This is a genomic window from cyanobacterium endosymbiont of Epithemia clementina EcSB (assembly GCF_029919255.1).
GTDB lineage: Bacteria > Cyanobacteriota > Cyanobacteriia > Cyanobacteriales > Microcystaceae > Rippkaea.
The window spans coordinates 1,787,819-1,845,489 of record NZ_CP123991.1 but is presented as its reverse complement, the minus strand read 5'-3'; the positions used below and the strand labels follow the sequence as shown (position 1 = coordinate 1,845,489).

Below are 57,671 nucleotides of genomic sequence, written 5' to 3'. Positions count from 1 at the left end.
TTACTTCCATTGAAGTGTATCAAGCTTATGCGGACTACTTCGATATGATGGAATTAACTGTAAATATTATTACTACTGCGGCACAGGACACTTTAGGAACTTTAAAAGTTATCTACCAAGGGGAAGAAATTGACTTATCTACTCCGTGGAGAAGGGTAACAATGCATGAAATTGTTAAGGAAAAAAGCGGTCTAGATTTTCATCAATTTAAAACTTTAGAAGAAGCAAAAAAAGCTGTTAGAAAAGCTGGAATTGAAGTCCCTGATAATTGTCTTTCTATAGGTAAATTACTCAATGAAGCCTTTGAGCAAACCGTTGAAGAAACACTAACTCAACCGACTTTTGTTCTTGATTTTCCAGTAGAAATTTCTCCTTTAGCTAAGCCTCATCGCTCTCAAAAAGGTTTAGTAGAACGGTTTGAACTATATATTGTGGGACGAGAATTAGCTAATAGTTTTTCTGAACTAACTGATCCGATTGAGCAAAGACAAAGATTAGAAAAACAAGCCGCTCAAAAGGCTACAGGAGACTTAGAAGCACAAGGAGTTGATGAAGATTTTTTAACCGCTTTAGAATACGGGATGCCCCCCACAGGTGGATTAGGAATTGGGATAGATCGCTTAGTAATGCTATTAACTGATTCAGTCAGTATTCGGGATGTCATTGCTTTTCCTCTTTTAAAAAGTCAGAGTGTTGCGGTTAAATCTTGTGAATATAATGCTGACAAAAAAGTTGAGAGTTGAATTTGACAATGGCAGTATCTATCAATAGTACTTTGTCAATAAACCTCTCTACTAAGAATTAGAAAAAAATAAACCAAAAGATTATCCTTTTGGTGCTCAAAATACTGCTTAATTTTGAGCTTATAGAGAGGTCTAAAACCTAAAATTAGGTTAATTTAAATTGATTATTAGTAGGAGTTAAGTCTTAATAGATAAACTCAAATATAATCTGTACGGAAATATAAAGCGAGCGCTAAAAATAGAGGTAGTCAGGATTAGAGACTGTTGTCGGAACTTTTACAAAAAATTAACTTCCAAGTGTCATTCAAACCTCTATAGTTGCTATTTGAGTACTTAATCCTAATGTTCAGTACACAATTGTTTCCTAGAGATATTTGAGGATTTATCTCATAATAGCGTGAACAGTTTTTGACTAAGACAATGTAATGAAGCTGTTTATTTATTCAACAAAGTCAAATAAGATATTTAGTTTTTTGATGGGACTTTAAATATTGATAATTTAATCATTAAAATAATTTAATTTGAACATAAATCCAAGTAAATTTATTAGATATTTTGAGTCAATAAATATAAAACTATCAAGAAATTAATTGAATTATTTCTGATAAGTATTTTAAAGAAAAGATAAACAATAGGGTTTGATAACTTCATTATCAAACTCTATTGTTTATTAGACAGATAATATTCTGGTAAATTTTGTGTTTTTTAACTAGACTCAATATCTTAATTTTGTTATTATATAACATATCAAATACTTAACTAGTTTTTATGAATAAGATTCTAAATTTAGAAAAAGTTACCATAACTTATTATCAGATTTTCAATGAGAAAATAATGTTTTTTTATTTAAAAATAGACCAGGCAGTAACTTGTATTTGAGTGGTTTAACCACCATAAAACTTTATAAAAATAATGAATTAACTATTATAGATTTACCTTAGGCAAGAGAAATATATCTATTTGAAGGTTAATTATCGTCAAATAAATATAATCAAGGTATAACACAATTAAATAAGAGTTAATTTTTTTCTAAAAAAAACACAGATCTTGAACAATTAATAAAAAAAATCTTCAATCCATCTTAAATGATGAGATAAAGAATGTGTATAAAAGAAATAAAGTACAAAAAAAGCAACGATCTCGAAGATTAAAATTAAAAATTTTAGAAACACCCTAAGGTATTCAAATAGTTAGTAATTAATCAAAAAATACTTTTTAAAGAAAAAGTAAGTAACTATATAGTGTTAGTACTTTTAAGTAAAAGAGTAATATTAAAAAATATAAGAATAATAAAAATACAGAACTAGTAAAATAGATAAAGGCTTACAAGAATTAAATTTTCATAAAGATTGAAGAGGTTAGTATAGATATTAAGAAACCCTATAATAAGATTATAAACAAACTAATACTACAAGCTGAAGTAAAGTATATATGTTTTATGTTATGAAGCAAATTAATACTCAACCATACAAACAAAAAAACTTTAAATAAGAAGCTAAATATCATCAAAATACTAGTTAAAAATTAATATATTTGCTCAAAAATAAAGAAGATTTAAATAAAGAATAAAAAGCAAAATTAAACCAGTTGTATAAAACGTCACTAGTTCTTTCATCAAGACCTCTTCTAAAAAAGAAATCTGTAATAATTTACAGAGAAAAACAGGACTAAATTTTATACCTATTGAAATTAGCTGATTGATGTCAAAAAACTTATTTTTATAAAAGCTTAAAAAGCATAAGAAATTAGGCTTTAAGCATAGAAAAAACTACCTATTTTTATCAAAAAAAACTAAAGATATAGTAGAGTTAAGTTTTCTTAAACTACTTCTCTAGCCTAAGTCTCTTCTTAAGAACATTTGTTCTGAGTTAGAGATAAGACAATCTTATGTTATTATCCATCCATATTTTTCGAGAGTGCGACGCAAGGAAAAATGTGCATCATCTCGTACAGACATCAAAAAAAAGCTTGTTCCCAAATAAGATTATCCAAATTTCTCAATACTTACTTTCTACATTGCCATATCTTTAAAAGATCTTAAATATTAATGCTCGCTTTTGCTTTAGAAGATTATTTCTTAATTAAATAGCTGTATTGATTTTTACAAAAAAGTTTATGTTTCTAATTTGTAACATTTCCCCATCCCCCCACTAGGCTAATCCGATTTGGGGGTTTATTATTAGGGTTGAATGTTTACTATTAAGGGTAAAGATGAGACAACCACTCAAGAGTATAACAGTAACCAAACCACAACTGAGAAAAAACTCGGCTAATGTCCATCTATTTTCTAAACAGAAGCCCCCATCACAATCCATGGAAGACTGGAAACAAGTAGAATCACTCTTGGACAAAAGAACTCGTACAGAGAACACGTTTATTCGTGATTTTGTGAGTTATCTGAGTTTGTCTACTCTTTTTATCTTACTCGGACTTTTAGTCGGTATTATTGGTTATCATTGGACTGCCCATTTAAGTTGGATCGATGCTATGGTGGAAGCGTCTATGATTCTCAGTGGAATGGGTCCTGTTAGTCCATTATTAACCAATAGTGCCAAGTTTTTTGCCTCACTTTATGCACTGTTTAGCGGGTTAATTTTTGTCTTAGCGATGGGGGTTGTTCTCTCTCCTCTTGTGTACAGCTTGCTTAAACAATTGCGTTTAAATAAACCTGATTAGAGTTTTATTTTTAGTAATTCTTCATATCGTGTTTCCACTTGAGAAATTAATTCGTATAAACTAGAATCATTTTCTAGTCTCTCCCACACTTGTAAGATATAGTTATCAGAAACTTCTTCCAAAAGATAGTCCCTTGAAGGGAGAAGGTTTAAGTATTGTTCTAATAATTGAATAGTTTCTTCTAACCATTTCCCTTGATTTTCTTGTTTTAATTGAGTGTAAACTGTTTTACCTTTCTCTAAAGCTTGTTTAATACGAGTTAATTTAGTTTTTTCCTGTTGTATCATCCATTGCTGCATGTCGGGAGGATATTGATCGAATTTTTCTTTAATGTTCATACAATCAAAAGAGTGTTTGCCATATCCCAAAAATACATTGCGCCTTCTTATATCCTTTTGTAAGTAACCTCGATAACTTCGATTAGGCAATCACCTAGCATTACTAACTCCTTAAATGCTAAATGCTTTTCTCCAAAAATCCAACATTTAAGCATCTCCGGCTTAGAAATTTATCGATGTACACGCGAAGTAAAAGCCTATACCAACCAAAATTGTTTTATTCCTGTACCCGCTGCAATCTCGTTAATGCTATCAGCCTTTAAACTAATACATGTGAAGCTATTCAAGAACTCCCATGTATTGTTTTCTTGTTATCTCCTGTTTCTTAGATTGCTGTCGTTAAAAGTGATCACCTCTGTGATGAAGATAGCTTCCAGTAAAGTCCGCCGGACTGGTGAATCGAAATTTGCGCTCCTGACCGAAGTACATTAGATTTATAGAACAAAATTTTACACTGTTTGAATAATAGGACCGAGCTGACTTGGTCGATCAATATTCAGCGACAGCAAGTTTAGGTGTGTAAAAATAAAAAACTACCACTGGTTTCTGCTGAAAACAACATACTTACTACTTTTGAGAAAGTATTAGACCTTACAGTGTTGGCGATAATTGCAATAACTTGACAACATTGAAATCAAGAGCATCCTATTTTTGTAAGACTTTTTCCTTCCGTTTAAACAGAAGGTTGATTTTATTGTTGATTAACAATATTTTCTCTCCTCGACAGAAATAGATAGTACAAAGAAGACAGGGAGGATGGAAAGACTGACTATCTTGGCGATACAATACTGCTTAATGGTTCATTTCAATGAAAACTGAATTTCGACTGATTAAATAAGTATGATTTATAAAATAAAACCTATAGATATTATTTTAAATAAAGCCATAGAAGGGATTGATTTATTACCAGAAGAAGGGATTATTTTGTTAACTCAAACTGAGAAAACATCAGTTAATACTATCAGAAAAACAGCAGATAAACTGCGTCAGCAACAAGTAGGAGATACTGTTACCTACGTGATCAATTGTAATATTAACTTTACGAATATTTGTGAACAACATTGTAATTTTTGTGCCTTTCGACGGGATACAGGACAAACGGGGGCATTCTGGTTAAGAACAGACCAAATACTTGCAAAAGCTGCTTATGCTGTTCAAAAACAAGCGACAGAAATTTGTATACAAGGAGGGTTACATCCCCAAGCTAAGTTAAACCAAACTTCCCTTGATTATTATTTAAAATTAGTAAAAACTTTAAAACGAGAATTCCCCCAACTTCATTTACACGCTTTTTCTCCCCAAGAAGTCCAATTTATTGCCAGAGAAGATGACATTAGTTACAGTGATGTCATTATTGCCCTGCGGGATGCAGGGTTAGGATCCATGCCAGGAACTGCCGCAGAAGTCTTGGATGATGACGTAAGGCGTGTTATTTGCCCTGAAAAGATCAATACACAAACTTGGTTAGAAATCGTGAGCACTGCCCATCGTTTAGGAGTCCCTACTACGAGTACCATATTATGTGGTCATATCGAAACCCCGCAACAACAAATACAACATTTAATTCATTTAAGAAACCTTCAAAAAACAGCTATCGAAAAGGGTTATCCTGCCAGAATTACGGAGTTTGTTTTATTACCCTTTGTTGGAAAAGAAGCCCCCCAACCCCTAAGAAAAAGAGTGGGAAGAGATCAACCTATATTAGAAAATAATTTATTGTTAACAGCAGTTGCAAGAATTATGTTAGGAAACTGGATCTCTAACCATCAACCCAGTTGGGTTAAATTAGGGCTAAATGGGGCATTAAAAGCCTTGCAATGGGGCTGTAATGACATTGGAGGAACGTTAATGGAAGAAAATATCACCACGATGGCAGGAGCAAAAGGGGGAACTTGCATGGAAGTAGAAACCTTACAGAAGGCGATCCAATCTATCCACCGTCCCTATCAACAAAGAGATACTATATATTCAGCTTCTTTATCAATCCCTGATAGTAAGTAACAGTAGTTGAAACTGCGGGGATTGAGAAGATGTATAGTATAGGGGTTTTAAGGTTTAGTTGCGCTCCTTCCCCATTACTGTAGCACAATCTTTATATTTAATGCACACTTGTCAGAACTGCTGAAACCGTCACTGTGTAAGGTGTACCTAGGGTTATAGGTAACTAGATAACTCTAAAGCGCAACCCATAAGACTCTTAGCTAATCTTCTCTTAACCTATATTTCTACACCTACCCAATAGCGCAAAATTCTCACTTTAAAGTTGGCTAAATTTTAGCCTTTTCTAGATCGCGCCCGATGTCCGATATCTCGACGATAATATTTTCCTTCAAAGTCAATACAATCAACCCCTTGATAAACTCCAATGATAGCCTCACTAAAATTTTGTCTGATCGCTGTTACCCCTAAAACCCTTCCTCCATCTGTTACTAGGCGATCCCCTTCTAATGCAGTTCCTGCCTGAAACACAGTCACTCCCATCGCCTCCGCCTCTTGAATACCTGTAATTAGTTTCCCTTTCTCATATTGTCCAGGATACCCCGCAGAAACTGCCACTACACACACCGCCGTTCCTAAGCGCCAACGTAGGGGGGGTAACTCTCCTAAACGCTGTTGTACACAAGCTAAGATAACTTGATCTAAAGGAGTTTTCAACAAAGGTAACACCGCCTGGGTTTCAGGATCACCAAAGCGACAATTGTACTCTAATACTTTGGGTTCTCCTTGAGGCGATACCATTAATCCTGCATACAAAACACCTCGATAGTCTATCCCACGGTTGCGTAAAGCGGTTACAGTGGGTTGCAAAATTTCCTTGTCGACCCGTTGTAATAAGTCTGGTGTGGCGATTGGAGCTGGACAATAAGCCCCCATTCCCCCTGTGTTAAGTCCTGTATCCCCATCTCCAATGCGCTTGTGATCCTGGGCAGGTAGTAGGGAACGAACTGTTATTCCATCAGTTAAAGCTAATATAGAGACTTCTTCCCCGATTAAACATTCCTCTACCACAATCAGGGAAAATCCCGCTTTAAAGAGGTCATCAACTGCAGTATAGGCTTCTGGGACTGTTTGGGCGACAATAACCCCTTTTCCAGCCGCTAATCCATCAGCTTTAACGACAATAGGAGTTCCTTGTTGAGTGATATAAGCTTTAGCCGCGGCTGCATTAGAAAAAGTTTCTCCTTGGGCGATAGGAACTCCCGCTTCAGCCATGAGAGTTTTTGCCCAGGACTTACTTGACTCAATTTTTGCTCCGAGTTGGGTAGGACCAAAAACAGGGATACCTTCTTGTTGAAGGAGATCGCTAATCCCTAACGATAGGGTAACTTCTGGGCCGACTACCACCAAATCAACTTGATTTTGAAGGGCAACTTGGGCAATACCGTCGATATCCTCTACTGCTAAGGGGATATTTTTGCACCCTTCTAATAGGGCGGTTCCCCCATTTCCTGGAACACACCAACACTGTTCAACTCGAGGAGACTGTAACAGTTTCCATGCTAAGGCGTGTTCGCGCCCTCCATTGCCAATAACTAAAACTTTCACCTTTTTTCCTTATCTAAAATACATTTAAGACACCATCGACAATGGTACCGAAGGATCAAACTAAGAAGCTAAAAAATTGATATTCTCTCCTTATTTCTAGATAAAAGTAGATAATTTACTGAATGACTTCAACATCGATGGTGGTTGCATAGGAAGAATTGTCATCAACAGTTCTATCATTATGACGTTTTTGACTATATTTCCAAAATAAGCTAGAAAGTTCACTCACTAATAAAAATATCAGCAAGCCATCGTCAATCCATCCTAAAATAGGGATTAAATCTGGTGAAATATCAACAGGACTTAATAGATAAATAAGAGTTCCGAGAATAATAAGCCGACGATATTGAGGTCGTTTCATTGCATTTCGATACCAGTTATAGAAAGCTCGAACTATATAGTTCATAGTTGTTGACCTGAAATTTCCTTAAATCTGATTAACTTAATCATAGCTTGACTTAAACTAGTTAGGTTAATCAAGGAAAATTTTCGCACCCAATATTAAGGTTGATTATCGAATACTCAATTGACAAATTTCGTCAGATATATTTCATCCGGAATGGATAAAACGATCTCTATAACATTGGACTAACCCGTGATTGTTCGATAATAACTAAATCTCTGAAGAGATAAGGGTCTTAAATTTTAGTCTAATGCTCTGAAATAAAGGTATGATCAACTTCAAGATATAATCCTCTTTGGATTTGACGTCAAACATTATTTAAATCTTTAGCTCTCATCAACTCTAATTTAATAAAAGCTCGTACAGAACTAAAAAAGTGGATCAAGCTCGCCCCATATTTTCTGATTGTAAATTGGTTTAAACTTTCGACAGGTCAGTAGGAAAAAACAAAGTAATTAAATGTTTCTACCAAACCTATCATGTAGAAATTAAAGACGTGAATACAAAATTTAATCGTTATATAGTAAGCTTATCAAAAGCCATGATTATTATACAGATAGTATTCTAATAGACTTTGTTCTTGGATTAAATTATCTTCGGCTCAAGAGCTAATTTTATTTATGTCTAAAATTTCAAATTTAGAAGGATTCACCATTACCCATTATCAGATTTGAGACGAGATAGGAATAGTTTGACTTATCGAAAAAATAGACTCGATAGCAACCTGTATTCGTTATAGTTCAACCACCAGGAAACTTCATTAAAATCATCAATTGACTTATGAGAGATTTGTCTTAGACAGAGAACCCCGTATATCTCAAGATATGTATATCTCAAGATATATCGTAGTCAAATGAGACACAATTAATGTGTAAAGAGCTTTACAGATAAGTTAAGTTTTTTACATTTCTGAAAGATTTAAGATAAAAATTATTGAATAAATCTTAAATAGTGAAATTAAGAATATGTCCAAAATATATAGATTGAGTGTACGATCAATAGAAACAATGCTCAAAGATTTAGGTCAAGAATGACAGATAAAAAATAAGTAATTAAAACGGTTAATGATTGATAAGACTAATCTAATTGCAAGACAGGCAAGTTATTATTTAGTGTTAATAAATTTACATAAATTATAAACTATATAATCAAAAAAACTTTGACTAGAAGTTAAAAAACTTAAAAATATTAGTTTCAAAAACTATGTCATGATTAAATAGTAACATATTTTTTTATATAAAAAAATATATCAAGAACAAAAGGTTAAATTAAACTAGGGGAATAAAACCTAACCAGTCTTTTTTATAAAAATCTAGACTTGGTGTCACAACTATTAAAATCAACTATTTTTTTCAAAAAAGCTGTGGAATAATTAAAGATTTTTTGTATAAATTGTTACCTATTTTTATTTTTAAAAAACTTAAGGAACAGTAGAAGGTATTAATATAAAAACGAAGTTAATTAAAATGAGAACTTATAGATCATAAAAAATTATAAGTTTAGAAAATTCGCTGATTCTACAATCCTATCTAAAGCTACTATGATTACAATCACAAAAACCTGTAATTTCAAAAGTACCTAAATCAAATGTTTTTTAATTATTAAAGTTACCTGTTACTCCTGTAAATATTTTTACATGGAGAAAACTCGTTAATAGCAGATAGTCATATACTACATGAGTGTGCTGTAGTAGAGCAGCTTGGACTTTGAAATATATTAAGATAACTAAAACAATTAAGGCTCTTTTAGACTAGCTGTTACAAAATCATAATAAATAAAAGCTGAAAATTTTACTCCATAAGCTTTATAAGGTCAAAAAAACTTAATTTTTATGGAAATCAAATTTATGGAAATCAAATTTTTTAGAGTTATAGAATACACTCAGAATAAAAGTTTTGGAAATTATTTAGATGTCAACTCAATCATACTCAATCTAGAAGATTCAGAAAAAAACAAAGTCACCTAGAAAGACGTAGAAGTTTTTTAGAGTAAAACTCTCAGCTCATAGAATAATTTTCTTAAGTACTCTAAAAGCCTAATGTTTTATCTCCGCATTTAACTGTTTCATCATTTCTATTTTAGAAACAGTCTTTCGCTGTTTGTGTATTAATCAACATATAGTCATATTGTTTATAAACAATTCAGTCAAACAAAAATAATAACAAAGGTTAAAGTTGTATTTTTTGGGGCTTCCCTACATGGGGATTAAAAGAGCATTGGTCTTCATCCCCACTTTAAAACCTTTTTATTGGCAATATTGACTCTTAACCTCCGGTTTTTACTCAAACCTCTTTATTAGATGATCGCCCACCCGCAAGGCATTAGCAATAATTGTTAATGCTGGAGGAACCCCTGAACTTGATGGAAAGAAACTACTATCAACAATGTAAAGATTTTCAAGATCATGAGCACGACAGTTGAAGTCAAGAACAGAACTAGCCGGATCTTCCCCAAAGCGACAAGTACCGCATTGGTTAGCAACCGCCTGTATAGTCACTTCACCACGGGGGTAAACTGCTAGCTTCTCAAAAACAGAATTCCCCAGCTTATGTTCTCCCTTTTTTAACACATCTATCCAGCGATAAATTAGGCGATCATGTGCCTCAATATTATTCGGGGTGTATTCAACATATAGCTTATCCCCGCTGACTCTTACACGATTATTCGGATCAGGCAAGGTTTCCGTATACATCCACCAACCGATAGATCGTTTCGCTAACTGTTCAAGTCCAAACCCAGGCATACCCTTGGCTAAAACCGATAAAATGGGAGGAGATTCGGCAAAAATAATATCTTGAAGCAGTCCCCCCGTATTCTCAATATGACCCATTGGGTAAGGAAAATTTTCGTCACCCCAGTAAAAGTCATTGATACTAACTGTTCTGAGAAATTGTCCCGAATTTGACTTGGCACTCAATTCTACCATCGCAGTTTGATGATGTTTCATAAAATTACGCCCCACCTGATCAGAACTATTCCCCAATCCATTAGGATGTTTATGATTAGCAGAACGTAACAGTAAAGCCGATGAATTTATCGCACCGCACGCTAAAACAATTATCTCTCCAAAAAACAGGTAAGATTGACCAGAAATTTTGGCTTCTACAGCTCTAACTGCTTCTCCTGAGGAATTAGTCAGCAAACAGACCGCCTTGGCTGAGGTTTTAAGGGTCACATTGGAATGTTTCAAGGCTGGCATAATACCAAAGACTTCCGAGTCTCCTGTAGGATCATCTTCTGCGCGAGTTAAACTTAGAGGCAATGTCGTGGGATGTAACCCCTGTTGGGTGATCGCATCAACAATCTTTTGAATTTGGGGTTCGTTCTCTATCGGGGGTAAAGGATAATCCGAACTACGAAAAGGTTCAGTAGGATCATCCCCCGTTCGGCCATGAACCATGTAAAGTTTTTCTGCTTCGGTATAATAGGGTTCAAAGTCACTATATTTTAGCCCCCAAGCGGGTGAAATTCCTTCTTGATGTTCCACATCTTCAAAGTCTTTTTCCCGCATTCTAACTAATGCCGCACCGTAAATTTTTGTATTCCCACCAACTGCATAATTTGTCTGAGGAGAAAACGTCTCTCCATCCCTGTTATACCAGCGTTCTGGTGCACGATAACGTTCTTTTTTAAAAACATCAACGTTAGCTCTATTTTGTTCCTCCAGGGGCATAAAGTCTCCCCTTTCTAGGATTAATATTTTCTTACCTGTAGGGGCTAGTTTATTAGCTAAAGTTCCTCCTCCTGCCCCTGTACCAACAATAATTACATCATAATGTTGATCATCAATAATCATAATTGCCTCTATCTTACCTATTATTTGTTACCTATTATCTATTGCCATAGATAAATCAAGATAAATAAAATAATCCAAATAACATCAACAAAATGCCAAAATAAAGAGGTTGCCATCACGCCAAAATGTCCCCCTTCGTAATTCTTTGGAAAAAAGGAACGACCTAACATCAAAGTTTGTAAAATAACACCGGTGAGAACGTGCAACCCATGAAACCCTGTTAGGAGATAAAACATTCCCCCAAATACGCCAGAGGTGAAGCGGAATTCTAGACTATTCCATTCGGTAATTTGTCCAATCAAAAAGTAGCTTCCCATTGCCATAGTTATTAACAGAAAAAAACGAAAAGCCCAAAATTGACTGCGTTCTAAACATTTTTCAGCAATATAAATAACGAAACTACTAGACACCAAAACCGCCGTATTAATAGCAGGTTCTTTAATTTCTAGTCCTGTCACGCCTGCTGGCAGCCAGTCAACCGCAGTAGTTTTGTAAACACAATATCCGACAAAAAAGCTGAGAAAAATAATACTCTCTGAGAGAAGAAACACAACAAAGGCAAAGAGACTATTGCCCTCTGCATCGTGTTCATGTCCTCCTATTGCCCCATGCAATTGTTCTGAAGAAACTGAACTATCCATTGTACTCTCCAAATTTTCAAATCAGGGAATCAAAAACTATTAACTGTTAACTATTTACTATGTCCTACCATTGCTTCCTCATTAGCAACTAATGGATCTGACTTACCATAACCATAGGGGCCAGAAACAATTACGGGAAGCTCTTCGAAATTTTCTATACTAGGAGGAGAGGCAATTATCCACTCTAACCCAATAGCACGCCAAGGGTTATTCGAGGCGATCGGTCCTTGTATCCAAGAACTAACCATATTGACAATAAAAGGCAATGTAGACATTCCTAGTAAAAATGCCCCAAGACTCGCTACCACGTTCCAAAAGGTGTACTCAGGGTCATAAGAAGATACCCGACGTAACATTCCTTGTAACCCCAAAGGGTGCATAGGTAAAAAGTTCAAATTCGTTCCGATAAAAGCTAACCAGAAGTGGACTTGACCCCAACTTTCATAATACATTCGCCCCGTCATTTTAGGAAACCAATGATAAATAGCGGCATACATTCCCATTGTGACTGTTCCATAGAGAACATAATGGAAATGTCCTACAACAAAATAGGTGTTATTTACATGAATGTCCAAAGGTACTGCTGACAACATAATGCCCGTTACGCCAGCAAAAATAAACATAACCAACGCCCCCAAAGCGAATAACATAGGGGTGTTGAGGCGTAGTTTCCCTCCCCAGATAGTAGCTACCCAAGCAAACACTTTAATTCCGGTGGGAACTGACACACACATGGTAGACAGCATAAACACCATCCGCATCCAACCTGGGGTTTCACTAGCATACATATGGTGTACCCAAACTAAGCCACTAACCCCAGCAATGAGTAACGAAGAAATCGCAACAATTTTATATCCAAACAAAGGTTTACGCGAATAAACGGGGAAAATTTCCGAGAAAATACCAAAGATGGGCAGAATAATTACATAGACTGCAGGGTGGGAATAAAACCAGAAAAAGTGTTGAAATAAAATCGGGTTTCCTCCTCGAGAGGAGTCAAAAAAGCTGGTCCCTACGGTGACATCGAATAGTAACATAACTGCCCCTGCGGTGAGGGCCGGTAAGCCAAATAATTGAATAATTTGCGCGCTAAAGACTGCCCAAACAAAAATTGGTAGTCGAAAAAAGGTCATTCCAGGGGCGCGCATTTTAACTATAGTAGTTACAAAATTGACCGCCCCCATAATCGAGGAGACTCCAGAAATAGCCACTGCCAACAACCAGAGAACCTGTCCTGTAATCAACTGTCCCGTGGGGTTTTGAACACTAACCGGAGGGTAAGACCACCAACCCGCCTGGGCTGATCCACTGGGGACAAAAAAACTGGCTAACATTAAAATCCCCACCACCGGAACCATCCAAAAGGCGGCCGCATTGAGACGAGGAAAAGCCATGTCCTTTGCCCCTATCATAATGGGAACCAAATAGTTAGCTAACCCAACCAATGAGGGAAATGTCCACAAAAACAGCATAATAGTGCCATGCATCGTGAACATTCCGTTGTAAAAAGTGCGATCAACTAAATCTGCTTCCGGGGTAATTAATTCCCCCCTCATAACCATGGCGAAGATTCCACCAATGAGGAAGAAAATAAAAGAAGTAACTAGGTATTGAATCCCAATAACTTTATGATCTGTACTAAAGCTAAAGTATCTTCTCCAATCTCTGGCAGACAGGTCCTGATAGCTTTCCGTAACAATGTTTGTGTCTTTAATTCTAAGGTCTGTCATGTATTTTTTCCTGACATTGAATGCGGCTAACTATAATCATTTGATGTTTGTTACAAATACAAATGATTGATAAGGGGAAAAAAAATAAAAGGTATATTTTTAACTGCGAACCCCGAACCTAGATTAGGTAGGATAATTGACTACTGGCGGTTCTGCTGGAACAATTGTCGGCCAGCCAGTTTTAAAGGCTTTTTCTGTTTGCTGGACATATTCTGAAGCTGCAACATTATTTGCGGGAGACGGTTTGCGTTTCGCTGTTTCAAATAACCACTTTTGGTAAGCTTCAGGGGACTCTACCACTACATCTGTTTGCATTGTAGCAAAATAAGTTCCACTAAATTGAGAGTCTCTTAAGCGATATCTCCCTTCCTTAATGGGAGTAAATTCAAAGTTAGTGGTTTTGTTAGGAACGATATCTTGTTTAACTCGAAAAGCTGGAATATATAAGCCATGCAGTACATCTTCTGATTTTAATGTCAAGCTAACTCTCTGATTTGCAGGAAGATGCAATTCGGTACTGGTTACATCCTTTTCAGGATAACGAAACACCCAAGACCACTGTTTTGCAATCACTTCAATGGCTTGACTAGGTTCTGTAATAACAATAGCAGTTTGTCCAGAAACAATTGGTAAGGAGTTCAGTTCCATTGAACCGCGAATAGCGATTTGATCGTAAACCTGATAGCTATATCCCGCTAACCAAAATACCAAAAGGATGGGAATGGATGTCCAAACAATTTCCAGGGCTACGTTTCCTTCAATATGAGGACCATCACTATAATCATATTTGGCTGCTCGTTGGAAAACAACGGAGTAGATGATTACTCCGGCAATTCCTAAGAAAATAAAAGTTCCTATAGTTACGAAAAAAGCAAACAATTCATCAATTAATAGAGATTCTGCCGAAGCTTGGGGAGGAAACCAAGAATAAGAAACTTTCCCCATCCAAAGACTAATCAATGTTAAGGCAATCGCATAAGCAATCAAAAATAAGATGTTGCGAAGTCTCATAATTAATAAATACCAGAACAATAAAAGTAATCCTTAATCAATAAGATTTTTACTCAGAAAGGTCATAATTTTGACTTATACTCTTTGGGGTAATTGACTTCTGACATCAGTAACTGAGATTCGTGTCCTGATTCTAACAATTGATCAGCTGTGTTGTGGACCCCAAATTCTGCAGCAATTTGTGCCCCCAAGGTTCCATGAAGGAACAACAGAAATAACATAAAGAAACCTACTCCTAAATACGCCCACTGTACCTGGATGGTTCTTTCTCTCCGCCAGAGAAATCGTTGAAATCCTCTCCAGATAGTCATTCCAATCATAAAAGCAAAGATAAATACTCCCCCTACACCATGCCACAACATGGTGTCCATTGCACCAAGTCCCCAAGCACTTTTAACATCAGTGACGGGGTTGGCTAACATCATCTCATAAAATCCGGCCGCTACAGTGAAAATTGTGATAATCGAGGCTGCTAACAGATTGTACCAACCGACATCAAAAAAATTGCTACGGGTAGCGGGAATGGCAAAGAATTTAAACACAGGTTTTTGGAACCCAAACATTGCCCCTAGGGTATCAAAAGTAATGGCAATTATAAACAATCCTATAGTCAGATGAACTAGATTAGGATGGATAGGAACTGAATAAGGAAGTCCATTTGCGCCCAAATCAGTTATGAATGTATCAATTACTTTAGGATTCATTATTGTAAAATTCCCTCTTTAATGGCTTCAACAACAGGAACGGTGTGGAGCCCGTACACCCACACTAGTTCGTCTCCAAGATACACTTGAACACCAACAATTGCCACTAAAATTAATACCAAGCCTAGATAGGGGGCCGGCAGTTCTTCAGGGGTTTTTGAGCGAATTACATAACGCCACCCCGTAATTGCCGCAATGATTCCTGATAATGACCACCCAATCAACGTATGAAGATGTAATACAGGTCGTACTACTTCATAAGGTTGAGCTAATCCTGCCTCATATTGACCGAAAATAATGGCTATAAAAATAGAAACGGTAGCAACTAACATATTCCACCAACTTACTTCGTATAAACGAGGATTGCGAGTGAAGTAGCCAATTGTATCGCATAGAAAAGCAAACAAAACCATTGCAATGACGAAATGTACAACGATGGGATGAATGGTATCGGGATAGGGTAAATTATGGTCATTTAAAGGTGGAAGATAGTTAAACATAAACATCCTCTTGGCAGCTCTTCACCTGTTGGTACATTAGTTGTTCCATAACGGACATATGAGATTTATTAAAAAATATTTTGTATACTTTTTAACTTCTTAAATTATATAAGAAAATAGTACATAGTGCATTTTTTTAAGATTTGTTTAAAATATAGTTAAAATTTTATATCCCAATCATCTGACCTTAATTTTGTCAATCAGGAGTTATGCATTTATTTTATAAAAAAATGGAATTATTCATTGTATATTTTACATTACTCAAAATTAGTTAATAATAACTAGATATTTCAATAAATTAAGTGCACTTTATTTTAGCATGAATACTCTAAATATCGAGTTATTATTAACTTAATAACCATTATCATAGTTTAAATCAAAATCTAGTTGTTCATTAGTCCTCTTTTATCGTATCGTGATTTTATCCAAAATTCAACTATATTAATTTGATTTTTTTTGAAATTTATAACAAAGTTTATCGATAAACAATTACCCAAGTATTTCAACTTATATCATCTAGTTTTTGTTTTAAATATCAATAAGCTTTTTTATTTTTATAAAAAAAAATAAAAAATTTGGTAATCAATCAGTCTTCTAATAATTAAATAGTATTAACATATACTTTAAGGTCTTTTTAAATCAATTAGGCTATTATGTTAGAGTTAGGGACGAGCCTGGCACTAACCAACACTCCAAAAAATCACTAGAATCACTTCAATGGAACTTTTAATCTCCAATACATCTTGAGTCAAGATTGTTGACGTGTCGGTTTTGTTTGAGTATCAGTATTTCTAAAATTTTTCCAGACTAACCCAAATAAAGAGACAAAAACTTATGGTTAATCAACAAAAAAATCAAACTGACCTTCATCATGTTGTGATTATTGGTGGTGGTTTTGGGGGACTTTATGCTGCTCAAAAACTTGCCAAAGCCCCCGTCAAAGTCACCCTGATTGATAAACGTAATTTTCACGTTTTTCAACCGTTACTGTATCAAGTAGCCACGGGAGGATTATCCCCGGCTGATATTTCTTCTCCTTTACGGGCTTTGTTGAGTAAGAGCAAAAATACAGAAGTGCTAATGGGAGAAGTATCCGCTATTGATCCTGAAAGGCAAACGGTGAAACTCCGTTACCGAGAAATTGAATATGATTCTCTGATTGTCGCGACAGGAGTAACCCATCAGTACTTTGGCAATGATTGGGAAGAAAAAGCTCCTGGACTGAAAACTATTGAAGACGCCCTAGAAATTCGTCAGCGGGTATTTATCGCTTTTGAGTCAGCCGAAAAAGAACCTAACCCTGAAAGAAGAAAAGACTGGTTAACTTTTGTCTTAGTGGGTGGGGGTCCTGCTGGGGTAGAATTGGCAGGAGCCTTAGCCGAACTAGCCCATGGAACCCTAAAAGAAGATTTCCGCAACATTGATACTTCCCAATCTGAAATCGTGCTCTTACAAAGTCCTCAGTATATTTTACCCACCTATCCTCCTCATCTCTCCGTTAAAGCTCAGAAATCTTTAGAACGATTAGGGGTAACAGTCAAAACTGGTGTAAGAGTCACCAACATTAAGGGTCAGCTGGTCACTTACAGTCAGGGCGAAACCATCGAGCAAATTCGCACTCGCACAGTTCTCTGGACAGCAGGGATGAAAGCGTCTGCGATGGCCAAGACCTTAGCCGATTGTGCTGAGGCTCAACTAGATAAAGCCGGACGGGTTATGGTTGAACCTAACTTTAACTTATCCAAGTATCCGAATATCTTTGTCATTGGAGACTTAGCCCATTATTCTGATGGAAAAGGCGGAATTTTACCTGGTATTGCACCCGTTGCCATGCAAGAGGGGGAATATGTAGCGCGTTTTATCCGCAATAGTCTCCAAAGCCGTCCCTTATCTCCTTTCAAATATACTGACTGGGGAAACTTAGCGGTAATTGGAAAACATAAGGCTGTTGTTGATATGGGTTGGCTGAAATTATCTGGTTTTCTCGCTTGGTTTGTCTGGTTATTTATCCATGTTTTCTACTTACTCGAATTTGACAATAAATTAATTGTCATGATTCAGTGGGCTTGGAGTTATTTTACGGGCAGCAAGGGTGCACGTTTGATTACTACACCCGGAAGAAAAAATCCTGAAATCAAGCTTGAAGATGATCATGAGACGATTGTTTATCAAACAGAAGCTGCCCACCATGCAGAAGTTAATTAACTCGACTCAAACTCATAGTTAATGGCAGCTGAGAGGGACCTAACACCGAATGGATAGGGGTATAGTATTGATTATGCTCCTATCATGAGTAAATGGCTGGGTTATCTCTTTTGATAATTATAAATAGTGGCTATTACTGCCTCAACAGTCGAAATATAGCAAAATTAAACATTTTATTCGAAAAAAACAAATAGCTCCGACCCCACTAGTAATCAAAAGAGATTGCCAAGGATTGAGAAAAATATAGTGAGCATCCTTTTTTCGGACTGACTAATCTTGTCAATATCAACTGCTTTTTCGCTGACTGGAACTGTTAGGATATCACCGTGGCTTTCCTGTTCAAATTCCATCCAATTACTTTTTACTTCAGTTAAATAGTTAAAGACAGCTTGAGAATTTCCATTTTTCAGGATAGAGATAACTACTATTATGATAACTTACCTCATTAACCTTGTCTGAGACGATAGACTTGGTTAAATCAGTAGTTATCTCTTCAATATTATTTGATTTAAAAAAAACCAAGATACGATCATAACAAATTATAGTTTTTTTGTACTAGCTAGCAAGAAATATTTTCATAAAACCTTCTCATAATCTATTAGATCAAATCTGTATTTTTTAGGACAAATGAACCGCTCCTTCATTGATAATAAGGTCGGTAATCATCGTTACTTCGTTGAATAACTTCTTGATACTGAGCTAGTGCTTCATCATGATTCCCTGGTTTATATTCATTAATTCCTCGATTTAGATAGGCTTATTTTCTATAATGATTAAATTGATTAGCAGGATAAAATTAAGTTTCACAGCTTGATATCGGTTTAATTAAAGGTTGATAAAACATAGATTATTCTAAGCTACTATTCCTAAAGTAAAGTAGGCTCTAAATTAGTTACTTGAATTAAATGCTCAAGAACTTGCTGATAATGATTTTTTTATAAAATTTATATTCCTTGAGCTAATTGTTGATATGATTTAAATAACAGAGTATTTTAAATAATTGCTTGAACCAGTTTTTATGTACAGAAAAATAAAACAATACAAATCAAGAATATCTTCATGCTTTTTCGTATCTTATTGTCATTGTTAATCTAGATTTAGATTGACTAATTTTAAATAAAACTTATTTTTAGGTTTTCCTTTTAAGAAAAACTAGTATAGTAAGTTATACTAAGCTATATAAAATAATTTTGGACAAAATTAAGGAATAAATTCCTCGTAAAAAATTGATGTTAAATTTTAAATTCTCTATTTTTATTTTTAATCTAAGGTAAGGTTTATGGCTATCGCCTATATGACCATATTTTTGGCATTGATAAAATTCTGGTTAAATTTTATGATTAAAATAATTAATAATGTATATCGATTAGTCTGATAAACTCGTGAAACTTGGTCAGTGGCTTGGACTCTCTAGCTTAGTAATTTCCGGTTATATTCTCTGGGAAATTCGTCAACTTTTATTGTTAGTATTTACAGCAGTTATATTTGCTACTGCACTTAACCGACTAGTTAAATGGTTAAGACAATTTCAGATTAAAAGAATGGCTATTGAACGAAATATGGCTGTTGTAATTATTCTTTTAGTCATTTCTTTATTGACTATTCTATTTTTCTTATTAATTGTTCCACCTTTTATTGGACAATTTGATAAATTTCTAGAGTTAAGTCCCGTAGTTTGGGAAAAGCTTCGAGAAATTTTAATTTCATTGGGACAAAAACAGTTTCGGTTAGATTGGCTTCTCCCTCCTTCTTCTCTGAGAGACTTTATTGAACAATTACAACCTTTATTCACCAAGATATTCAGCAACTTTTTTGCCTTTTTTTCCAACTCAGTAGCGGCAATTTTTCAATTATTTTTTGTATTAGTGTTAACAATTATGATAACAATTAATCCCCAAGAATATCGAAATTTTTTGTTAAAAATTTTTCCATCTTTTTATCGTCGTCGAGTTGATGAAATTTTAAATCTATCAGAGATTGCCCTAGGAAATTGGCTAATGGGTATTACTATTAATTGTCTATTTATTGGTATTCTGAGTGGAGTCGGTTTATTAGTTTTACAGGTTAAGCTAGTATTAGTCCATGCATTATTGGCTGGATTACTTAATTTTATACCCAATATTGGACCTGCTGCTAGCGTTATTTTCCCTGTTATGGTTGCTCTCTTAGACGAACCTTGGAAAATTTGGGCAATTTTAATCTGGTATTTTATTATTCAAAACATTGAGAGTTACTGGCTAACACCAACGATTATGGCTAAACAAGTTTCTCTATTACCTGCTGTTACTTTAATGGCACAGATTTTCTTTGCTCAATCTTTTGGCTTATTAGGGTTGTTATTGGCTCTCCCTCTAACTGTTGTTGCTAAAACCTGGATTGATGAAGTTTTATTTAAAGATATTTTAGATTCTTGGGTATAATTGACTTTTCGGTTATTTTTCTCATCGAATAAAAAAATGAATTCAAAAAGCTTGCTATTTCTGAGCACTTTAACCTTATTTCTATCTTTTTCTACACCAGTAAAGGCACAATCTAAATCCATTCTGAACGAAATTGTTCGTACAGGGTTACTTAAAATTGGAATAAGGGAAGATGCAGTTCCTTTTGGCTATAGATATTCAAATAATAATCTCGCTGGAGTTTGTTTAGATTTTATCTATATTTTTAAAGAAAAATTAAAAGAAAAATTAAATAAAGAAGTTATATTAGTGAGATTATATAAATCAACCTTTTTAAATAGATTTGAACTAGTGAATGATGGGATAATTCATTTAGAATGCGGGCCAAATGTAATTCGTAAAATCCCTGAATTAAATGTTATATTTTCTAGTCCTTTTTTATCAACAGGGACTCAACTTCTAATCAATAAAAAAAAACAGAATGATATTAATTTAAATACTAGCTTAGTAAGAGTTAATATTGGAGTTCTTGATAACACGGATAGTCAACAGTTAATAGAAATAAAGTATCCGGCAGCTAATATTACAAAATTTCAAGGAATTACAGGAAGCTTCCGAGGTATACAAGCTTTACAAGGAGAAAAAATTGATGCTTTTGCTGGTGATAGTATTCTGTTAATCGGTGAAGTTATTTTACAAGAATTAAACCTAGGTAAAGAGTACGTTCTGGTCCCTAAAATACCTTTTAATTGTAAAGAATATGGACTGATACTGCCAGATAACGACTCTCAGTGGCAAGAATTTGTTAACTCTGTTGTTAACTCTGTGATTACAGATGCTAAGTTGAGCAAAATTTTTAAAAAATGGTTTAGCGGGGTTATTGATGAAATTGAGGTAATCGAAAATTTCTGCCACTCCCAGCTCAATCAAAATCACGAGTAAACTAGGATTTTATAATCCCTTTATAGTTTTAGCAAATATAAAAGTTCGATTACTATTAAGCAGTTCAGTTGATAATTGATCATTTTTATTAACTAATAATTATTGTTTGCTACCTAGTTTATCAAGTAGACCTCCTGCACTAAATTAGTCTATAACTAATACCTAATTTCATTAAATATTGTTCTGTTTTGCGTTTTTAAATTAAGATCTTTACTTCGCCAATACTATTAAGATAATGATCAGGATTAGTATTACTCATTTAACTTACTAAAATGAGTAATACTAATCCCCACTGCTCTAGCTATATCAATCTAATTTTTTGTGCTATCTAGTCTATTTATTCTGGCGTTCCCCCCAATTTAAATTTAAATTTAGGATGCTTACCTTCTTTAATAGGTACTTTTATTTTAGGAACAGCACTAATTCAAACAAGAAAATATTACAGCTTTTAATAGCTAACTTAAGCATCAATAAAATCAGAAAGTTTTTAATAATAAAATTTTTTTTATAAGTTAATTTTTTTTAAAAAATTAATTAAATAAATAGTAAAGTAACCTAGCTTAGTTTCAGTAAAAAACTTACCAATTTATTTCACAACAATAGAACCTGTTTTTCCTGTTAATCTTATTGTTAAAACTTTTGTAACTGATTTATTTAACTAATAAAAGGACATCGCTCTAAGCATAAGTGGCAACCTATTTTCCTGGCAACTTGATAATAAGAACAGAGAAAGCTAAAATATCTGCTGCATATTTAGAGTATTGGTACAATCTCCCTTGTCATATCGGTATAAAAAAATAATTATAAATTAATTGACACGATGTATTAAATGATAACGAACATTTTATTGAATTTATCAATATTATTGCTTTAGCCCTTGTTTTAAAGATAACTCAGCATCAAAAGCAATAATAAACTGTCAAGATGACTTGAATATTTACAAACCAGAAGTTGAGCTTGCTCTGTATCATACCTAAGCCATTCTCCATAAGTTAATAATTGAGTTATGACAATATGGGTTAATAAATTTAGGGTAGTTATAACAAGTGTTTGATTTGCTAGAAGCTGTTTATAAAAATCGTTCTCGTTCAAAGTTTATAATAAAGGCTTGAAATCTTCTATTAGATAAGCTCTAAAGAAAATTGTTGTAGTAGAGGTGGAATCAGGAATTTAGAAAAGTTAAATTAATAATTCAGAAAGATTGAATTACCTTGTGGTAAGTCTTGCTAAAAACTTACCACAAGCAGTTACTTTTACCTTTGATAGTGAGCATGATAGTTTATCCACTATTTAGTAAAATGTTGATGATGTTACTCTTACTTTATCGAACTCTTTTCCTAGAAAATCTTTTAAAGCTAAAAATAATACTTTCAAACAAATAGCTCTAAATAAACGTTAAAAACGTAAATTATTTCTACCTCTAGATTGAAGTAGTTAGACTTAAATTTATCTTACTTTAATTGATACTTTGTTTAACCGCCTTAGCTAAACCATATTTATAGTAAAACATTCTTCCAGAACTCAGTAGGCTTTGATTCGATGTAATTCCTCTTCTATTACATATACCTCTAGACTAGAATTATCTGGAAAAAATAGATATAATCATCTTCATTTACATTGTTTCAATTTTGCTTTAACTAAATCACTTGTATATATATACTGAGTCATTTTTAATAAATCAAACCGTACCTATTCTTTTATTTTTGTAAGTTGTTCATATTTATCCACCTATTGATCTAGTTCGTTTTATGAAACTTTACTTTTTCTGACTATCTCTCAATAAGAACTGATTAAAACTTTTACTCGATTCGTATATTTATATCATAAAAATATGAAATTTAATTGTTTTTAAACTCCTGAATAATTACTTTCTTATTTTCTACTTTAACATAGGGGCAAGTTACTCTATTTTTTAGACTAAAACCTATTTAATTTAATTATTTTAGCCTTTGACTACCTTTCTATAAGGTATTTTTATTCATTTTTTAACTTTTTTTTAGAAAAAATAGTAATTATTAATAATATTATTCATGTTGTTTATTAACATCTCTTGTTTAACAGAACATCACAATTTTTATCAAAAAATTATTCAATTTTTTTATTTTTTAAATCCAAAATAATTATTATTTTGGATTTTTTATAAAGGCTATTTAAGATTTTCTATATCTTCTCAATTCTTACTTATCCTCGTCCAACTTTTTGCTAAATTCTAAATTTTGTTCCCTAACTAATCCACCTGGAAGTTGTTTTTATCATCGTATTTTTTAAAAGTTTCACTTAGTCTGCAATTTATTTAACTTTTTATACTCTTAGACCTAAACATAAAATTTCCTCTTCTGTTTTCGTTCTAGAGGAAATTTTATGTTTGCGAGTCAACTGTAGCTGAATTTTTCAGAATACTGGTATCCAGTGATTGCCTTTTTAAAACCATTTTTCTATTCTAGACTTATTCAAGCTCATCTACATTACTGTGTTTAGAGAGTTGAATTTTAGTTAATGTATTATTAGCAGTTTTAATTTAGTTGTCTCTAGTGAGAGTACAATTAATTGCTTATAATATCAGTCATAAAAATTTTAAAAATTATGATGAAAAAAAAATTATTAACTGATAACAATTTAACTCTTGTAAAGAATGTTCTTTTCTTAAAAAATTTGAATAGCTTTAACAATAAGTCAATTATTGAGGCAAGGCAAACTGTTAATCATATACTTAATAGTTTAGAAAACGATGAGTTCATTCAATAGCCAGCCATAAAGGTTACTCCTTATGCCGTTTTCGAACTACTTGCTGTCTTAGGTACTGAAACTACTATTGCCTTTAGTGCTAGTTTTAAGTATAAATTAGCACCAAAGGAATAATTGTAAGATTTATTAATCTTACAATTATTTAAAATCCCTAATTCCTAGGCTAGCAAAAGTTATACATTGACAAATATATTTATATATAGTTCGTGTGAAAAGATAAAGATATCCCTAAAAATAAAAAGTAGAAAACTGATAAAATGGAGGTAATCGTAAAAATAAAAAATTAGTATCGGAACTATTACCAAAAAAACTAAAAGCTGAGTTTAATTTAGAACTCTATACTTGATATTTAATCGCTGAGTCCAAATATTCAGACTATGATAATTATTTAATCTTAAAGCATTTACTACTAAGATATAGTTCCCTTATTTTTTTTAAAAAAATTGCTCGTTATTGAGCATTTTTAAGTAATTTTTATGATTTATAGCTATAACTTTATTTATTCTAGACAATACAGATGTGATTTATAAATGCTTAACTCTCAGGTGGGTAAATGTTCCCCCTTCTTTTTAGAAAATATTCAGGAGAGCGATTAATCAACTACTAATGAACTCAATGATTAAGATAAAACTATAATCTCATAACCGATTAATCTCAAAGTTTTATTCAGACGAGAATATTAGCTATTGATACTAACAAAGCAATGGAACTCACTATTTCTAATATTTTAGAAAATAACAAGCTCTATTAGGGGAAATGCCAAATACTCAAAGGGTTTGATGGTTCCCTAAAACTGCTTGAAGGGTATAATAATAGGTTAAGAGAAAATTTGAGTGATTGGATCGCTTTACGTTTGTGTTCTAAATTAGAAATTAAAACTATCTATAGAATTGACCTAAACACAATTCATCAGGGACTTGTTTCTTCATTGTAAAAATGTATTGTGAGGGATAGTTCGGATAAGTTATTCAAATAAGTATCAAAAACTACAAATTTTTAACTTTCTTATATCGTTGTTTAAATTCTCTTTGTTGTTGTTTATGATTCTTAATTGGTTGAGGATAACCACAACTATAACAGTCCAGGGGAGAAATTTTTCCTGTTACTAAACATTCCGTATCAAGAGAACTTAATTCAGGTAGCCATTTACGAATATATTCCCCATTAGAATCATATTTCTGCGCTTGACTTGCAGGATTGAAAATTCGTAATGGTTTGGGATCCATTCCACTCGATGCACTCCATTGCCATCCCCCATTATTAGAAGCTAAGTCACCATCAATTAATTTTTGCATAAAGTATTTTTCTCCCCATTGCCAATTAATAATTAAGTCTTTAGTTAAAAAACTCGCCACAATCATTCTGCAACGATTATGCATCCATCCTGTTTCATTTAATTGTCTCATTGCCGCATCTACAATAGGATATCCTGTTTTTCCTTCACACCAAGATTGAAAATCATCTTCGCTGTTATCCCAAGGAAAAACTTCAAATTCTTTTCGATAAGGTCTTTCTACTAATTCAGGGAAAAAGTATAAACAATGTTGATAAAATTCTCTCCAAGCTAACTCTTTTTGCCAGGTTTCAATATTTTCTCTCGTTTCATCACTACGACTATTTTCATAGACACTAACTGTTGCTTGCCAAACAGTTCTAATGCCAATTGCGCCAAATTTTAGGGCAGCACTTAATTGGGAAGTTCCTTCAATAGCTGGAAAATTTCGGATTTCTTGATAAGAATTAATTGCGGAATTACAAAAAAATTCTAATCTTTCTTTAGCTGCTGTTTCTCCTGGTGATAAAATTAAACTATTACTCCAGTTGAACCCTAGTTCTGTCGCTGATGGCAACTCAATGGTACCGACTTTTTTGGCTTGTTCTAGTTCTATTTCAGTTAACTCTTCCAAGCTATCTAAAGGATTAGGGATATAAGATTTTTCTTGCTGCGATAATTTTTTCCAAAAAGGAGTATAAACCTTATAAGGATATCCTGATTGATTCATTATTTCTTCAGGAAAATGTAATAGTTGATCCCAATAACTTTGATATTTAATGCTTTTTTCTTCTAGAGCTTCAATAACTTGTTTATCTCGTTTTCTGCTATACGGTTCAACGTCCCAATTCCAGAATACTGATTCAGCTCGAATACTTTCTGCTAAATTGGGGATAACTTGACTGGGATTTCCTTGAATAAATAATAGTTTACTTCCTAATTCTAGGTATTTTTGTTGTAATTCTTTTAGACAACCTATCATATAAGTTATCCTTACAGGAGCAATATCATCCCGTTCTAAGATATCACTATCAAAACAAAATACTCCAATCACTTTAGAGCTTTGCTGACGAGCTTTGGATAAGCCAATGTTGTCAGAAATTCGTAAATCTTTACGGTGCCAGAAAATAATTAAATTAGCCATTGATCTTATCTAGAAATAGTCGTGTCATCAAAAAACTACTAAGGGATTTAGCATCAATAGGTTCTCCTTTTAAGAGAGCTGTTTCAAATTCCGAAAACGTCATTAACACCACTTCAGTACGTTCCTCCTTATCTTGTTTGGGAGGATGATCTAACTTTTCTAAATCCCGTGCCAAAAAAACATAAATATACTCATCAGAATAACCAGGGGCTAAAGAAAGTTTACCTAAAGAATGCCAGGTATTAGCACAATATCCTGTCTCTTCTTGAATTTCATGCTTAATAGTTTCTAATGCTTCTTCATTTGGTTTTAAGGTTCCAGCAGGGAATTCTAACAATCGTCCTCTTACAGCAAAACGGTACTGCTTAACCAAGACCAGTTCACCCTTTGATGTAATAAGAACAGCCAACGCTCCTCCTCGATGACGAATACATTCCCAGTCCCCCTCAACCCCATTATGTAAACGTAGGGAATGAACATCAAAATTAAATTTGCGTCCCCGGTGAAACAGACGTTGCCGTAGATAGGTAGGAGATTCGTTGAAGACAGACATAAATTTGCATATCAGTTAGTTGGGTTGATAAAGACTGACTCCAGAACAGTCTACCTCGTCAAGGAGCTCGATGATCTCCTTTTTGCTCACAGGATGCACCCAATTAGGGGCAATTTCTGCTAGAGGAATTAGGACAAATCCCCTTTGTGTCATACGGGGATGAGGAATTTGGAGCGTATCAGTTTTTAGAATTAAATCTCCATACAATAGTAAATCTAAATCCAGAGTTCTTGGTCCCCATCTTTCTTGGTGTGCTCGTCCCCATTGTTGTTCAATATTGAATAATGTTTCTAACAATTTGTTAGGAACTAAATAGGTTTCTAGGATAGCACAACCATTTAGATAATTTGGTTGAGGAGGTCCGATAGGAATAGTTTCATACCAATGAGAATAGGACTTGAGATAGACTTCTGATAATTGTTCTAAAATTTGAATAGTGTTTTCTAAAATATTGAGAGAATTTCCTAAATTACTCCCTAAAGCAATCGCACATTGAATCTTTTTCATTAATTTTTGATAAAAATGTCAGACAAACCTAAAATATTGTACACGACACTTCTAAGTCATTTGTGACAGGGAGTTTAATCCACTTTTTACGATTAAGTCTAATTATTTAGAATTAATCGATATCTATAAACTCTTTGCTAAAAATAAATTTTTTAAAAACTTTTTCAGCTAACTTGACATAGTCATACCTTCCCAAACTTTTTTAGAATTATCTGATAACTGCTGTTATATTTTGGATATGTTAGATAAATTAAGCTAAATTCTTCTTCTAATATATCTATTGTTTATAGTCATTTATTATCCACACTCTCAGAAAATGTAGCTGAAGGTTTTTAAACAACACCTATAAGTAAAACAAGATATTTTACTTATAGGTGTTGTTTAAATGGAAATATTTTTTTCTCATATTTAGGTAATTAGAGTTTAATTTACATTGCTTTAATAAAATTTCTAGTATCATTATTTTAAGCAATATTTTACTAATTAACTTAGCTTAATTATATTAATTTTTAAACAAACTTACGACAACTTTATAAGTTTTATCAAATGCTATCTTCTTTCTATTATATTTACTTTTTAAGTAAAAATCTGTAGACAAAAAAGATGTACATAACACCATTTATAACTTTTTTAAAATTTTAACGACACCACTTATATGCACTTAGCTCTTCTTAAGAAGAAATACCGCATTTTTTCTGTATATTCATCATATTTTTTATATCTATTTACTTTTTTATCTAAACAACTAGAGTTTCTCTGTAATTAAATCTTTTAAAGTTAAATATTAGTATCTGTTTTTATGCTTTTTTTTTATAAATGACAAAAAAATAAATTTGGCAAAAAATAGAAGAATAAAAGGTTATTAGGGTTTTAAAATGAAAATAGTAATGGACTGACTTAGTTAAATTGAGTTAACCTCTGATAAAGAAACCAGTAGGATTAGTATTGACAGCAATGTTATTATTTTATCTACTCAAAAAATCGCCAAATTAGGTGCTTAAATAATTACTTTGGTAGTAGCCAGAGAATTGGCAGAAACTTCATCAACCGTATCGGAGTTGTTTTTGATTATTCTTAATTCTATTACCAACGATATTCGCTACTAAATTATTAATCCTCATGCAAGTCAATTTCAAAGGTTAATAGTAGTGTATTTTATAGTAGAATTTGTAATTATTATTGCCGTATTTTTAAAGTAAACTATCCTAATTCTATTACCAAAATGGTAGTCTTTGTTTTTGGCATATTTAGTTTATTCTTAATTATTATTTAAATTTTTTTATTTTAAAAAAGCAGATAAGTAGCAATTTTAGGGATGATTATTTGCTTAATTTTTATAACTTTTTAATCATAGTAAAATTTTCTGGTACGAAGACTTATTTTTCTGGGGAATTCACTAAGGAAATTGGACCCCTAGAAATAGGGTTAAATCTAGCAGGCACTTTGATAGTTTCTGACCTAACTCCTCTCCCACTAATAGGAATTCAACAACTCATATAAAATCCTATGATCGCCTGAAAATACCCCCTTACTTTATCCAAGTATTGGCGAGTAAAAATTAGATTAAGCTGTTCATCCTCTAAGTTACGAGTAGAGCTCGGAAAGAGAGAAGGACTTATAATGACTAGATTAAGTATTTTCATCGAAATAAAAATATTATCGGTTTTGAACAAGATTATATCTATAATTAGAATTATTACTCCAATAAAATGTAAGACTATACCTCAAATCAAACTGCTAGTAATACTCCTTGGTATCTCACTTTTAGAACAGAACACTACATTATTAATCAGTATTAAACCCAGTAATGCAGAAACTTACACAGCTTTTTAGGTTATTGATGAGCAAGGAACCGAGGTCACTAAAATAATTTCTTAGCTGGAAATTCCAGGTTCTTTCGAATAAAAATATATCTTGTCTGGTCTATATTTATATAGATGATCCGATTTATTTTGAAATAACCTAGATAGTTTCTGTTCGAGTATGTGTATAGATTGTATCCAAGATTTTTAGATTTAGTAGTTTAAAATACTCATTCTAACTCTATCTCTTGATATTATTTTCTATGAAATATTTTTTATTAATTTTTATTTTAAGGAAGATAAAATAATCCTTATGATCGTAGTAATTGCTCCTATAATTCCTCTAACACTGACCTAAGTTCCGAGACTGACTGCAATCTACAGAACGAATATGGGACTAGTAGAAGTCAGGGCTTGATCCATCCATACCACAATAAATCTTAAAGCAGTTTGTTGCAATTAAATACCTAAGTAAGTGCCTAAAAACGCAACCAGTACGACCATAGTAAAAGTCCATTTATATCGTAGTAAGTTTAACAAAAAAGCAAGATTTTGATATAGCTAAAATAGTATAACACTAGTTTTTTAGATAACCTCAATAAGCTGATTTCAGTTTAATCAAGAGTGCGTTAAGAGAAAAAATCTATATTGCTTGAAAGACTTATGCAAGCAATTTGAACGTCAGTTTACGTTGTTAATTAATAACACCAATAGCATTATTATCGACTTGTTATGTTACCACTCAAGTAACTCCTAAAGCTCTTAAAAAAAAGACCGAAATAAGCTAACACAGAAAAATATTTTTGAGTAAAATTAAAGGTTAAAATTGCGGTGACAGGAAGAACAATTGCAACCAATCGTAATACCTATTATACTGTTTATTCATAAAAATCTTATTGAAGGCTACATATTTTCCTCAACAGTCCTTTAATCTAATCGACTGTTGAGGAAAATGTTTAAACATTCTAATATGATAATCATCATGTTAAAATATTTACCCCCATTAGTTTTTGATAGCGTTGTTCTAACTCCTTTTTCAAAGATGGCATTCCTCCTAGATGATTATCGGCTATAACAATCTTTTCCGCAGCAGTTCTAGCTAATCCTAAAATCTCTTGATCTTCCACTAAACTTGCTAAAGCAAAATCAGGTAATCCTGATTGACGGGTTCCCAAAACGCTTCCTGGTCCGCGAAATCTTAAATCCATTTCTGAGATAAAAAAACCATCTTGGGACTGTTCTAACACACTTAACCGTTGCCGTGCATCAGGAGTTTTACTGTTACTTATTAACAAACAATAGGATTTATGGGAACCTCGTCCTACTCTTCCTCTTAATTGATGTAATTGGGACAGTCCAAACCGTTCCGCATTTTCAATTAACATTACCGTTGCATTAGGTACATCAACACCAACTTCAATTACCGTCGTTGAAATAATGATTTGATTTTTATCATCTCGAAAATTAGTTAAAACTTCGTCTTTTTCTACTGAACTCATGCGGCCATGTAATAATCCAATATTTAACTTAGGAAAGATAGTTTCTGATATTTTTTTATGTTCTTCTACTGCGGCACGAATATCTAAATTTTCTGATTCTTCAATCATGGGAAAAATAATATAAGCTTGTCTTCCTTGAGCAACTTCTCGCCGAATTAAATTATAAGCTTTGGTGCGTTCTTTGCTAATCAATACTGTGGTTTGAATGGGCTGTCTTCCTGGAGGTAATTCATTAATTTGACTAACATCTAAATCTCCATGTAAAGTTAATGATAAGGTGCGAGGAATAGGAGTAGCTGTCATAGTTAAAACATGAGGAGATCTACCTTTAGCTAATAATTTAGCCCGTTGATGTACCCCAAATCGATGCTGTTCATCAATTACTACTAACCCCAATCTTTGGAAAATTACTTTATCTTGAATAAGGGCGTGAGTTCCAACTAATAAAGGTAATTCTCCAGTTTTTAATTGACTATAAATTTCTCTTTTTTTAGCTATTCTTGTTGAGCCAGTTAGTAATTCAACAGGTAGATATAAGAGGTTAAACCAAGATACTAATTTTCGATAATGTTGTTTTGCCAATACTTCTGTCGGAGCCATCAAAGCAGCTTGATAACCAGACTGAATAGCTGCTAATATAGAGAATACAGCAACAATTGTTTTTCCTGCTCCTACATCTCCTTGTACTAAACGATTCATCGGAGTTGATGAGTTTAAATCCTCTAAAACTTCATTGATTACTCGTTTTTGGGCATTGGTTAAAGTAAAAGGTAACAATTTATTAAAGTCTTCTATTAATTTTCCTTCTGGAACAAAAATTGCACTGTTTTTTATTTGTTTTTGTTCTTGACGACGTTGCAAAAATCCTACTTGCAAATAGAAGAATTCATCAAAAACTAACCGTCTTCTTGCATGAGTCAAAAGATCAGTAGTTTGAGGGAAATGAATATTAGTGATCGCCTCTTTTAATTTAATTAATCCGTATTGATTTCTTAATGCTACGGGAAGAGGATCTCTGATTTGTTCTATTGCTCCTAAACAACTTACAATTACCTTTCTAATTAAATCAGCATCAATACCTTCTTTTAAAGGATAAATCGGCAAAATACGCCCAACTTTTGGCGATGCTATATTTGTCACAAAACTATCTAAAACTTCAATTTCTGGGTTGTCTAAAGTAACGCCATATTTACTCTTTTTGACTAATCCTGAAGCAGCAATGATAGAGCCTAAAGGGTAAAGTAGTTTTTGTTTTTCTTGCCAACTACGATTAGTAAAACGGGTTCCTGTAAAAAAACGGTTGAGTTTAATTTGTCCGCTATTGTCTTGTACAATCAACTCAAAAATACTCAATTTTTTATTCTTGGGACTGGTAAAACAATTACACTTTCTCACACTTCCTACTATTGTTACCGTTTCCCCTGGATTAAGATGAGAAATCCTCATTTGACGAGCATAGTCAATATAATCGCGAGGATAATAAAACAGTATATCTTTAACAGTAAACAATCCTAGTCTTTTTAGCAATTCGCCTTTTTTGTAGCCTACTTCGGCTAAAGTACTAAGGGATTGCTCTAAAGTTATTTTGCGGGGATCAGCTTGCTTTCGTGGAATAGGAACAGTTCGCGGTAATTTAGAAGGAGGTGGTTCAGAAGCAGTTTCTAATGAAAGTTTAAGTTCATGTAAAAACTGTCGAGTGTTGCTAATTAAACTCCGGCGTTGAGAGAGAGATAATTGAGGATATTGAGCATATTTAACTGCAAAACTTTGCCAGCGACTACGATCACTAGCAGGAGTTCCTAGAGGAGGAGTTTTACCAAAAAAAAGGCATAAGAATTCACCAAAGCGATATTGATTTCCCTGAAGGTTAGTGTAGCCGCTTTCTGCTTCAATTGAGAGAGATTTATCTAAGCGTATCCAATCTGATAGTTCCGTAGACATTGTTCTCTAATAGTTTTTTAGAAAAATGGTTTTTAAAGAAATTACACGTGATAATTAATTATTATATCTAGAGATGTTAAATTTGAGATATTTACATAATTTTAAACTGAAAAATACCAATATTAAATCCTTTGATACCCTTTTAATTCTCAGAAAAATAATCAAGCCTATTAAGTAATTTTTTTCGATTTTTTTAGTTCAAGTCAAGAATAAACTTTTTTTTACAAACTTAGACATTACTATTTACCTAAAAAATTTTGCTGATTCTTTAATTTTTACCAACTTAATTAAGAGTTGTTAATTGAACGTAATTTCCAAAGAAAAATTATTATAGTGCTACTAACTATTTAAGAAACAAGTAGTGAAAAATTTTAAGTTAATCGGATAATTGGCTATCTGAGCTGAACAAGAAGGAATAAAAATGAAAGTTTATTTAAATACCGAATTTCCCCTTGTTAAGAGTGTGTTTTTTACATGATGTTTCTTGTATAAAATATAAAAAAGTTATCGTTGAACAATGACAAAAAAATTGCTTAAGTTTGTCCTAATTTTGCAATTGAGTTAAAATTATCAATGGATAGTATAATAAATTTTCTATTTTTTATTAATAAACTTTTATCCTAGGGGGCTATTCTAGAATAGTTAATAGATATTCAGAAAAAATAAATCTATATTCATTAAAACAATACTAAAATCTAATCTTTAGACAACTCTGATAAAATTAGGACATAATCTTTATTATCAGGATTTACGTTAAATTTAAAGATAATTTAGTAACCATTAAGGAAATTATTTTAAGTTCCATTTATTGTTTAAACTTCCAATTTAGTTTCGCGTTTTAGGTCAAAAACTTTTAATTTAATTTAAAACAAATTAGTTTACTAACTTTATAGTCTATAAAATTACATATCAAGTCTAAGTATTTTGTCTAAGAGAAGATTGGAAATGGTAGTAACTCATAGTATTTAATTTATCCATTTTATTTTTTAAAAACTATACCCAACCTATGACATAAAAGTCAAACGTATAAATATAAAGTTTTATTACCAATAATTAAGCTTATTAAAAGCTTTAATTATATAGCTGGTACTATAGCAGGTTTTGTGTTTTGTTCAAATCATGTTAGACTCGACACTTTTGCTTAATTTATATTAATAAAATTAAATATTCAACTCAGTTCAATGAATAAGATGTTAAAACAAAACATCAACTTGTATTTATTATGGTTTAACCATCAGAAAATCTTATGAAGATGACGAATTAAGTATAATATATTTGCCTTTGGCAGAGAAAATTATCCCTTTCGAGATTAATCTTAGGAATTATAGAAACAAGAAAATCTGGAGGAATAGCAAAATATTTAGAAGCTTGGGAAAAGAGGTTTTGACTAATCTTGAAGAGGTTAGTATAGATTTCGGGAAACTATATTAAAAATACATCAATTAAAAGATAAATTTCAGAAATATTTTTGATAAAAACTTAAACATGGTATGATGGTAATTATAATCAGCTGATTAGTGCCAAAAAGTTTGTCTATCGTCCTTAAAAAGCTGTGAAACAATTGGGGTTTCGATTCGAGAAAGTATCAATAGTAAACTAAAGTTTCTTCAAAAGAAACCCTATAAATTCAAAAATTCCGTCAATTCCCAACCCCGAAGTTTCTTGATTTTATATTTCACTAGTTAATCCTACATCATAAGTTCAGTAGAATCTGAAAAACGAACAATATCATCATCTTCCAAATATTCCCCATTTTGTACTTCAATCATTATCAACGGAATTACCCCAGGATTTTCAATACGGTGGCGAGTGTTCATAGGAACATAAGTAGATTCTTTTTGTTTTAGAAGTTTTTCTTGGCCATTACAAATAACTCTAGCAGTTCCTGAAACGACAATCCAATGTTCACTACGATGATAGTGCATTTGAGTACTGATATGCTCCCCAGGTTGAACTACAATGCGATTGATGCAGTAACCATTCCCCTTTTCTAAAATAGTTACAGTCCCCCATGGGGGCGTTCTAGTCATCATAGTTGCGGCTGTTTGAGATTCTGATATGTTACTCATGATTCTCCCCATAGCTTATTCATCGAATCACCTCTATGTCATTTGTAATAGGTTCGTCACAAAACTTAAACTGACCAACTTCCTTAAGTATATCCCGTTGCTGCAAAATACTGATACTCATTGGTTAGCCGTCTCAATTTAATCCTAGACAGTAGGTTACAAACCATAGAGTATCTCATCGAATATTTTCCCTAATAAGTGTTATTTTACCCTTTGTATCTCTTGATATTAGTGCTCATTTTAGTCTAAATTTCATTGGGAAACAGGTAAAACTTAAACTATCAGCATTAACCTTTAGTTTTTTCTCACTCAACTAAACACTAATGAAAGATTTCATAGTAATTTAATGATCGCCTTAGCCTCTGTACTTCCTGGGAAAAACGGAAGATATCATTTTTACGTCCTCTGTTTCTAACTCAATCAACTGGTCAATTGTTAGTTATTTTAAATAAACCCATGTTACGATCAGCTCGCTCACTTCCCAAATCTCGTAATCAAGCAATTGGAAGGAAATTAACCATGAGAGGTTATTTAAGATCACTTACTTACTAGCTAGTCACAACTTCAACCCTTAAATTGTTTTATCCGTTATGGCTACAGGTCAAAGTGGCTTATTCTTCGTTGGCAAAGTAAGTTTTGCTTACACAATAAGAATTTCCTTTTTGTGGCTTACTCTAGGTTTGGCAATCGGTAATTATCTAGCTTGCTGATTGATTTTTAAATAATTATGGAAGGTTTCAGAGGCAACCAATTGAGATACCATCTCTTCCCTTCTCAGTCCGAATATTAAATTAAAGGGTTTCGTATGATCGCTATTATCTCTGTACTCATTATTATCGTTTTTCTGAGTTCCTATGCCGCAGCCTAATTAGTAACAGAGAATAAGGAGATAAATGCCATTATTGACTGTCATTAAACACTAGGAACATTATATGAGCTTAAAATTGGTTAATCATTACTTAAAAAAAATTTTTTACTTAGGTCTAGACAAATTCCCTACAGTCTACCCTGATAATCGGTTTCCTCTTACCGTTAATTCCGAATTAGCTATTTCTTATCTATCTTTAAAGTTATTACTAACTTGCCAGTAGTTACTCATTTAAATAAGTTAATCAAAAACTCTAAGAATTAAAACTGGAGAGGTTAGCTTTATTTTCTCGACTTTCAGTTTATCTTAAGTAGCAGATAAGTAAGAATTGTCAATTTACTTAGAAGTTTACTTACTTCTAAGTAAACTTCTAAATATCTCAAACTTAGCTGGCAACTTGGCTCAAAGTTGGAGTTTATTTTGTAACTATTCATTAATGGCTACTACCGTCCATGTTCCTTTTTTTTCTCTCACAAAAGAGCAACCTAACTTCCTACTTTTTCAAAACAATAAGGTTTAAAATCTGCGGTTTTAAAAATACCATTGTGTTAAGTATTCTTCTCAAGCGTTAATATCATTAGTTACTTCATCGGTGGTAATTCTAAAGGAATACACCCCATAAGTCCTTTGCGGAAATCATCCAATAATTGCCTACTTGCTCTTTCAACATCCCCTTGATAGCGTTCATAACCTATGGTTTGAATGTATTCCTCCCCCGTCATGTCTAGGATATCAAGGTGGTAACGTGAACGTAAGATTTCCTCAAAGTTCAATTCGACTAGAAAATCAACTAACATGCCCGCTACCTCTTGATTATCGTAAGCTGCTTTCCCAATATCCTCACATATTGCTAATTTCACAGCATCTTTTTGGTTTTCTAGGTTCCCAGGGATGACTCCTGGTGCATCTAACAGTTCAATAGTATCAGAAATCCGAACCCAACGTACTTGACGAGTCACCCCCACCCTTCTAGCACTAGCGACAATTTTACGTCCTAAAAGACGATTAATTAAGGCAGATTTTCCCACATTTGGCAATCCAATGACAACTGCGCGAACTGGACGAGGTAGCATTCCGCGATCACGTCTTCGTCTGTTCATAGCTACTCCTGCAGTCTGAGTAGCTTTATGGAGTGCTTTCACCCCTTTTCCCTGTTTTGCATTAGTGAAATAGGGCGTTTCCCCATGATTTTCAAACCAAGTTATCCATTGTTGACGTACAAATTCCGGTATCATATCCACGCGATTAAGCACAAGAATTCGAGGTTTTTCACCGATCCATTGGGGAACTTGGGGATGGTGAGATGCTAGGGGAATTCGCGCATCAAGAACCTCAAGAACAACATCAACTTTGTTTAACTGTTCTTTGAGTTGTCTTTCTGCTTTATAAATATGACCGGGGTACCACTGAATTTTAGACATAATTTTTCTATTTGATAATTAGTAACTGATAATTTGTGGAAAATAACTCATATTTGAATATAATCGGTTATAATTCTTTTGTATAGATTAAAGTTATCTATTTACTTGAGTTTGGTGTAGTTTTATTTCTTACAATCTATGTTCTTTAAAAGAATATTTTTGTACACATAAATATTCTTTTATTACCACTTTATAGAGCTTTTACCAAATTTAACAGAGGATATTTTTCTGAATTTAAGAGATTTTGAAAATAAATAGTTTTTGAATCTGTTACTATTATTTAGTGTTTAGTACTATATGTTAAATATAACCATGCTCGCCCGTTAATTTCAAGCCTTATGAAGATTAATTTTTTTTAAAAAAGAAAGATTAAGTTAATTTGAGTTAAAAGGTTTTATTTACAGTAATTTAAACTAAATGCAAACATTTCTTTTTCAATTTATAGAAAAAACGTTCGTACTAATATAAAAATTAATGGTTGAACTACCTTGAATACTTTGATACTTAAATATCAAGATAACAATTAGACTTTAACAGCTAAAATTCTAACCAGAACTAAGGTTGAGAGTTAATAGACAATCGGTAAACAAATAAAACGAAAAAATTAACAATTTTTTTTCCTACTAAAATCGGCGCTAAAATTTATTGAACAAAAACAGTATATCATAAATTACTAGTACTTTAATGGCTATTTTAAAAATCAAAATTATTATATAAATATATAAATCAACATCAAAAAATAAAAATTAACAATTAGACTATTTAAATAGAAAGCTAATAATTCGATAGCTACACCAGCTGATCTCACTAAACTTGAAGAAAAATAACAATATTAGTAGGAATACTATAGGTAGTAAGAATACTAATATTAATTAATAAACAAGGAAACTAAATATAAAATTAACAATCAAAGAAACTATTAAATTAATAATTTTGAAATGGAATAATTTAATTATTAAATTAGGAAAAATTCAATAATTGACATAGGAATTAAGATTCTTCTAAAATTATGAAATATAAATATTTTTTTAATTTCATAGATTAATATTAATTAATCTATGACTGTTTATTTTTTGTCGTCATAAAGGTTGTCTAATTATCCCGACAATATTTATAATAATTATCCTAAATAAACTTAGAAGTAGTCCTTTAGATCTAAAATTAAACAACAAAAAAATATATTAATTAATATTTCTTGCTTAGGCGATAAATACTAAAAATAGACAATTTTAAAAAATGCAACTAAACTAATCTCAACCAAAAAGTTTTGTTAAAAAGTTTAACCCGCTGTCCCTTTTAAACAAGTAACTTACAGGTAACAAAAATTAATAGATAAGTCATCAACAACTATTATAGGCAAGATAGGTTAGGATAATAAAATCTTCTTCTGTAGCTAGTAATTCGATTCCGTAAGCTAACCCTGCAATTGTCAAACGATTACGATCTATATAAAATATTGTCTAAGTTAACATCAAAAATTATACTCAATTCTTTATCTTCTCCAGAAGAATAATTAATTATTTTTACGTATTGACAGATGAAGTTAAACATAATGAGTATGAAGACGTAAAGTGATCGCTAAAAATAAAGGAGAGAAAACTAATCGATCAAATGAAGAGAGTTATCAAAATAGAAGATAACTATCAGCAGCATCACAAAAAAATCAACGATTAAGTGTTATTTAAACCTTTATATTTAGTATTTTGTCGCTGAATCCAAATATTTAGGCTTCGGTTGTTTATCCGAGATGTTTAAAGACTCATCTCATAAGAATGTTAACTATTTCTGGTTAGGGAAAAGTTATAAACCTGTTGGTTTATAGGATGAAGTTAAACGAGATGTTGGATTTCGAGGCAGACTTGTACCCAGTGATTGCTCTGTTTAACTACTCCTATATTGTAGTTTTCTTTAGGATTATCTACTTAATTGTCTAATACGGGGAAAAATTACAGTTAATGGCTTAGTAGGAAAAGGTACTATAAATTTTTTTTGATTCGAAAACTATACCAAATATTTATTTGTACTAAATTGGATTACTGTACTCTTCTAAAAGATACATAAAATTCAACCAATGACAATGAATTTACTCTTTGTTTTTTATTTTACTAATTGAATAAAAGCTCATTTAATAACATTTTTTTTACATATATAACCAAATATTATATCGACTAAATTCAGTAGTTATCTATTCAATATTAAGTTTTAATTATATAATATTTTTTATTAAAGTAGTTAGATATAACTATTATTTATAGTTTTGGTCTATCATAGCAAGCTTTATTTTTAATAAGACTGAAAAGGTTACTTCTGAATTAGCTTTAATTCTACTCTAAGTTTATTTGCAATAGTAACTACATATTTTTAGATTGAGATATCTATTCTTAAATTTTCTAAGTTTCCATAGTTAGCTTTTTAATTATACATAAAAGTTATTTTTTAAGTGTTTATTCTCAAGCTTTAGTGGATTTTTTGTAGATACATAATGCTTTACTATACATCATCTTTATCTCAATTATTTCTTTTCTAAATAAATAGGTTTTTCCAACTGGATTTAGTATGATACTCTTATAGCTTAAGTCTCTTGAGGAGAAAAGTAGATGACTAAAGGGAAACAAGGAATAATTTTACTGACAATTTTTTGTCTAGCTATTACTGGAATTGGGGTAGTTTTGATTTGGAAATTTGACCTTGAAGAATTACAAGTTTGGCTCAATAAAATAGGGATTTTGGCTCCCATTATCTACGTAGTTCTTTACATTTTAACAACTTTACTGATTTTACCTTCAACTCCCCTTAATTTAAGTGGTGGAGCATTATTTGGAATTGGGTGGGGAGTTTTTTGGACAACAATTGCAGCCATGTTAGCAGCCATTTTATCTTTTGCCTTTACCCGTACCCTAGGAAGAAAATATGTCATGCAAAAACTTGCCGGAAAATGGGAAGCAATAGATGCAGAAATCCGTCAGGGTGGCTTATTTTATCTGTTTGCCATTCGCTTACTACCGATTATTCCTTATGGGATTGTTAATCTTACGGCAGGATTAACATCAATTAGATTTCAAGATTACTTGATTGGAACTACTTTGGGAACTATTCCAGGCATTCTGCCTTTTGTCATGATAGGAGCTGGTTTTAAGTCTCTCAATCGAGGCAATATTTTGCCCCTACTATGTGGGTTTACATTAACTGGAATATTAGTAGGAGTTTCCGCTTGGTATCGTCGTCGCCGTAAACCTCCGCATTTAAATAAAGCCAAACAGTAAAAGTTAAAATTATCCTTATGATTACGTTAACTAGATCTAAATAACTTTAGCAATCAAATTCATATTATTATGCACGGTTTTATTTGTCCAAAACCATTTTTTATTTGTTTAACTCGGACAAACATTCAAGAGATGTTGGATCTAGAAAATATTGTTATGGTATCACCTGCAGGGGCGATTAGACAACATGGGGTCCATTTTCAGTAGTAGTAGATTCTGCGATTAAAATGGAGGTTTTAGGGAAAGCAATTAGAAAAATTAGAATAAGGGATTCCCACTTATGCTTTGCTCTGTTTATACTACTGTTTATTTGATAAGTTTCACATGTTGCTAAAAAATTGTTGATCAAACAAAAATTAAAACATGAAATTTATGCAAGAAATGTAGAAATTAGTGTTCTACTTTCCTTATTACTAAACCAAGTACAAAAGGAAAAAGTAGTTAAATAATATCCTCAAGATTTACCTCAAAATAGTTTACTGACTATGAAAGGAAAACTAATATTTACTTAGTTGACCAAAAAATTGACTCAAAGTGGGGTAATGGGTGATGTTAAGGTTGCAACAAAAGAAAAAGGTGAGCGCTTTTTAGCATCTATCTTCAATGCCTAGGGTAGATTGAATCAAAGATATTTACAAATTCCGTTAACCAAAATTAAGTTAAAATAACATCAATGCAACCATAAACTAAATTTTTATAGAAAAATACATAATTTTTGCTATAAACAATTAACAATTAAAAATTTGACCCATGTTAGACAAAATTAACTCATTTCTTGGCCGTCATCCCGAAAAAATTAATGCTAACGTTGAAATTTATACTTGGCGAACTTGTCCTTTTTGTATTCGTGCGAAATTCCTTCTGTGGTGGAAAGGAGTTAATTTTACTGAATATAAAATTGATGGTAACGAAGCAGCTAGAGATAAAATGTCCCAAAGATCTAACGGAAAGCGTAGTTTACCTCAGATATTTATTAATAACGAACATATTGGAGGTTGTGATGCGCTTTATTCTCTCAACGATACTGATGAATTAGATACTCTTTTATCTGTCACCCTTTGAGTTCATCCTATTAGGTGAAGCGGCGAGAGAACAAAAGCTGAGATATTGTGAACATGCGGAGATAAAAATTACTAGTTCTAATCATTTCGTCGCCACAGGACACGGATGTAGTAGAAACTAAAAGTGACACGCTCTCTCTGCTCGGGTATAAAAAGCTTTGTGTTCGGTCCATGATTTCACCGCTATTGAAGCTGTGATTCTAAAAGACTGCCTCATAAATTTAATCCTAAAGTTTTTAGATTTCCTCCTCGGATGGAACCAGTGACCTCATCCACCCTATCGTAACCGGTAGGGTGGCTTTTTATCTCGATAATTAAAGAACTAGAGATACAATAGGGATGAGGCGCATAAAGGGTGGAACCAGTAATAAGGAAGTAAGCTTAAATCAGTGTAAAATAGAAAGTGGTTCGAGAATGCCACTCACTCAGTGCTAGCTTGCCTATAAAATTCAGCTAAAAGAAATTACAGATTGGGTAAAAATATCTATCATAAAAGGCAATTGGAAAGATAATCTCTGGATAGATTATAGAGGAAGAGAAGGATTGTGAGATTCTCCAAGAAGTAGAAGAAAAAAACTTAAATAGCCGATAATAATATAAAATCTAAAAAAAACAGAGGCAGTTAAATTAAGTTCCGGAAGAATCTGTAAGCTCCCCAAAAAAGAGGCTATACATAGACAATAACAAAAGTGAGTACGAGAATTGATCCATGTCTTTTAAAAAAAAAGAAGCCAAAAAAGCATAATTTTTACAGATAAAGAAGCAGATAAGCTAAGAAATAGATAAGCTAAAAAATATGGCGAATACAAAGGAATAGATACAATACATTGTTCTTAATAATGACTTGGTGTATACAAGTTGTTTAGTTAACACCAAACTGAAACAATAGAAATAAAAATGATTATATCTACTTTGTATACCAGCTTATAGTTCAGAATTAAATGTATATATATGGGAAATAACATCTAATAAAAACCAATAAAATTCTGGAAGGATATTTGAGAATGAATATGATTAAGTTGAGACAGTTAAACAAAGTTTTATTTAAAAGAGTTACTTTAAATAATATCAATAAAAGCAATATAAAGTTAACTCTAATTACTTAGATATCAGAGATACAAAAAAAGATTTATTATTTTTGATGTTTATTTCGAGCTACTTATCTTAACACTTTTATAAAATCTGGCTATAAATTTCCACAATGGTATACAGCTGTTAACTCCTACAACAACAATATCTGTAATCCAAGTTAATGAAAACAGTACAATGAAGTTTTTATTAGACTCAAGATAAAAAAATAGTTAATGCAAATATATCTGATGCGGTAAACATTGAACATAAAAGCAAAGCCGATTTCTTTGAAAAGAGAGATGTATTAGAAAAATTTTTTATCCACTCCCCAAAAGAACTTTTTTTTATAAAAAAGAAGTGTTAAACTCTACAATTTGGGGTAATTTAACCTCCCAAATAAGCCTCAAGAACCGAGGAATTATTCTGAACTTCTTCTGGAGTACCATCAGCAAGATTGGTTCCTTCAGCTAACACCCAAATGTGATTACACAATGACATAATCACGTCCATGTTATGTTCAATAATCAAGAAAGAAATACCTTGTTGATTCCAATTGACAATATGTTCACAAATTTGTCCGATCAATTTAGGATTAACTCCTGCGGCTGGTTCATCGAGTAAAATAAGTTTGGGGCGGGTCATCACAGCGCGAGCAATTTCTAACAACTTACGTTGACCTCCTGATAAAGCCCCAGCATAATCATGAGCTTTTGCCGCTAGTCCGACCCATTCAAGGATTGATAAGGCTTTCTCTCGATTTTGTCGCTCTTCCTGTTTAACTTGTTTTTGTTGTAACCAAACTTGAATTAAATTTTCTCCTGTTTGTTTTTGGGTTGCTAATAACATATTTTCTAGGACAGTAAGTCGAGAGAGAACTCGTGCTACTTGAAAGGTACGAACACATCCTTGTAGGGCAATTTCGTAGGGAGATAGGGGATGAATTGGAGAACCATCAAAAATTACTTCTCCCTGGTCAAGACGGATAAAGTTAGAAAGTAGGTTAAATAAGGTAGTTTTACCGGCACCGTTTGGTCCAATCAACCCCGTAATGCTTCCGGTTACTACTTCAATATGAGCATCATTAACGGCACGTAGACCCCCAAAACTTTTGTATAAGTGGCTTGCTTTAAGTAAAAGTTGATCAGATTGATGAATAGTCATTAGCCTATCTTTGAGTCGCTGAAATTTGAGCGATAAATCTGCTCGCTGCACAATCATAACAAAAAAAACACATGTATTTTTTTATCTCGGTATATTTTATGGCAATTAAAAAATCTTATATTTCATAAGGTCTTAGGAGTTATGTATTGATAAATTACATCAAATATGAACATTAAATATGAGTTGTCTAAAATGCATAAAGTTGTTCAATAAAAACATTGTTTAAAAAAAAAAGAGATGAGACTTGAGTTTAAACAAATAAAAATAATTATAATTATTTTTATTCAATAAATAGAATCTAATAATAATTAGTTATTAACTTACTTTTTTACTCCTATTAAATTGAAGTTTGTAAAAATTTATATGAAACTAAAAAGTACTAAATCTACCTATTTTTTATAAAAACTAATTTATTTATTACGCCTCACTGCCATACTAAACAGTAATTGTACTCAATAATTATTTTTTAAAAATTACCTTTGATAAATATTTTATATATTTTATTTTACTTTTTTAAATTGGTCGATAATTTCTAAGACTTTTTCTGTAGAAATAGTTTTCTGGCTGTTTTTATAGGAAGATTTAATCCCTATTTGAAAAATAGTACCTTCTTCTTACAAGAAATAACTATCTTTATCTGGACAAACTAAACAAAAATATAAAACTTAAATATCCGATTAAATTAGTTTAGATGTTGACGTTTACCTCTAGGGAAATCATTTCATCTCTTTTGTATAAAACAGTTAAGAGTCGATTCAATTATTTAATAACGATTAAAAATCAATGACTTTTCTAAAATTAGCATTACTGTAAAGTGTTTTAATCACTGTATCTTCAATACTGAAGGTTCCATCTATAAGTTCAACATCGTGTTTGATTTCACTGCATAAATCAATAGGTTAATAAGCCTCTCTTCGCGAGCAACGATTCACACCATATTTTAATATAAATTGTTTAACATCTCGTATAAACAATTACAGCTTGAATATTGAAATTTAGCGAAGATTCTAGGAATAGAGGTCTAAATGGAACTTGGACGTTGATTGCCTTGTAATAGTTACAGTCATGATAATCATTTCCCATTCTGACCATACCCTCTGTTATTCAAAACCCTCTGTTATTCCAATTTTATGCTCTCGATTTTTAGTAATCGCTTTATACTTTCAGACTGACTGTATTTAAGTTAATCTATCAATGTATAACTCCCTCTAATGAGTTACGCATTGGGTTAGTTTTGAGATGAAATTAATTAATTTTTTATACGTACTCTAACCAACTAGATGAAATCCTATAATTATTTCAAAAGTTTGTACCCAAGTATTGGAAGAGCTGATTATATCTCCCATAAATAATCTATAGTAGACACACCTATAGTAGAATCGAAGACTAAGGATTTCAATGAGTAAAGTCCATTGTTGTCACATTGTCTCTCTAATCTTAAATACCAAAACTTTTATTATGGCGAATCCAACTGTATTTTTTGATATTGAAATTGATGGACAGAAGACTGGCCGTATAGAATTTGAACTCTTTGCTGATGTTGTCCCTAAAACCGCTGATAATTTTCGTCAATTATGCACTAGAGAAGCAGGTTTTGGTTACAAAAATAGTACTTTTCATCGCATCATTCCTAACTTCATGTGTCAAGGAGGCGATTTTACCCGAGGTGATGGCACAGGAGGTAAATCAATTTATGGTGGATCTTTCAAGGATGAAAACTTTCAACTCAAGCATACTGAACCTGGAATTTTGTCTATGGCTAATGCCGGGCCTGATACCAATGGCTCTCAATTTTTTATTTGTACTGTCGCTTGTAACTGGCTAGATGGTAAACATGTCGTTTTTGGAAAAGTATCCAAAGGATATGAAATCGTAGAAATGATGGAAAAAGTCGGAACTGATGGAGGACAGACAACAGCAAAAGTTGTTATTACTGATTGTGGCGAACTTCAACAAAAAAATGTCAAATTAAAGTAGAGACAGATAATCTTCTGTCTCTACTTTAATTTGGTGTTTGGAAGTTTTTAAAAGTGATTAGGTGAGAATCGCTCACCTAATCTTGCCACTTCATTCTCATTAAGGATTACATTTGGGATGATAGGTTATCATAACGGCCCAAGGCCATTAACGGAAAATAATGGCAGTAAAGGTGATAACGGATATAGAAATGACACGGAAACCCTGTTCCAGTGAACTCCGCTTCCTCCCAGGTTCCCTCAGCCGTTTGGCTCGCTAGTAAATAGTTAATACCCCGTTTTATAGCATCGATGGCAAAGGCTCCTAATGCTTCCCCCGTGTCCAATAATCCAATTAAGGCCCAAGCGGTCTGAGAGGCAGTACTAACCCCTATTCCTTTGAGGGAAGGGTCATTATAACTCCAACAGGTTTCACCCCATCCTCCATCAGTATTCTGACAACTGACTAGCCAGTTAACGGCTTTTTCCATCTGGGGTTTATGGGTATCCGCAGCAATGACCGCTAAAGCAGATAATACTCCACTGGTTCCATAGATATAATTTACGCCCCATCGTCCAAACCAGCTACCATCAGCTTCTTGTTCCTTGTCTAAATAAGTTAAAGCTTTTTGAACGCGATCACCGTCCATTTCCAAGCTACAAGACCCCAACATTTCTAACACCCTGGCAGTGATATCAGCCGTATTGGGATCGATCATGGCTTTTAAATCTCCATAGGGAATCTCATTGATCCAATTTTTATCATTATCTACATCAAAAGCTGCCCAACCCCCAGACTTACATTGCATAGTTGCCATCCATTCCACACAACGATTAATAGCAGCTTGTTTGCGATTTTCATCAGGCATTTTAATGCCATGTAAAGCCATTACTATTACCCCAGAATCATCAATATCTGGATAGAAACGGTTTGTAAATTCAAAAGACCAGCCTCCCGGTTTTCCTTGAGAATTTTTAATCGCCCAATCTCCATAGTCAAGTACTTGTTTATTGAGTAGCCATTCACTTGCTTTAACTAAAGCTTGATGATCCGGTTTTAACCCTGATTCCACTAAAGATCTTAACGCCCAACCCGTATCCCAAACAGGAGACACACAAGCTTGGACACGATAGGTTTCTTCCTCTTCAATGGAAAAACGCTCAATGGCTTCAAATCCTCTTTGAACACAGGGATCTGCTACATTATAATTGAGTACCCGAAAAGCAATTAATGAGTTGACCATCGGGGGCATAATTCCTCCCCAATCCCCGCTTTCTTGTTGATGCTTTAAAATCCATTGTTCTGAGGCTTGAATACTTTTTTGATAAAAGGGAACTAAATTATTTTTTCTACTCCATTTAAATATTTTATCTAATATCAGAAAAATATCCGACCAATTTTTATTACTAGGCAAAATGTATTTGACATTTGTAATCCCCTCGGTATATAGCTCATTGAGCGTAAAAGCTGGCTCAATCTGGAAAATAGGCTTTTCATCAAAGACAATTAATAAAGGAACTGTACTTTCTCTAGCCCAACTAGACATCTCATAAATATTGAAGAAAAAATTATTAGGAAATAATATAATCCAAGGAGGAATAGAAGGAATTCCTCGCCAGTCATAACAGCCTATTAAAGCTAAATGAAACTTGGTAAAAATTCTGGTTTTACTAATACCCCCTTTGCTAAGAATAAAGTCCTTAGCTCGAATTAATGCAGGATCTTCTTGAGAAACTCCTAACAAACGCAAGGCCATATAAGCCTCAACAGAAGTACTAATTTCTCCACCGTCACCATAAAAAAGTTCCCATCCTCCCTGTTCATTTTGTTGACGACGGAGATAGGTTTCCACTTTATGGAGGGGAAGAGTTGTTTCAGTTCCCCAAATTTTATGAAGTAGAACAGTTTCGGCTGTTAGAGTAATATTCGATTCAAGTTCCCCCCACCAATACCCGTCAGGATATTGTAGGGAAAGTAAATAGTTTTGGCTGGCTATGATAGCCTGGCTAAGGTTGAAGGGGTTAATTTCGACCGATGACACACTCTCTTGTATCTGCATCTATGTTCCGTTTCACTCCTCGATTGTCCCTCTAGATTATAGCTAGTTCAAGATCGTCTTAAGTCACTATAGGTTTTGTCTAAAGTCAACTAAATACAGTCTACTTGCAGAGTCTACCTGATGGGAAATAGGCAATGATTTGCTCCGCTCCTTGCAAAAGTAGATCTGGTATCAGAAACAGATTTTGCCTTTGAGATATTGGAAAACCAAGTATCTTGTACTAAGAAGACAGATTGTCTCAAAAGTTATCTAAGATCTTCGATAAATTTTTGTTGAGTATTTTGAGAAACCTCTCAGAGAATTCGATACACTCACAATTAATAATTAGTTTCAATTTATATCATTGTCAACAAGTATTATGATGTATTTCTGGTTCAAAGCCTTTCATCTTATTGGTATTGTGGTTTGGTTTGCAGGGTTATTTTATTTAGTCCGTTTGTTTGTCTATCATGCGGAGGCTTCTCAACAACCTGAACCTGCTCAAACGATCCTTAAAACTCAATACGAAATTATGGAGAAACGTCTCTATAAGATCATCACCACACCAGGAATGATCGTGACAGTGACTATGGCTATTGGTTTGATTTTTACAAACCCTGAAATTTTAAAATTAAGATGGTTACATATTAAGTTAGCTTTTGTCGCCCTGCTTTTAGCTTATCATTTTTTTTGTGGCTGGATTATGAAACAGTTGGAAAAGGAAAAATGTCAATGGACAGGTCAACAGTTTCGCGCTTTCAATGAAGCTCCAACCATATTATTGGTCATAATTGTTTTACTAGCAGTTTTTAAAAAAAATTTACCCTTAGACCTAACTACTTTTTTAGTTTTCACTCTTATTATTGCAACAACTGCTTCAATTCAATTTTATGCCAAAAAACGTCGTCTTAATCAAGAAAAAATAGAAGGTCCGAGAAAAAAATAAATCTAAATAATAAGAATAGAAAGTTTTTAGGTTGTTAGAAATCAGTAAACACTCTATTACAAACTAGTGCCTAAAAATCTTTTACTTTTCATCTATATTATTAGTTGTTCTGATTTTTTAAACCTCCATAAAATATCAATTATAGTAAATATAAAAATGCTTTGTTTCGAGAAAGATATGGTTAGCTTTGATAGTTTAGAATCTTTTTAGATAAGTTGCTTGTAACTAACATCTAAATCAATTAGAAGATGTAAAAAGGGTTTAAAAAAAGTAATTGTAAAATTGGTGTGGTGTTAACTTTAGTTATTATTTAACTAATTTGTATGAATTACTAGGAGTACATACATTGGTTAAACTCATTAGATACTACTATTTTTCAACGATAATCCTATTCTTGATTATTGGCAATTACGATTTCATATAAGCGTTAATATTGTCGCACTTTAACTTAGATGTTGAGAATAACAACCGTGTGTTTATATAAAGTAACAATTACGTTTTTATTAAAATTACTTGTTCGACAATATAATTTGTTATCGTGTCTTTCATTTGTTTGTTAAAAACTTTTTCTTTCAAGAAAACTTCTGCGTCCGAAGTATAAAGTTTAAAAAATAACTATATTGTCTATCAAAAAGATAAGGACTAAAATAGTAAAAATTTATACTGTTTTATAAACCGTGAACCCCCGGGGGTTCACGGTTTATAAAATTTATGTTGCATTTGTCTAGATTTTAGTCTTTTAGAAAAATCAGAATCATCCATCATGAAAACTAAACTTTTTGTTCTATTAGCTTCTAAACGGGAGGCCTCGCGCTATAAACGAGTAGAAAGTATCGAACTGTAGGAGAACAACCACCGCAATGTTTTAGCATCGGGATGACAGTACACTAAGGACTTGACAACGAAGCTAGAAAAGCTGGAATAGAATAAGTCTAATTGATACATGAAAACAGGCTAGGAAATACAAAGAAAAAAAAACCACTGCTCTAGTCAGTAGAGATATGCGTCCCTACGTTAAGCCAGCTACACAATTAATAACGTTAAAAAGCTTAAAGTGAGTAAAAAAGTTTCTCTGGTGGTTTAAAAACGATGTATTTACAGCCGATGGATAGTCGGCCGTGCTTACTGTGGAGGTATCTCGATGGGATACGTCTGCGCGACTCGTCGCGCAGACGTATCACCTAGTTAGTGATAACTTTTGGCTATCGATGGTTCCTGTCAAAGGAGAACTAGCACTAGCATATTCTTTAACAGGAATACGACCTCCTAAATAAGCTAAACGTCCAGCCTCAGTTGCCATCCCCATTGCCTTTGCCATCTCCACGGGATTTTTAGCCAAGGCAATCGCACTATTAATTAACACTGCATCAGCTCCTAATTCCATCGCTTTTGCTGCTTCACTGGGGGTTCTTATCCCAGCATCGACTACTACGGGGACTTTTGCTTCTTGGATAATAATAGTGATGTTAGCTTCGTTGCGAATACCCTGACCCGAACCAATGGGAGAACCTAAGGGCATTACCGTAGCACATCCTATCTCTTCAAGACGTTTTGCTAATAGAGGATCGGCGTTAATATAGGGAAGTACTGCAAACCCTTCTTTGACTAAGATTTCAGCTGCTTGCAAAGTCCCGATGGGATCAGGTAGTAAATATTTAGTATCTGGGATGACTTCTAGCTTGACAAAGTTATTATCTTCTTGTCCCAATAATTTCGCCATTTCTCGTCCTAACCTAGCCACTCGGACAGCTTCTTGAGCTGTTTTACACCCTGCAGTATTGGGCAACATCCAGGTTTTGCTCCAGTCTAAGGCTTCGGCCAACCCTTCATGTCCAGGAGCTTTAGTTTGTACCCGTCTAACAGCGACAGTCACAATTTGGCAACCACTAGCAGCCACACTGTTTTGCATACTTGCAATGTTAGGATATTTCCCTGTTCCTGTCATTAAACGTGAGTGAAAGTTGCGTCCGGCAATCATCAAGTCATCGTGGGTAGGGGAAGAAAGTTCGCGATAGGATAATGAGCCGTTAGTTCCATTGAGGGGAGTTGGAGAAATTGGATTAAAAGCTGTCATACTTAACGGAGTAGGAGTAGGAGTAGGAGTAGGAGTAGGAGTAGGAGTAGGAGTAGGTCGACTGTAGAAACGATCGCTTCGAAAAGCATCGAGAATAGGGTCAGACTTCTGGTTAATAATCAAATTACTAATTAAGGAGGCGGTTATAGGAGCTAGTAAAATACCATTACGACAATGCCCTGTGGCTAAAATGAGATTATCACAAGAACTTTTACCTAAAATGGGCAATTCATCCGGAGTTCCCGGGCGGTAGCCCCACCAAAATTCCTGAATTGGCCAATTAGCTAATTCAGGATAAAGTCGGATCGCCCTAGTTAGTAAAGTTTCAATACCTTGAGGGGTATTTTGGGGAGTCCAACCTACTTCTTCAGAGGTTGCGCCAATAATTAAACGACCATTACGTCGGGGGACAAGGTAGGTAGCTGGACCATATAACACCCGTTGTAAAGAAAAGGGTTCTTTGGGTTGTCGGGGCATGGTGACAGACAACATTTGTCCCTTTACTGGACGTACAGGCAAGGGAAGAATTTGACTGGACCAAGATCCACTAGCGAGTACATAAATTTCCGCTTTAATTTCTCCCTCAGTCGTTAAAACACTAGTCACCTTGCCTTGTTTTTGTTGAATAGTTTGAACAGTCACTCCATTGCGGATGTTAATGCCTAATTGCTGGGCTGCTTTGCCCAGAGCTTCCATCACTTTGCAGTTGTCTACTTGACCATCTTCAGGATACCACCATCCTCCAACGACATCATTTCCTAACCCTGGTTGATGGAAACGAATGGCAGTTTTGTCTAACCACTGGGCGCTAGCGGTATTGTGCAAATCCTCGGAGGGTAACTCATAGACAGGAGCCATGATACCGCAAGGATTGTATCCTAGATCGAGTCCAGTAAGATCTTGAATTTTGCGAACCCATTCAGGGTATAGCCAGCGAGACTTAATACATAAATTTAAAAAAGGGCCTGGAGTTATGGCTTCTGCATGGGGGGCCAACATTCCCGCAGCTGCTTGGCTTGCCGTTTGGGAAAAATTGCGGTTGAGGAGGGTGACAGACGCGCCTTTTAGTTTAAGATCAACAGCGATGGACAAGCCAATAATGCCACCGCCAATAATAAGAATGTTGTTGGTTGGGTTCATGTGTTATTCCGTAATTTCACCCCTTCTTTACTTAATTATAGAGTTTGAAATCCTAACTTACAGTAAGATGACTGTGATTCTTAAGCCTCACGGATTAGGTTTCTGCTTCGATACAACTGCCTCTACCCGCGAGGAGATGGACTGATGTTCGCTCCACAGACTATCCTCGCAAGCACTGCAGTTTTTATGTGTTGAAATCTCTAATGGGAGAGTTCCTGTATTTTTTGATTCCAGAGATGCTTATACTCATTTGTCTATCCTCTTTTCCCGATCTATTTATTTGTCTGGTCCGCCGTTTAACTGAACTCGGCTCTAAAGGCTATCCAAATTTATCGTCTCGGGTGAGTCGATCAACCATTTTATATTTTAATATAAGGTTATATTTCTACGACGGAGCTCATACCCCCATTTTCTGATGACAGAAGGGTGATTACTCTTTTCATTTCTAGAAGGGTTGAATGAAATTATTTTTCCTAAGTAGTTAGGCATAAACAAGTAGCACTATACTGAAATACCAATACAGCGTTAAAAACAATCACCACAAACAAATATCATAATATTCTGACAGATTTAATCATAAAAACTTTGATTGGTTGATGTCGTCTTCTTCTTTAAGAGTATTTATAAAGTCAGGGTAGGGAAGAATTTTACTTCATCCAAGTCAAGTTAAAAAAGCTCCTCGAAGAACAAAATGATAGAGCTAGTGTAGTGAACTTGTGAGCCATTGAGCAGTAAATGGAGAATACTGCCATCTATTTAAAAACAGTTTGTACAACAATTCATCGATGGAACAAATTTGGATTAATAAGATTATGGAATGCTCCGCGAAGCTGTAGGAAAAATATTTTGATAATCTAGACAAATAGTGCATTAATCTCAGGTCAGCTGTAACTTGTAGCTGATCTGAAAGAAGAGAGCGAAAAAGAGTTAAGCAGACTCATAAAAAATAGTTATATTCTTATTCCCTAAAATTGAACGGCATCGAGAACGAATGGCAAAGGAGAAAAAAAGATAGATTAACTCGTAAAATTTTGAAAGACACATATGAATGAGCAATAGTAGTTATAGAATATAAGAGTCATCGAATCACGCCCGGAACGAAATAGTTTAGAAGTAGAGAGATTTCTTGTTGAGAACTATTAGCTTTCATAGATCGAAAAGCACTTCTTCTATTTGTCTAACTCTGAATATGACATTTTAATAAGTGTCACTGGGTCGAAAAACTTTGCTTACCAAGGTTAACCCCCCCGCTCTTCGTCTGTATGAGGAGTGTTGACATAAAAAGCAGAGTTGATACTTTTAATGGTTCTTAGAACGTATTTATAAATTTATTCTAGAATTTATTTTTGCTAATAACAAACATGAAATACCGAATTTATAAGAGTGTTGACAAAAAACAATTATGCTGACTTGGCTATCTACGAAGTCTCTAGCCAAGCCAGCATAATTGTTTGCGAGTTTTAAAAAACTTGTTCAATAGTAGTAAGTGTCCTATAGATGGTGTTCACTGGACAGACGGCGATAAAGTAACTTCTCTTGAATTATTTTATTGCTTGTTCTTTTGTTTGAAATTGATACTGACTAGCAATCAAAGCCACGACAAACCACCACAAGGTATTAACTTGAGGACGATACCAAACTGTATCGACTAATCCTTGAGCTAAAATACCAGCCATAGCAGCGACCGCCGCTATTAACCAAAAGCCTTGGGTGTTATGTTTAAAACGTAACCGTTGCATTTGTTGAACCCCTTGATTAAGAGTAACCACAATTAACCAAAGAAAAATTCCTAAGCCAATTAATCCCATTTCTACTGCAGTTTCCAGGAAGATAGAATAAGCACTCAAAGCACTATATTTAGGACTCATATAACGAGGATAAACAATATTAAAAGCCCCATTTCCCGGACCAATACCAGTGAGGGGATAATCTCGGATCATATCGATCACTCCCATCCAAACGTTCATACGAAAATTATTACTACTATCTTCACGTCCAGCGAAAATACTCATAACTCGTAACCGTAAAGGTTCTACCGTCATCACCGCAACCAGAATAAATCCTGTAAATCCTCCTAATACTAGAGTTAATAGCCACTTACGCCAGAAATTAGGTATAAGCTCCCAAAACCACAAGAAAAGCAATAACATAAAGACGACTAACAAGGCTATCATGCCAATCCATCCGCCCCTGCTGCCTGTAAAATATAGACAAGCAGAATTAGTCAAAACCATGGTGACCGCTAGAGTTTTCGGTAACCAACCTCGCCAAACAAAAACTGCCCCAATACTCAGGGCGATTGCCGGAAATAAATAGGCACAAAGTAAATTAGGATTACCTAAATAACTATAAACGCGAGTTGCTTGGGCTAATTCAGAGGTCGGATCATTCCAAGTGGCTAACTGTTCAACTCCAAAAAAATTTTGTCTCACTCCATAGGAACTGACGACTAAGCCAATTAATAAAACAATAGTAATTAGCCAGTTAGTAAGACGAGGTGAGCGTAGAATTCGCGCACATATTACAAAAAAGAGAAGGTATAAACTTAACTTAATTAGTCCTGATAATGCAATTGTTTTGACTGGAGAGAATGCTACTGCAATAGTAGCAATTGCCCAATACAAAATCACCATTAAATGAATAGGAGTAACTCCTGGAGGTCCTTTATCAGATATAGTTAGTATTCCCCAATACCCAGCTAAAGCCATTAACCAAACCCCAATTAGACTGGTGGTAATAAAGGGTCCAAAAATAAAGACAATACTAATCAATAATGCACCGAGAGGTTCTCCCCATTTCAAGAGCAAACTTCCCTGTCGCCATTGACTTAACAAACCGACAATACGATATAAATAACTACCACTAAGCCACTGATATGGAGAGAAACAGGAGAGAGTAAATTGATTCCAAACAGAATTCATAAGATACTAACCAGTAATTGGAGATTTTTTATTAGTTATTGAAGATAGAGTTGATGATCGTCAACTCTCTTAAGGGTTAAGTATAAATCAAATATAATTAACTAACTGTTTAATTTAGTTTAAATAAAACCAACTATAGGTTATTAGAGACAAAATCAGTATAATGTAAATTTTCAAATGTTATCGTATAGTAATTTATGTCCGATAAAAGTCACCTGGTTTCTTGTAAATAATGAAGACGATGATAGATTCTTTTATGATTTAATCACGCTTTATGACTTCCTATCTCCACAATATTTTCTGAGGATGAAAGAAGCATTAGATCTACTTATAGAACGCCATGTTAATTTAATGTTTAAGCTGCTTTAACTAAAAATTAAAATTAGTAAAAAAGGAACTAAAAAATTACTTCTGAATAAGTTCATTTATAATTACCGATCTTTTTAAAAATTCAGGTAGAACTGCTAACTGAATTATTTCCATCAGAAAAAGATAGAGTAAGGGTTAAGTTCTAATCAATAACCTATGATAAGTAATTTTGTCACACCTGTAAATAAATCACCTAATTATATCAAGGACTAACCAAAGATTAAATGGAACATATTACTTTAATAATAAAATAAATAGTTTTTATTTTATTAAAATAAAACTATTTATTGATAGCATTATAAGTGATAATAGAAAAATATCAAGTAGCTCCTGTAAATGTATATATCTAAGGGGTGATTCGATATACACATCTACAGGAGCTACTTGATAAGATAAGAAACTACTGAGTTAAGTATCTCAAATAGACTAGAAGCTGTCATTCTGAATGATAGCAATAATTCTATATTTGCGATAGTATTTGACTAGATTGTACAGTGAAGTTATTGTGTTTTATTCTAAACTTTCTTTGTCTTCGTCTATGTTTTACCCCTTACCAAGAGTAAATCCGTGAACATTAAGTATTATCATAGCATTTCTATACAAGATTGTGGGGAACCTTTAGTTACTATCCCCCTCGAAAAATTTTCTATAGAATTACCCCATCCCTATGAAAAACTAGGAGCAATTTATCAAGGAAAATCTCCCTATTATTTACGTAAAGGGGTTCTGGATGCTTTATTAAATGCTCAAACTTATTTACATCAAGAATATCCAGGATGGAACATACAAATTTTTGATGCCTATCGACCTGTACAAGTACAACAATTTATGGTTGATTATACCTTTAATCTAGTTATTAAAGAACAAAAGTTAATTCTAGAAAACTTAACTATTCAGGAACAACAAGCCATCTGGGAAAAAGTATATCAAATTTGGGCAATTCCCAGTGATGATCATGCGACTCCTCCTCCCCATAGTACTGGGGCTGCTATTGATATTACCTTAGTTGATAATCAAGGAAATTCTCTCAATATGGGAGGAGAAATTGATGAACTTTCAGGGCGCTCACACCCTAATTTTTATATAAATAGTAGTTCTAAAATAGAAAGAACCTATCATCAGCGACGAGAAATTTTAAATAAAATTATGACTCAAGCCGGATTTTGTCGTCATCCTAAAGAATGGTGGCATTTTTCTTTAGGCGATCAAATTTGGGCTTGGCAAAAAGGAGAGTCTATAGCTCGTTATGGTAGAATCATATAAGATAAAAATTAGGTCTCCTACAATTTTGAGTATATCCTAACTTAAATCTTGAAAAACAAATAGTGAATTAAATTTACTTAAATAAAGATATTACACAGATATATAAATTGATACTGAAATAACTATTAGATGCTCAAAAGAGCGAATTAGCACATTGATTTTTTAAATAAAATAAATTCAAGAAAATTTTTAAAGAATCTCAAGAAAGTTTAAGCTATATTATGTAGACATTGTTTTAAGTTGTTATGATAGCTACTGCACAATTTTTTAGAGCCATAGACTAAGTTTTTCTTCGTAATAAATATCTAAATAAGTCGGTAAGTTAGTATTTAGTATCTATTTTAAAAACATAAAAACCATGAGTCAAACACCCATAACAGTAACTTAACTAAAATTCTAATTTAGAATACACAAGAACAAGGCAGTTGGCAGTGGGTATATTTTCATTAGCAGTTTGCCGGTTTGTGATTATAAATAAACCCTAACTATTACTGTAAACTTCAAGAAGATACTTGATAGCGGAACATCTCCTTAATTACTAACCCAGGGTTAATATATTGATCTTCATATTTTAATTCCCAATGTAAATGAGAGCCAGTAGTTCGGCCAGTCATCCCAACACGACCAATTCTTACCCCTGCTGGAATTTCTTGACCTTGCCAAATAATAATTCCCCCATCCCGATCTATCAAATAACGTCCTTGAGGAGTGTCTTCTACTGATCCCATCAAATGGCAGTAAATATGTTGCCACTGTCCTGATTGAATTTTAATCATCGTTCCACAAGCAGTATGGTCGGATAAACTTATCACTCGACCTACCCACCAATTTCGAACATAACTACCCAAGGGGGCAGCCATATCTAACCCTCGATGAAACTGAGTTTCTCCAGTAACTGGAGATGTACGATAACCATATCCAGAGGTATATGTTTGAAAGTTTTCTACTGGAA

31 protein-coding genes and 1 pseudogene (2 of these 32 running past the window's edge) are annotated in these 57,671 nt (G+C 33.4%); 12 read left to right on the top strand and 20 right to left on the bottom strand.

Annotation, left to right across the window (positions count from 1 at the left end; genetic code table 11):
• Positions 1-768: pseudogene (lysS, locus tag P3F56_RS06030) on the top strand (lysine--tRNA ligase) (its annotated part extends 841 nt beyond the left edge of the window); the annotation flags it as partial.
• Positions 769-2,954: 2,186 nt separating this feature from the next.
• Positions 2,955-3,419: a two pore domain potassium channel family protein gene (locus P3F56_RS06025; RefSeq protein WP_281152017.1), complete on the top strand. Its 465-nt coding sequence runs from the start codon at positions 2,955-2,957 to the stop codon at positions 3,417-3,419.
• On the opposite strand, the gene P3F56_RS06020 is transcribed toward P3F56_RS06025, so the two are convergent.
• Complete coding sequence (locus P3F56_RS06020; protein ID WP_281152016.1) at positions 3,416-3,847, bottom strand: hypothetical protein; 432 nt, start codon at positions 3,845-3,847, stop codon at positions 3,416-3,418. The two genes, P3F56_RS06025 and P3F56_RS06020, sit on opposite strands and share 4 nt — an antisense overlap.
• A gap of 750 nt (positions 3,848-4,597) precedes the next feature.
• On the opposite strand from P3F56_RS06020, the gene cofH reads away from it, so the two are divergent.
• Complete coding sequence (gene cofH, locus P3F56_RS06015) at positions 4,598-5,758, top strand: 7,8-didemethyl-8-hydroxy-5-deazariboflavin synthase subunit CofH (RefSeq protein ID WP_281152015.1); 1,161 nt, start codon at positions 4,598-4,600, stop codon at positions 5,756-5,758.
• A gap of 273 nt (positions 5,759-6,031) precedes the next feature.
• On the opposite strand, the gene purD is transcribed toward cofH, so the two are convergent.
• The 8 genes from purD to P3F56_RS05975 form a co-directional block, all read right to left on the bottom strand.
• Positions 6,032-7,303 carry a phosphoribosylamine--glycine ligase gene (purD, locus tag P3F56_RS06010; RefSeq protein WP_281152014.1) on the bottom strand — a complete coding sequence of 424 codons (1,272 nt, stop codon included), beginning with the start codon at positions 7,301-7,303 and terminating at the stop codon, positions 6,032-6,034.
• Positions 7,304-7,418: 115 nt separating this feature from the next.
• On the bottom strand, positions 7,419-7,709 hold the full coding sequence (locus tag P3F56_RS06005) for a YkvA family protein (RefSeq protein WP_281152013.1): 291 nt from the start codon (positions 7,707-7,709) through the stop codon (positions 7,419-7,421).
• A gap of 2,275 nt (positions 7,710-9,984) precedes the next feature.
• On the bottom strand, positions 9,985-11,502 hold the full coding sequence (locus tag P3F56_RS06000; RefSeq protein WP_281152012.1) for a GMC oxidoreductase: 1,518 nt from the start codon (positions 11,500-11,502) through the stop codon (positions 9,985-9,987).
• Positions 11,503-11,540: 38 nt separating this feature from the next.
• On the bottom strand, positions 11,541-12,143 hold the full coding sequence (locus tag P3F56_RS05995) for a cytochrome c oxidase subunit 3 (protein ID WP_281152011.1): 603 nt from the start codon (positions 12,141-12,143) through the stop codon (positions 11,541-11,543).
• Between the two features lie 50 nt (positions 12,144-12,193).
• The gene (locus tag P3F56_RS05990) at positions 12,194-13,873 is read right to left on the bottom strand and encodes a cytochrome c oxidase subunit I (RefSeq protein WP_281152010.1); all 1,680 of its coding nucleotides are present in this window, start codon (positions 13,871-13,873) and stop codon (positions 12,194-12,196) included.
• A 123-nt stretch (positions 13,874-13,996) separates the two neighbouring features.
• Entirely contained in the window at positions 13,997-14,884 is an 888-nt protein-coding gene (locus P3F56_RS05985; protein WP_281152009.1) for a cytochrome c oxidase subunit II, read from the bottom strand.
• 62 nt (positions 14,885-14,946) lie between these two features.
• On the bottom strand, positions 14,947-15,588 hold the full coding sequence (locus tag P3F56_RS05980) for a DUF2231 domain-containing protein (RefSeq protein ID WP_281152008.1): 642 nt from the start codon (positions 15,586-15,588) through the stop codon (positions 14,947-14,949).
• Positions 15,588-16,088 carry a DUF2231 domain-containing protein gene (locus tag P3F56_RS05975; RefSeq protein ID WP_281152007.1) on the bottom strand — a complete coding sequence of 167 codons (501 nt, stop codon included), beginning with the start codon at positions 16,086-16,088 and terminating at the stop codon, positions 15,588-15,590. The genes P3F56_RS05980 and P3F56_RS05975 overlap by 1 nt, the downstream gene beginning before the upstream one ends.
• 834 nt (positions 16,089-16,922) lie before the next feature.
• Here P3F56_RS05975 and P3F56_RS05970 point away from each other — a divergent pair.
• The 3 genes from P3F56_RS05970 to P3F56_RS05960 all read left to right on the top strand — a co-directional run bounded on the left by P3F56_RS05970 (position 16,923) and on the right by P3F56_RS05960 (position 21,634).
• Entirely contained in the window at positions 16,923-18,293 is a 1,371-nt protein-coding gene (locus P3F56_RS05970) for an NAD(P)/FAD-dependent oxidoreductase (RefSeq protein WP_281152006.1), read from the top strand.
• Between the two features lie 1,382 nt (positions 18,294-19,675).
• A complete protein-coding gene (locus tag P3F56_RS05965; protein WP_281152005.1) occupies positions 19,676-20,713 on the top strand; it encodes an AI-2E family transporter in 1,038 nt (345 codons plus the stop codon).
• A gap of 36 nt (positions 20,714-20,749) precedes the next feature.
• Entirely contained in the window at positions 20,750-21,634 is an 885-nt protein-coding gene (locus P3F56_RS05960; protein ID WP_281152004.1) for a transporter substrate-binding domain-containing protein, read from the top strand.
• A 3,731-nt stretch (positions 21,635-25,365) separates the two neighbouring features.
• On the opposite strand, the gene P3F56_RS05955 is transcribed toward P3F56_RS05960, so the two are convergent.
• From P3F56_RS05955 to ylqF, 6 genes are all read right to left on the bottom strand, one after another.
• Positions 25,366-26,796 (bottom strand): FAD-binding domain-containing protein, encoded by a 1,431-nt coding sequence (locus P3F56_RS05955; protein WP_281152003.1) that lies wholly within the window; start codon positions 26,794-26,796, stop codon positions 25,366-25,368.
• A complete protein-coding gene (locus P3F56_RS05950) occupies positions 26,789-27,349 on the bottom strand; it encodes an NUDIX hydrolase (RefSeq protein ID WP_281152002.1) in 561 nt (186 codons plus the stop codon). Before P3F56_RS05950 ends, P3F56_RS05955 begins: the two co-directional genes overlap by 8 nt.
• 15 nt (positions 27,350-27,364) lie before the next feature.
• A complete protein-coding gene (gene folK, locus P3F56_RS05945; protein ID WP_281152001.1) occupies positions 27,365-27,856 on the bottom strand; it encodes a 2-amino-4-hydroxy-6-hydroxymethyldihydropteridine diphosphokinase in 492 nt (163 codons plus the stop codon).
• 2,782 nt (positions 27,857-30,638) lie between these two features.
• The gene (gene recG, locus P3F56_RS05940; protein WP_281152000.1) at positions 30,639-33,098 is read right to left on the bottom strand and encodes an ATP-dependent DNA helicase RecG; all 2,460 of its coding nucleotides are present in this window, start codon (positions 33,096-33,098) and stop codon (positions 30,639-30,641) included.
• A 1,688-nt stretch (positions 33,099-34,786) separates the two neighbouring features.
• A complete protein-coding gene (locus P3F56_RS05935; RefSeq protein ID WP_281151999.1) occupies positions 34,787-35,167 on the bottom strand; it encodes a phosphomannose isomerase type II C-terminal cupin domain in 381 nt (126 codons plus the stop codon).
• Positions 35,168-36,616: 1,449 nt separating this feature from the next.
• Positions 36,617-37,456: a ribosome biogenesis GTPase YlqF gene (gene ylqF / locus P3F56_RS05930; protein WP_281151998.1), complete on the bottom strand. Its 840-nt coding sequence runs from the start codon at positions 37,454-37,456 to the stop codon at positions 36,617-36,619.
• A 2,597-nt stretch (positions 37,457-40,053) separates the two neighbouring features.
• Between ylqF and P3F56_RS05925 the strand changes: the two genes are divergently transcribed.
• The 3 genes from P3F56_RS05925 (at position 40,054) to grxC (ending at position 41,781) form a co-directional block, all read left to right on the top strand.
• Entirely contained in the window at positions 40,054-40,719 is a 666-nt protein-coding gene (locus tag P3F56_RS05925) for a TVP38/TMEM64 family protein (protein WP_281151997.1), read from the top strand.
• A 69-nt stretch (positions 40,720-40,788) separates the two neighbouring features.
• Entirely contained in the window at positions 40,789-40,926 is a 138-nt protein-coding gene (locus P3F56_RS10505; RefSeq protein ID WP_405054740.1) for a hypothetical protein, read from the top strand.
• A 543-nt stretch (positions 40,927-41,469) separates the two neighbouring features.
• Positions 41,470-41,781: a glutaredoxin 3 gene (gene grxC, locus P3F56_RS05915; RefSeq protein ID WP_281151996.1), complete on the top strand. Its 312-nt coding sequence runs from the start codon at positions 41,470-41,472 to the stop codon at positions 41,779-41,781.
• Between the two features lie 1,454 nt (positions 41,782-43,235).
• On the opposite strand, the gene P3F56_RS05910 is transcribed toward grxC, so the two are convergent.
• Positions 43,236-44,012: an ABC transporter ATP-binding protein gene (locus P3F56_RS05910; protein ID WP_281153740.1), complete on the bottom strand. Its 777-nt coding sequence runs from the start codon at positions 44,010-44,012 to the stop codon at positions 43,236-43,238.
• A 1,458-nt stretch (positions 44,013-45,470) separates the two neighbouring features.
• On the opposite strand from P3F56_RS05910, the gene P3F56_RS05905 reads away from it, so the two are divergent.
• Positions 45,471-45,989, top strand: a complete 519-nt coding sequence (locus P3F56_RS05905; RefSeq protein WP_281151995.1) for a peptidylprolyl isomerase — start codon at positions 45,471-45,473, stop codon at positions 45,987-45,989.
• A gap of 106 nt (positions 45,990-46,095) precedes the next feature.
• On the opposite strand, the gene shc is transcribed toward P3F56_RS05905, so the two are convergent.
• Entirely contained in the window at positions 46,096-48,027 is a 1,932-nt protein-coding gene (gene shc / locus P3F56_RS05900; protein ID WP_281151994.1) for a squalene--hopene cyclase, read from the bottom strand.
• A 358-nt stretch (positions 48,028-48,385) separates the two neighbouring features.
• Here shc and hemJ point away from each other — a divergent pair, with 358 nt between their 5' ends.
• The gene (gene hemJ, locus P3F56_RS05895; RefSeq protein WP_281151993.1) at positions 48,386-48,952 is read left to right on the top strand and encodes a protoporphyrinogen oxidase HemJ; all 567 of its coding nucleotides are present in this window, start codon (positions 48,386-48,388) and stop codon (positions 48,950-48,952) included.
• 1,177 nt (positions 48,953-50,129) lie between these two features.
• On the opposite strand, the gene thiO is transcribed toward hemJ, so the two are convergent.
• Together thiO and P3F56_RS05885 are read right to left on the bottom strand one after the other, a co-directional pair.
• On the bottom strand, positions 50,130-52,166 hold the full coding sequence (gene thiO / locus P3F56_RS05890) for a glycine oxidase ThiO (RefSeq protein WP_281151992.1): 2,037 nt from the start codon (positions 52,164-52,166) through the stop codon (positions 50,130-50,132).
• A gap of 1,541 nt (positions 52,167-53,707) precedes the next feature.
• The gene (locus P3F56_RS05885; protein WP_281151991.1) at positions 53,708-55,087 is read right to left on the bottom strand and encodes an IctB family putative bicarbonate transporter; all 1,380 of its coding nucleotides are present in this window, start codon (positions 55,085-55,087) and stop codon (positions 53,708-53,710) included.
• Between the two features lie 942 nt (positions 55,088-56,029).
• On the opposite strand from P3F56_RS05885, the gene P3F56_RS05880 reads away from it, so the two are divergent.
• Positions 56,030-56,719, top strand: a complete 690-nt coding sequence (locus P3F56_RS05880; protein ID WP_281153739.1) for a M15 family metallopeptidase — start codon at positions 56,030-56,032, stop codon at positions 56,717-56,719.
• Between the two features lie 500 nt (positions 56,720-57,219).
• Here P3F56_RS05880 and P3F56_RS05875 read toward each other — a convergent pair whose 3' ends face one another.
• Positions 57,220-57,671, bottom strand: the 3' portion of a protein-coding gene (locus P3F56_RS05875; RefSeq protein ID WP_281151990.1) for a M23 family metallopeptidase. 187 nt of this gene lie beyond the right edge of the window; only the last 452 of its 639 coding nucleotides appear in the window; its start codon lies off the right edge, out of view — the gene reads right to left on this strand; the stop codon is at positions 57,220-57,222.

Excerpts from the sequence above, each read along its gene's own strand:
- P3F56_RS06025 (WP_281152017.1), top strand. The coding sequence starts at position 2,955 with ATGAGACAACCACTCAAGAGTATAACAGTAACCAAACCACAACTGAGA.
- cofH (WP_281152015.1), top strand. The coding sequence starts at position 4,598 with ATGATTTATAAAATAAAACCTATAGATATTATTTTAAATAAAGCCATA.
- P3F56_RS06005 (WP_281152013.1), bottom strand. The coding sequence starts at position 7,709 with ATGAACTATATAGTTCGAGCTTTCTATAACTGGTATCGAAATGCAATG.
- P3F56_RS06000 (WP_281152012.1), bottom strand. The coding sequence starts at position 11,502 with ATGATTATTGATGATCAACATTATGATGTAATTATTGTTGGTACAGGG.
- P3F56_RS05995 (WP_281152011.1), bottom strand. The coding sequence starts at position 12,143 with ATGGATAGTTCAGTTTCTTCAGAACAATTGCATGGGGCAATAGGAGGA.
- P3F56_RS05990 (WP_281152010.1), bottom strand. The coding sequence starts at position 13,873 with ATGACAGACCTTAGAATTAAAGACACAAACATTGTTACGGAAAGCTAT.
- P3F56_RS05985 (WP_281152009.1), bottom strand. The coding sequence starts at position 14,884 with ATGAGACTTCGCAACATCTTATTTTTGATTGCTTATGCGATTGCCTTA.
- P3F56_RS05980 (WP_281152008.1), bottom strand. The coding sequence starts at position 15,588 with ATGAATCCTAAAGTAATTGATACATTCATAACTGATTTGGGCGCAAAT.
- P3F56_RS05975 (WP_281152007.1), bottom strand. The coding sequence starts at position 16,088 with ATGTTTAACTATCTTCCACCTTTAAATGACCATAATTTACCCTATCCC.
- P3F56_RS05970 (WP_281152006.1), top strand. The coding sequence starts at position 16,923 with ATGGTTAATCAACAAAAAAATCAAACTGACCTTCATCATGTTGTGATT.
- P3F56_RS05960 (WP_281152004.1), top strand. The coding sequence starts at position 20,750 with ATGAATTCAAAAAGCTTGCTATTTCTGAGCACTTTAACCTTATTTCTA.
- P3F56_RS05955 (WP_281152003.1), bottom strand. The coding sequence starts at position 26,796 with ATGGCTAATTTAATTATTTTCTGGCACCGTAAAGATTTACGAATTTCT.
- P3F56_RS05950 (WP_281152002.1), bottom strand. The coding sequence starts at position 27,349 with ATGTCTGTCTTCAACGAATCTCCTACCTATCTACGGCAACGTCTGTTT.
- folK (WP_281152001.1), bottom strand. The coding sequence starts at position 27,856 with ATGAAAAAGATTCAATGTGCGATTGCTTTAGGGAGTAATTTAGGAAAT.
- recG (WP_281152000.1), bottom strand. The coding sequence starts at position 33,098 with ATGTCTACGGAACTATCAGATTGGATACGCTTAGATAAATCTCTCTCA.
- P3F56_RS05935 (WP_281151999.1), bottom strand. The coding sequence starts at position 35,167 with ATGAGTAACATATCAGAATCTCAAACAGCCGCAACTATGATGACTAGA.
- ylqF (WP_281151998.1), bottom strand. The coding sequence starts at position 37,456 with ATGTCTAAAATTCAGTGGTACCCCGGTCATATTTATAAAGCAGAAAGA.
- P3F56_RS05925 (WP_281151997.1), top strand. The coding sequence starts at position 40,054 with ATGACTAAAGGGAAACAAGGAATAATTTTACTGACAATTTTTTGTCTA.
- P3F56_RS10505 (WP_405054740.1), top strand. The coding sequence starts at position 40,789 with ATGCACGGTTTTATTTGTCCAAAACCATTTTTTATTTGTTTAACTCGG.
- grxC (WP_281151996.1), top strand. The coding sequence starts at position 41,470 with ATGTTAGACAAAATTAACTCATTTCTTGGCCGTCATCCCGAAAAAATT.
- P3F56_RS05910 (WP_281153740.1), bottom strand. The coding sequence starts at position 44,012 with ATGACTATTCATCAATCTGATCAACTTTTACTTAAAGCAAGCCACTTA.
- P3F56_RS05905 (WP_281151995.1), top strand. The coding sequence starts at position 45,471 with ATGGCGAATCCAACTGTATTTTTTGATATTGAAATTGATGGACAGAAG.
- shc (WP_281151994.1), bottom strand. The coding sequence starts at position 48,027 with ATGCAGATACAAGAGAGTGTGTCATCGGTCGAAATTAACCCCTTCAAC.
- hemJ (WP_281151993.1), top strand. The coding sequence starts at position 48,386 with ATGATGTATTTCTGGTTCAAAGCCTTTCATCTTATTGGTATTGTGGTT.
- thiO (WP_281151992.1), bottom strand. The coding sequence starts at position 52,166 with ATGAACCCAACCAACAACATTCTTATTATTGGCGGTGGCATTATTGGC.
- P3F56_RS05885 (WP_281151991.1), bottom strand. The coding sequence starts at position 55,087 with ATGAATTCTGTTTGGAATCAATTTACTCTCTCCTGTTTCTCTCCATAT.